This window comes from Streptomyces sp. NPDC099050 (assembly GCF_044759865.1).
Lineage (GTDB): Bacteria > Actinomycetota > Actinomycetes > Streptomycetales > Streptomycetaceae > Streptomyces.
In genome coordinates this window covers 1-54223 of sequence record NZ_JBIWAE010000003.1, presented here as the reverse complement: position 1 = coordinate 54223, position 54223 = coordinate 1, and the positions used below count along the sequence as shown (strand labels likewise).

General features: G+C 70.1%; 66 protein-coding genes (1 of these 66 cut by a window edge). 56 read left to right on the top strand and 10 right to left on the bottom strand.

Annotated features, from left to right (window positions below; all coding sequences use genetic code 11):
- Window positions 1-462: the 5' portion of a glucose-1-phosphate thymidylyltransferase RfbA gene (gene rfbA, locus ACIQV3_RS06175; RefSeq protein ID WP_403710255.1), read on the bottom strand. 414 nt of this gene lie to the left of the window's left edge; the window shows 462 of its 876 coding nt (coding positions 1-462); it begins with the start codon at window positions 460-462; its stop codon lies beyond the left edge, outside the window.
- A 217-nt stretch (window positions 463-679) separates the two neighbouring features.
- Here rfbA and rfbD point away from each other — a divergent pair, with 217 nt between their 5' ends.
- The 4 genes from rfbD (at window position 680) to ACIQV3_RS06155 (ending at window position 3838) form a co-directional block, all read left to right on the top strand.
- Window positions 680-1600, top strand: a complete 921-nt coding sequence (gene rfbD / locus ACIQV3_RS06170) for a dTDP-4-dehydrorhamnose reductase (protein ID WP_403710253.1) — start codon at window positions 680-682, stop codon at window positions 1598-1600.
- 211 nt (window positions 1601-1811) lie between these two features.
- Entirely contained in the window at window positions 1812-2501 is a 690-nt protein-coding gene (locus ACIQV3_RS06165) for a glycosyltransferase family 2 protein (RefSeq protein WP_403710251.1), read from the top strand.
- Window positions 2498-2920, top strand: coding sequence for a DUF2304 domain-containing protein (locus ACIQV3_RS06160; protein WP_403710249.1), 423 nt, complete (start codon window positions 2498-2500; stop codon window positions 2918-2920). Before ACIQV3_RS06165 ends, ACIQV3_RS06160 begins: the two co-directional genes overlap by 4 nt.
- 6 nt (window positions 2921-2926) lie before the next feature.
- Window positions 2927-3838 (top strand): glycosyltransferase family 2 protein, encoded by a 912-nt coding sequence (locus ACIQV3_RS06155; protein ID WP_403710247.1) that lies wholly within the window; start codon window positions 2927-2929, stop codon window positions 3836-3838.
- A 70-nt stretch (window positions 3839-3908) separates the two neighbouring features.
- Here the strand turns inward: ACIQV3_RS06155 and ACIQV3_RS06150 are convergent, their stop codons facing one another.
- Window positions 3909-5570: a hypothetical protein gene (locus ACIQV3_RS06150; protein WP_403710245.1), complete on the bottom strand. Its 1662-nt coding sequence runs from the start codon at window positions 5568-5570 to the stop codon at window positions 3909-3911.
- A gap of 141 nt (window positions 5571-5711) precedes the next feature.
- On the opposite strand from ACIQV3_RS06150, the gene ACIQV3_RS06145 reads away from it, so the two are divergent.
- The 37 genes from ACIQV3_RS06145 (at window position 5712) to glmM (ending at window position 30933) form a co-directional block, all read left to right on the top strand.
- Window positions 5712-7535 carry a hypothetical protein gene (locus tag ACIQV3_RS06145; RefSeq protein ID WP_403710243.1) on the top strand — a complete coding sequence of 608 codons (1824 nt, stop codon included), beginning with the start codon at window positions 5712-5714 and terminating at the stop codon, window positions 7533-7535.
- Between the two features lie 473 nt (window positions 7536-8008).
- Window positions 8009-8317: a 30S ribosomal protein S10 gene (gene rpsJ / locus ACIQV3_RS06140; protein WP_003948644.1), complete on the top strand. Its 309-nt coding sequence runs from the start codon at window positions 8009-8011 to the stop codon at window positions 8315-8317.
- Window positions 8318-8331: 14 nt separating this feature from the next.
- Complete coding sequence (gene rplC, locus ACIQV3_RS06135) at window positions 8332-8976, top strand: 50S ribosomal protein L3 (RefSeq protein WP_266880616.1); 645 nt, start codon at window positions 8332-8334, stop codon at window positions 8974-8976.
- Between the two features lie 4 nt (window positions 8977-8980).
- Window positions 8981-9631 (top strand): 50S ribosomal protein L4, encoded by a 651-nt coding sequence (gene rplD, locus ACIQV3_RS06130; RefSeq protein WP_030008466.1) that lies wholly within the window; start codon window positions 8981-8983, stop codon window positions 9629-9631.
- Entirely contained in the window at window positions 9631-9954 is a 324-nt protein-coding gene (gene rplW, locus ACIQV3_RS06125; RefSeq protein ID WP_266934873.1) for a 50S ribosomal protein L23, read from the top strand. The genes rplD and rplW overlap by 1 nt, the downstream gene beginning before the upstream one ends.
- Window positions 9955-9993: 39 nt before the next feature.
- Window positions 9994-10830, top strand: a complete 837-nt coding sequence (rplB, locus tag ACIQV3_RS06120) for a 50S ribosomal protein L2 (RefSeq protein WP_254387362.1) — start codon at window positions 9994-9996, stop codon at window positions 10828-10830.
- A 12-nt stretch (window positions 10831-10842) separates the two neighbouring features.
- A complete protein-coding gene (gene rpsS / locus ACIQV3_RS06115; RefSeq protein WP_023539342.1) occupies window positions 10843-11124 on the top strand; it encodes a 30S ribosomal protein S19 in 282 nt (93 codons plus the stop codon).
- 43 nt (window positions 11125-11167) lie between these two features.
- Window positions 11168-11515 carry a 50S ribosomal protein L22 gene (rplV, locus tag ACIQV3_RS06110; protein WP_007265904.1) on the top strand — a complete coding sequence of 116 codons (348 nt, stop codon included), beginning with the start codon at window positions 11168-11170 and terminating at the stop codon, window positions 11513-11515.
- Window positions 11515-12357 (top strand): 30S ribosomal protein S3, encoded by an 843-nt coding sequence (rpsC, locus tag ACIQV3_RS06105; RefSeq protein ID WP_112447746.1) that lies wholly within the window; start codon window positions 11515-11517, stop codon window positions 12355-12357. The genes rplV and rpsC overlap by 1 nt, the downstream gene beginning before the upstream one ends.
- Before the next feature lie 5 nt (window positions 12358-12362).
- On the top strand, window positions 12363-12782 hold the full coding sequence (rplP, locus tag ACIQV3_RS06100) for a 50S ribosomal protein L16 (RefSeq protein WP_030026326.1): 420 nt from the start codon (window positions 12363-12365) through the stop codon (window positions 12780-12782).
- Window positions 12782-13006, top strand: a complete 225-nt coding sequence (gene rpmC / locus ACIQV3_RS06095) for a 50S ribosomal protein L29 (RefSeq protein WP_008739703.1) — start codon at window positions 12782-12784, stop codon at window positions 13004-13006. The genes rplP and rpmC overlap by 1 nt, the downstream gene beginning before the upstream one ends.
- Window positions 13006-13287, top strand: coding sequence for a 30S ribosomal protein S17 (gene rpsQ, locus ACIQV3_RS06090; RefSeq protein WP_243333368.1), 282 nt, complete (start codon window positions 13006-13008; stop codon window positions 13285-13287). Before rpmC ends, rpsQ begins: the two co-directional genes overlap by 1 nt.
- A 124-nt stretch (window positions 13288-13411) precedes the next feature.
- On the top strand, window positions 13412-13780 hold the full coding sequence (gene rplN, locus ACIQV3_RS06085) for a 50S ribosomal protein L14 (protein WP_003956455.1): 369 nt from the start codon (window positions 13412-13414) through the stop codon (window positions 13778-13780).
- 2 nt (window positions 13781-13782) lie between these two features.
- The gene (gene rplX / locus ACIQV3_RS06080) at window positions 13783-14106 is read left to right on the top strand and encodes a 50S ribosomal protein L24 (RefSeq protein WP_215023444.1); all 324 of its coding nucleotides are present in this window, start codon (window positions 13783-13785) and stop codon (window positions 14104-14106) included.
- Window positions 14106-14657, top strand: coding sequence for a 50S ribosomal protein L5 (gene rplE, locus ACIQV3_RS06075; protein WP_030388859.1), 552 nt, complete (start codon window positions 14106-14108; stop codon window positions 14655-14657). The genes rplX and rplE overlap by 1 nt, the downstream gene beginning before the upstream one ends.
- Window positions 14658-14662: 5 nt before the next feature.
- The gene (locus tag ACIQV3_RS06070; protein ID WP_003956452.1) at window positions 14663-14848 is read left to right on the top strand and encodes a type Z 30S ribosomal protein S14; all 186 of its coding nucleotides are present in this window, start codon (window positions 14663-14665) and stop codon (window positions 14846-14848) included.
- A 223-nt stretch (window positions 14849-15071) separates the two neighbouring features.
- A complete protein-coding gene (gene rpsH / locus ACIQV3_RS06065; RefSeq protein ID WP_008739698.1) occupies window positions 15072-15470 on the top strand; it encodes a 30S ribosomal protein S8 in 399 nt (132 codons plus the stop codon).
- A 20-nt stretch (window positions 15471-15490) separates the two neighbouring features.
- Entirely contained in the window at window positions 15491-16030 is a 540-nt protein-coding gene (gene rplF / locus ACIQV3_RS06060) for a 50S ribosomal protein L6 (protein WP_243333369.1), read from the top strand.
- A 2-nt stretch (window positions 16031-16032) separates the two neighbouring features.
- The gene (gene rplR, locus ACIQV3_RS06055; protein WP_008739696.1) at window positions 16033-16416 is read left to right on the top strand and encodes a 50S ribosomal protein L18; all 384 of its coding nucleotides are present in this window, start codon (window positions 16033-16035) and stop codon (window positions 16414-16416) included.
- A gap of 46 nt (window positions 16417-16462) precedes the next feature.
- Entirely contained in the window at window positions 16463-17065 is a 603-nt protein-coding gene (rpsE, locus tag ACIQV3_RS06050; protein ID WP_008739695.1) for a 30S ribosomal protein S5, read from the top strand.
- On the top strand, window positions 17065-17247 hold the full coding sequence (rpmD, locus tag ACIQV3_RS06045) for a 50S ribosomal protein L30 (RefSeq protein ID WP_112447741.1): 183 nt from the start codon (window positions 17065-17067) through the stop codon (window positions 17245-17247). The genes rpsE and rpmD overlap by 1 nt, the downstream gene beginning before the upstream one ends.
- Before the next feature lies 1 nt (window position 17248).
- Complete coding sequence (rplO, locus tag ACIQV3_RS06040) at window positions 17249-17704, top strand: 50S ribosomal protein L15 (protein WP_243333371.1); 456 nt, start codon at window positions 17249-17251, stop codon at window positions 17702-17704.
- A gap of 185 nt (window positions 17705-17889) precedes the next feature.
- Window positions 17890-19206 (top strand): preprotein translocase subunit SecY, encoded by a 1317-nt coding sequence (secY, locus tag ACIQV3_RS06035; RefSeq protein ID WP_403710235.1) that lies wholly within the window; start codon window positions 17890-17892, stop codon window positions 19204-19206.
- Window positions 19206-19853, top strand: coding sequence for an adenylate kinase (locus ACIQV3_RS06030; RefSeq protein ID WP_389690119.1), 648 nt, complete (start codon window positions 19206-19208; stop codon window positions 19851-19853). The genes secY and ACIQV3_RS06030 overlap by 1 nt, the downstream gene beginning before the upstream one ends.
- Before the next feature lie 101 nt (window positions 19854-19954).
- On the top strand, window positions 19955-20806 hold the full coding sequence (gene map / locus ACIQV3_RS06025; protein WP_403710232.1) for a type I methionyl aminopeptidase: 852 nt from the start codon (window positions 19955-19957) through the stop codon (window positions 20804-20806).
- A 184-nt stretch (window positions 20807-20990) separates the two neighbouring features.
- A complete protein-coding gene (gene infA, locus ACIQV3_RS06020; RefSeq protein ID WP_014047798.1) occupies window positions 20991-21212 on the top strand; it encodes a translation initiation factor IF-1 in 222 nt (73 codons plus the stop codon).
- Window positions 21213-21286: 74 nt separating this feature from the next.
- Window positions 21287-21400: a 50S ribosomal protein L36 gene (gene rpmJ / locus ACIQV3_RS06015; RefSeq protein ID WP_003956441.1), complete on the top strand. Its 114-nt coding sequence runs from the start codon at window positions 21287-21289 to the stop codon at window positions 21398-21400.
- Window positions 21401-21600: 200 nt separating this feature from the next.
- Window positions 21601-21981 (top strand): 30S ribosomal protein S13, encoded by a 381-nt coding sequence (gene rpsM / locus ACIQV3_RS06010; protein WP_053682609.1) that lies wholly within the window; start codon window positions 21601-21603, stop codon window positions 21979-21981.
- Window positions 21982-22035: 54 nt separating this feature from the next.
- Window positions 22036-22440 (top strand): 30S ribosomal protein S11, encoded by a 405-nt coding sequence (gene rpsK, locus ACIQV3_RS06005; protein WP_006376016.1) that lies wholly within the window; start codon window positions 22036-22038, stop codon window positions 22438-22440.
- Window positions 22441-22608: 168 nt separating this feature from the next.
- Complete coding sequence (locus ACIQV3_RS06000) at window positions 22609-23631, top strand: DNA-directed RNA polymerase subunit alpha (RefSeq protein ID WP_008739666.1); 1023 nt, start codon at window positions 22609-22611, stop codon at window positions 23629-23631.
- A 92-nt stretch (window positions 23632-23723) separates the two neighbouring features.
- Window positions 23724-24188, top strand: coding sequence for a 50S ribosomal protein L17 (rplQ, locus tag ACIQV3_RS05995; protein WP_215023458.1), 465 nt, complete (start codon window positions 23724-23726; stop codon window positions 24186-24188).
- 147 nt (window positions 24189-24335) lie between these two features.
- Window positions 24336-25187: a tRNA pseudouridine(38-40) synthase TruA gene (gene truA / locus ACIQV3_RS05990; RefSeq protein ID WP_403710229.1), complete on the top strand. Its 852-nt coding sequence runs from the start codon at window positions 24336-24338 to the stop codon at window positions 25185-25187.
- Between the two features lie 63 nt (window positions 25188-25250).
- On the top strand, window positions 25251-26870 hold the full coding sequence (locus ACIQV3_RS05985; RefSeq protein WP_403710227.1) for an ABC-F family ATP-binding cassette domain-containing protein: 1620 nt from the start codon (window positions 25251-25253) through the stop codon (window positions 26868-26870).
- Between the two features lie 66 nt (window positions 26871-26936).
- Window positions 26937-28196, top strand: a complete 1260-nt coding sequence (locus ACIQV3_RS05980; RefSeq protein ID WP_403710225.1) for a glycosyltransferase family 87 protein — start codon at window positions 26937-26939, stop codon at window positions 28194-28196.
- Window positions 28197-28430: 234 nt separating this feature from the next.
- Entirely contained in the window at window positions 28431-28874 is a 444-nt protein-coding gene (rplM, locus tag ACIQV3_RS05975; RefSeq protein ID WP_112447734.1) for a 50S ribosomal protein L13, read from the top strand.
- 46 nt (window positions 28875-28920) lie between these two features.
- Window positions 28921-29442, top strand: coding sequence for a 30S ribosomal protein S9 (gene rpsI, locus ACIQV3_RS05970; RefSeq protein WP_327254492.1), 522 nt, complete (start codon window positions 28921-28923; stop codon window positions 29440-29442).
- Window positions 29443-29574: 132 nt separating this feature from the next.
- The gene (gene glmM / locus ACIQV3_RS05965; protein WP_403710222.1) at window positions 29575-30933 is read left to right on the top strand and encodes a phosphoglucosamine mutase; all 1359 of its coding nucleotides are present in this window, start codon (window positions 29575-29577) and stop codon (window positions 30931-30933) included.
- 77 nt (window positions 30934-31010) lie between these two features.
- Here glmM and ACIQV3_RS05960 read toward each other — a convergent pair whose 3' ends face one another.
- Window positions 31011-31961 (bottom strand): DUF389 domain-containing protein, encoded by a 951-nt coding sequence (locus ACIQV3_RS05960; protein ID WP_403710220.1) that lies wholly within the window; start codon window positions 31959-31961, stop codon window positions 31011-31013.
- A 55-nt stretch (window positions 31962-32016) separates the two neighbouring features.
- On the bottom strand, window positions 32017-33108 hold the full coding sequence (coaA, locus tag ACIQV3_RS05955) for a type I pantothenate kinase (protein ID WP_403710218.1): 1092 nt from the start codon (window positions 33106-33108) through the stop codon (window positions 32017-32019).
- A gap of 256 nt (window positions 33109-33364) precedes the next feature.
- Between coaA and ACIQV3_RS05950 the strand changes: the two genes are divergently transcribed.
- From ACIQV3_RS05950 to ACIQV3_RS05915, 8 genes are all read left to right on the top strand, one after another.
- Window positions 33365-34153, top strand: a complete 789-nt coding sequence (locus tag ACIQV3_RS05950) for a hypothetical protein (protein ID WP_403710216.1) — start codon at window positions 33365-33367, stop codon at window positions 34151-34153.
- A 108-nt stretch (window positions 34154-34261) separates the two neighbouring features.
- A complete protein-coding gene (gene glmS, locus ACIQV3_RS05945; protein WP_403710214.1) occupies window positions 34262-36112 on the top strand; it encodes a glutamine--fructose-6-phosphate transaminase (isomerizing) in 1851 nt (616 codons plus the stop codon).
- A gap of 78 nt (window positions 36113-36190) precedes the next feature.
- Entirely contained in the window at window positions 36191-36559 is a 369-nt protein-coding gene (locus tag ACIQV3_RS05940) for a holo-ACP synthase (protein WP_403710212.1), read from the top strand.
- Between the two features lie 26 nt (window positions 36560-36585).
- Window positions 36586-38004: an NAD(P)H-hydrate dehydratase gene (locus tag ACIQV3_RS05935; protein WP_403710210.1), complete on the top strand. Its 1419-nt coding sequence runs from the start codon at window positions 36586-36588 to the stop codon at window positions 38002-38004.
- 395 nt (window positions 38005-38399) lie between these two features.
- On the top strand, window positions 38400-39536 hold the full coding sequence (gene alr / locus ACIQV3_RS05930) for an alanine racemase (protein WP_403710208.1): 1137 nt from the start codon (window positions 38400-38402) through the stop codon (window positions 39534-39536).
- A gap of 18 nt (window positions 39537-39554) precedes the next feature.
- A complete protein-coding gene (locus ACIQV3_RS05925; protein ID WP_403710206.1) occupies window positions 39555-40700 on the top strand; it encodes an alpha/beta fold hydrolase in 1146 nt (381 codons plus the stop codon).
- Complete coding sequence (gene tsaE, locus ACIQV3_RS05920; RefSeq protein WP_403710204.1) at window positions 40684-41208, top strand: tRNA (adenosine(37)-N6)-threonylcarbamoyltransferase complex ATPase subunit type 1 TsaE; 525 nt, start codon at window positions 40684-40686, stop codon at window positions 41206-41208. Before ACIQV3_RS05925 ends, tsaE begins: the two co-directional genes overlap by 17 nt.
- 133 nt (window positions 41209-41341) lie before the next feature.
- Window positions 41342-41572: a hypothetical protein gene (locus ACIQV3_RS05915; RefSeq protein ID WP_403710202.1), complete on the top strand. Its 231-nt coding sequence runs from the start codon at window positions 41342-41344 to the stop codon at window positions 41570-41572.
- Between the two features lie 64 nt (window positions 41573-41636).
- Here the strand turns inward: ACIQV3_RS05915 and ACIQV3_RS05910 are convergent, their stop codons facing one another.
- Entirely contained in the window at window positions 41637-42194 is a 558-nt protein-coding gene (locus ACIQV3_RS05910) for a hypothetical protein (protein WP_403710200.1), read from the bottom strand.
- 166 nt (window positions 42195-42360) lie between these two features.
- On the opposite strand from ACIQV3_RS05910, the gene tsaB reads away from it, so the two are divergent.
- Genes tsaB through ACIQV3_RS05885 form a run of 5 tightly spaced genes read left to right on the top strand, consistent with a single transcriptional unit; the run spans window position 42361 to window position 45802 of the window.
- Window positions 42361-43038 (top strand): tRNA (adenosine(37)-N6)-threonylcarbamoyltransferase complex dimerization subunit type 1 TsaB, encoded by a 678-nt coding sequence (gene tsaB, locus ACIQV3_RS05905; RefSeq protein WP_403710198.1) that lies wholly within the window; start codon window positions 42361-42363, stop codon window positions 43036-43038.
- A 29-nt stretch (window positions 43039-43067) separates the two neighbouring features.
- Entirely contained in the window at window positions 43068-43634 is a 567-nt protein-coding gene (gene rimI / locus ACIQV3_RS05900; protein WP_403710853.1) for a ribosomal protein S18-alanine N-acetyltransferase, read from the top strand.
- On the top strand, window positions 43627-44808 hold the full coding sequence (tsaD, locus tag ACIQV3_RS05895; RefSeq protein WP_403710196.1) for a tRNA (adenosine(37)-N6)-threonylcarbamoyltransferase complex transferase subunit TsaD: 1182 nt from the start codon (window positions 43627-43629) through the stop codon (window positions 44806-44808). Before rimI ends, tsaD begins: the two co-directional genes overlap by 8 nt.
- A gap of 14 nt (window positions 44809-44822) precedes the next feature.
- Entirely contained in the window at window positions 44823-45086 is a 264-nt protein-coding gene (locus ACIQV3_RS05890) for a hypothetical protein (protein ID WP_403710851.1), read from the top strand.
- A gap of 53 nt (window positions 45087-45139) precedes the next feature.
- Window positions 45140-45802 (top strand): hypothetical protein, encoded by a 663-nt coding sequence (locus ACIQV3_RS05885; protein WP_403710194.1) that lies wholly within the window; start codon window positions 45140-45142, stop codon window positions 45800-45802.
- Here ACIQV3_RS05885 and ACIQV3_RS05880 read toward each other — a convergent pair.
- On the bottom strand, window positions 45782-46960 hold the full coding sequence (locus tag ACIQV3_RS05880) for a methyltransferase domain-containing protein (RefSeq protein WP_403710192.1): 1179 nt from the start codon (window positions 46958-46960) through the stop codon (window positions 45782-45784). The two genes, ACIQV3_RS05885 and ACIQV3_RS05880, sit on opposite strands and share 21 nt — an antisense overlap.
- Before the next feature lie 187 nt (window positions 46961-47147).
- Between ACIQV3_RS05880 and ACIQV3_RS05875 the strand changes: the two genes are divergently transcribed.
- Both ACIQV3_RS05875 and ACIQV3_RS05870 read left to right on the top strand, forming a co-directional pair.
- Window positions 47148-48026 carry a polysaccharide deacetylase family protein gene (locus ACIQV3_RS05875; RefSeq protein WP_403710190.1) on the top strand — a complete coding sequence of 293 codons (879 nt, stop codon included), beginning with the start codon at window positions 47148-47150 and terminating at the stop codon, window positions 48024-48026.
- A complete protein-coding gene (locus ACIQV3_RS05870) occupies window positions 48023-48907 on the top strand; it encodes a polysaccharide deacetylase family protein (protein ID WP_403710188.1) in 885 nt (294 codons plus the stop codon). Before ACIQV3_RS05875 ends, ACIQV3_RS05870 begins: the two co-directional genes overlap by 4 nt.
- Here the strand turns inward: ACIQV3_RS05870 and ACIQV3_RS05865 are convergent.
- The 4 genes from ACIQV3_RS05865 to ACIQV3_RS05850 are packed head-to-tail and all read right to left on the bottom strand — an operon-like array spanning window position 48904 to window position 53745.
- Window positions 48904-50334: an FtsW/RodA/SpoVE family cell cycle protein gene (locus tag ACIQV3_RS05865; RefSeq protein ID WP_403710186.1), complete on the bottom strand. Its 1431-nt coding sequence runs from the start codon at window positions 50332-50334 to the stop codon at window positions 48904-48906. The two genes, ACIQV3_RS05870 and ACIQV3_RS05865, sit on opposite strands and share 4 nt — an antisense overlap.
- A complete protein-coding gene (locus tag ACIQV3_RS05860; RefSeq protein ID WP_403710184.1) occupies window positions 50322-51596 on the bottom strand; it encodes an LCP family protein in 1275 nt (424 codons plus the stop codon). The genes ACIQV3_RS05865 and ACIQV3_RS05860 overlap by 13 nt, the downstream gene beginning before the upstream one ends.
- A 57-nt stretch (window positions 51597-51653) precedes the next feature.
- Window positions 51654-53063 carry a sensor histidine kinase gene (locus tag ACIQV3_RS05855; RefSeq protein WP_403710182.1) on the bottom strand — a complete coding sequence of 470 codons (1410 nt, stop codon included), beginning with the start codon at window positions 53061-53063 and terminating at the stop codon, window positions 51654-51656.
- Entirely contained in the window at window positions 53056-53745 is a 690-nt protein-coding gene (locus ACIQV3_RS05850) for a response regulator transcription factor (RefSeq protein WP_403710180.1), read from the bottom strand. The genes ACIQV3_RS05855 and ACIQV3_RS05850 overlap by 8 nt, the downstream gene beginning before the upstream one ends.
- Window positions 53746-54223: the final 478 nt, after the last annotated feature.

Genomic DNA, 54223 nt, shown 5'->3' with positions numbered 1-54223 from the left:
GATGGCCTGGCCGTCCGCGTCGAACTCGACCACGCCGTAGGCCGACGGGTCCGCCACCGGGTACGCGAAGACCCGGCCGCCCTTGGAGTCGGTGTGCTGCGCCAGGCGCGTGCCGAGGCCGCTGCCGTGGAAGATGTTGTCGCCGAGGATCAGTGCGACGGAGTCGTCGCCGATGAAGTCGGCGCCGAGCACGAAGGCCTGGGCGATGCCCTCGGGGCGTTCCTGGACGGCGTACTCCAGCCGGATGCCGAACTGCGAGCCGTCGCCGAGCAGACGCTCGAACTGGTCGCGGTCTTCCGGGGTGGTGATGACGAGGATTTCGCTGATCCCGGCCATGACCAGCGTAGAGAGCGGGTAGTAGATCATCGGCTTGTCGAAGACGGGCAGCAGCTGCTTCGACACGGCCCGCGTCAGCGGCCAGAGTCGGGATCCGGTGCCGCCGGCCAAGAGAATTCCACGCATGGCGACAACCCTATGCGAGAGGGCGGGGCAGTTTTCGATTCGGACCGTGCCGAACGCACCACACGGCTACTGTTCGGATCATGCGCATCCTGGTGAGGGGCGGATCCTGGCCCAGACGGAACGACGAGTTATCGGACAAGGGCATTTCGCGGTACGGCAATGGGGAAGCCGGCCATGGATGTGCCCCGCGGGCCGAGCAGAAGGCGGCGCCGCAGAAGTGACCGGTGACGGGGGGAAAGGCCGCTGGCTCGTTACGGGCGCGGCCGGAATGCTGGGCCGGGAAGTGCTGGCCGAACTGCAGCGCCATGAGATCAAGACCGTCGGCCTCAGCCGTGCGGAGCTCGACATCACCGATCCGGGGGCCGTCCGGTCCGCCGTCGAGGGCGCCGCCATCGTCGTCAACTGCGCCGGCTGGACCGATGTGGACGGAGCCGAGACGGCCGAGGAGGCCGCCGCCGCCGTCAACGGCACCGGCGTACGGATCCTCGCGGCGGCCTGCGCCGCGACCGGCGCGCGGCTGCTCCAGATCTCCACCGACTACGTGCTTCCCGGGGACGCCTCGGAGCCCTACGCGGAGGACGCGGCCACCGGGCCCGTGAACGCGTACGGCCGTTCCAAGCTGATCGGCGAGCGGGCCGTGGCCGAACTCCTGCCGCAGGACGGCTATGTGGTCCGCACCGCCTGGCTGTACGGAGAGCACGGCCCGAACTTCGTCGCCACGATGCTCAAGCTGGCCGCGCAGCGGGACACCTTGGACGTGGTCGACGACCAGCAGGGCCAGCCCACCTGGTCCGTCGCCCTCGCCGGGCGGCTCGTCGAACTCGGACGCGCCGCGCTGGACGGCCGGGCCCCCGCGGGCATTTACCACGCCACCGCGAGCGGCGCGACCACCTGGTTCGGGCTGGCGCGCGAGGTCTACCGGCTGTGCGGCCTGGACCCCGAGCGGATCCGCCCGACCACGTCCGAGTCCTTCGTCCGGCCCGCGGTCCGCCCCGCCTTCAGCGTTCTCGGACACGCCCGGTGGGCCGAGGTGGGCCTGGTACCGATGAGCGACTGGCGGGAGCAGCTGGCCGATGCCCTGGCCACCCCCGGTTTCACCGTTCTGGCCCGGGCGGCCCGGGACCGCCGGGCGCTCTGAGGACGTCACTGGACAACGAGCCGTGTGTGTGATCGTTGCCTGCGGGCCAGCTTCGGGGTGCCCGAACTCGCTATGCTAGAAGGCCTGGGGCCCCGACACACGGCCGACGTGAACGGCCCGGACTTGAGTGAGCTCGGAGACGGCGATGCCGAATTGCGACCTCACACCGATCACTGAGCACTCGTACGTGCCTCGTTCCGTTGGAGCTACCGTGTCCGAATACGACGATGTCTGGCTGGTCATACCCGCCTATAACGAGGGCCAAGTGATCGCCGGCGTAGTCGAGGCGGCCCGGAAGACCTTTCCGAACATCGTCGTCGTCGACGACGGCAGCACGGACGATTCGGCGGAGCACATCGCGACCACCGGCGCCCACCTGGTGCGGCACCCGGTCAACCTCGGTCAGGGCGCGGCCCTGCAGACCGGCCTGACGTACGCGCTCGCCCAGCCCGGAGCCCAGTACTTCGCGACCTTCGACGCGGACGGTCAGCACCAGACCAAGGACGTCGAGACGATGGTCGCGGTCCTGCGGGCCGGTGACGCCGACGTGGTGCTCGGCTCCCGGTTCATCGAACAGAACGGCCAGGTGCCGTGGATCAAGCAGGTCGTCCTGCGCACGGCCGCCGCCGTCAGCCCCACCGCGCGCAAGCTCAAGCTCACCGACGCGCACAACGGTCTGCGCGTGCTGGGCCGTGAGGCCGCCGAGCGGCTGAACATCACGATGAACGGCATGGCCCACGCCTCCGAGCTCGTCGGTTTCCTCGCCGGCTCCGACCTGCGGGTCACCGAGGTCCCGGTCGACATCCTCTACACCGACTACTCGCGCGCCAAGGGTCAGTCCCTGATCAACGGCGTCAACATCGTTTTTGACATTTCACTGCGGGAGCGTGGGCGTCGATGAAGTACTTCTGGATTCAGCTGCTGCTGATCGCCGGTTCGGTGTCCATGGCACTGATGTTCATACGGACCTGGAGCCAGGCCCAGAACCGTGCCTGGAAGCGCATCGCCTTCTCGGCCTTCGTCGTCGTCAACGTGTACGCGGTGCTCCGCCCGACGGACGTCACCTGGGTCGCCCAGCACCTCGGCGTCGGCCGCGGCACCGACCTGGTGCTCTACATGATGGTGCTCGCGATGGGCTTCCTCACGCTCAACACCTTCCTGCGCTTCCGGTCGCTGGAGAAGAAGATCACCGACCTCGCCCGGACCGTGGCCATCAACGAGGGCCTGCGGCACAACGACGTCCGGCTCGGCGCGAGCGACGACGCCCCCGCGGCCACCGGCGCCGAGTCCTCCACCGGCACGGACTCCGTGAAGGCCTGACGCCCCGTGGGGTCCTTCGACTTCATGCTCCCGTACTACGGGGACGTGGGGCAGATGCAGGACGCGGTCCGCAGCGTCCTGGCCCAGACCGACCGGGACTTCCGGCTCGTCGTGATCGACGACGGCGGGGAACCGGAGGTGCCCGGCTGGTTCGAAGGGCTGGGCGACCCGCGGGTGCGCTACCTGCGCAACGAGCGCAACCTCGGCATCACGAAGAACTTCCAGAAGTGCGTCGAGCTCTCCGAGGCCGACCACGTCGTCATCATGGGCTGTGACGACCTGCTGCGCCCGCACTACCTGGAGACCGTGCGCGCGATCCTCGGCGCCCACCCCGGGATCGGCATGGTCCAGCCCGGCGTCGAGGTGATCGACGGCTCGGGCCGGGTCGCGCGGGGCCTGACCGACGCGGCCAAGCGGTGGATGTTCGCCCCGCGGGTCAAGGGCCGGGCCCTGATGGCCGGTGAGGAGCTGGCCGCCAGCGTCCTGCGCGGGAACTGGCTCTACTTCCCGTCGATCACCTGGCGCGGACCGGCGCTGCGCCGGGTGAACTTCCGGGACGGCTACTCGGTGCTCCTGGACCTGGCCCTCGTCGTGGACCTGCTCGAAGCCGGCGAGCGGATGGTGATCGACGGGACCACCACGGTCTTCCAGTACCGCCGCCACGCGGACAGCGAGTCCTCCGTCCAGGCCGTCTCCGGTACCCGCTTCACCGAGTCCGAGCGCTACTTCTCGGCCGTCGCCGAGCGGATGGAGGCCCGCGGCTGGCCCAGGGCCGCCCGCGCGGCCCGGCTGCGCTACGGCTCCCGACTGCACGCCCTGCGCATGCTGCCCGGAGCGCTGGGCCGCGGGCACCGGGCGGGCGTCCGCACGCTGGCCCGGCACGCCTTCGCCGCCGGGCGGGCCTCCGGGCGGGGCTGAGGAACGAAGAACGGCCCGCCACCGGTCCGAGGACCGGTGGCGGGCCGTTCGCGTACCTACGGCGCGTGCGTCAGTTCTTCTTCGTGCGCTGCAGCGGGGTGTACGTCGAGCACTTGCCGCGAGGCGCGTACTTCGAGCACTTCCCGTTGGGATTGCCCGTCACGTGCGAGGTCCAGGCCAGGGTGCCGAGGGTGTTTTCGGAGGGCTTCCTCGGCATGTACGCGTCGGCCGTGGCCGAGCCCGCCGAGCCGAAGAGCAGCCCGAGCGCGACCAGGATGCCGATCACCGTGGCCCGGGGCTTGCGCCGGGCCGCCTGCAGGGCTTCCCGGCCGGGGAGCCGTCCCTCGTTGGCCCGGGTCCAGGCCGCGATGCGCTGCGCGCCGAGGTACACGGCCAGGCCCGACAGCGCGAGCAGGCAGTAGACGATCTGCAGGCTGGTGCGCGGGTACAGCTGCACCGCGCCCTCGGCCGACATGTGCGAGGCGTACCAGTAGCGCAGCAGGAAGGCGCTGCCGGTGCAGGCCAGCAGGGTCAGCACCAGCGGCCTGCGCAGGCCGAGCGCGATGACCGCGCCCAGGCCGACCACCAGCAGGATGGTGAAGAGGCCGACGCCGCCGAGTTCGCCCGGCAGCGGCCACCCGAGGGAGCGCAGCGGGCCCGGGAAGGCCGAGCCCTGCATGGCGAAGTAGGCCGGGTCGCTGGCGGAGTCGAAGTAGAAGTAGGTGTCCTTGGTCGATCCGCTCGCACGGAGCAGGCGGATCATGTACGGCCCCGCCAGCGCGAGGAAGACGACGGTGGTGGCCGCCAGCGGCAGTACCGCGTCCAGCAGTCCGCGGACCCCGCCCGAGCGGGCGCGGCCGGTCAGGATCACGGCGAAGAGCACGACCACGCCGACCGCGGACCACACGAACCAGCCGGCGTACAGCAGGAACAGCGCGGCGAGCAGTGCTCCGAGCCCCGCACCGATCGTGAGCGAGAGCTTGCGCCCGTACTTCGCGGACTCCATCACCACCTGCGCGAGCTTGGCCAGCACGGGGATGACGATGATCAGGACGACGGGGGAGTACGGCTTGTACGGCTCCATCAGCGGCAGGGAAGCCGTGACGCCGATGCCGAGGGCCCACAGCGGCGGCAGCAGCATGCGCCAGGCCAGGTAGGCGGCCGGTCCGGAGATCGCCAGGAAGCCGATCATCACCCACTTGACCGCGACCGAGGCGTTGCCGTCGAAGAACAGCTGGGCGACCCACGCCAGCAGGTGCGGGAAGCCGGGCGGGTACTCGGGCAGCAGCGGCACCCCGTCCATGACGTGGTACGCCCACTGCTGCAGGTTGCCGACGTCACCGCCGTACGCGTTGAACGTCCAGGAGGTTCCGCGCAGGGCCACCACGCTGCCGCTCGCGGTCACACCGGTGGCCAGGCCGGCCACGGCCGCCGCGCTGATCCGCACCGCCGCGGTCGGCATCCACCGGGTCAGGACCAGGTAGAGCACCACGGTCGCGGCCAGCAGCACCAAGAGCCGCAGCTGGATGCCGGCCAGGCCGCTGACCTGCCCGATCCGCTGCATGGGGTTCACGTCGAGGCGCATGCTCAGCAGGACCAGGAGGATCGCCGCGGAAACGGACACGACCGCCTCGGCGGCCGTGAGGGCGAAAGCGCGGGATATCCGACCACTGGAGCCGCTCGGGGCCCGGTGCTCGGCTACCGGGGCGGGCGCGGGAGCGGTGACAGTCATGTCCGCTGACTTTACCGTCACGAGGCCCCCCGCCATGACCTCGGGCCGCCCGCTTCAGGTACCCCGTTCGGCCCCGTTGGTACCGTTGCCGCTGCCGCCACCGCACTCGCGTGCGCGGACGCGGTCTCAAGTGAACGGGAAGTGCCAGAAGTGCAGTCGGGAACGGAAACGGTCGGCGAAGCCGGAATGGACGAGGCGTCCGATGCCGGGCGGTCCGGCCCGTCGGCGGGGGCCGGGAGGCTCCTCGCACTGCGGACGTCCCTCCTCGGCCGGCGGTGGTTCTGGCCGGCGGCGCTCCTTGCCGGATACGTGACGCAGGTGCTGTTCCGCCTCTGGCTGGTGTGGGGCGGCACGCACCCTTCGGTACAGGCCGACGAGTCCTCGTACCTCGTCCTGGCCCGGGTGCTCGCGGGGCGGCCGACCACAGAGATGCCGGTCGGATCGGTCATCCCCGGCGGCTATCCGCTGCTCATCTCCCCGGCCCTGCGGATCGCGGACGACCCGGTCACCGCGTACCAGCTGGTCCTGGGCATCAACACGCTGCTGAACGCGCTCGTCTTCCTGCTGGCCTACGCCGCCTTGCGCAGGCTCGACCTGTCCAGGGGGCTCTCGTTCGTGACGGCCACGGCGGCCGCGCTGATGCCGCCCGTGATCTTCTACGCCGAGTTCGCCATGTCGGACACGGTGTTCCCCGTGGTCCTGCTCGGCTGGCTGATCACGCTGCACGGCTGGCTGACCGAGGGGGACGCCCGCCGCCGCGCGCGGCACGGGGCGGGGGCCGGTCTGCTGGCCGGCTACGCCATGGCGGTGCACGACCGGGGCGGGGTCGTGGTGGCCCTGACGGCGGCGGTCTTCCTCGGCGCACTCGTCTTCCGCTGGGCGCCGCGGCGGGCCGCGCTCGCGGCCTGGGGCGGGCTCGCGGTCTCCGTGGTGGGCGCGCGGCTGCTGGCCATGTGGCTGGAGGCACAGTTCAAGGACCAGCCGCCGAGCTCGGTGGGCACGAAGGTCCTGGACAACCTGGTCGACCCCGAACTGCTGCGCCGCACGGTGACGCGCATGATCGGCCAGTTCTGGTACTTCTCGGTCTCGTCCTGGGGCTTCGGCGCGCTCGCCATCGCCCTGTGCGCGTTCGTGGTGTTCAGCTCCCGCTTCACCCGGGCCTCGCGGGTGGTGTCCTTCGTGATGGTCGCCCTGCTGTGCGGGATCGCGCTCGCCTCCGCCGCGGGACTGCCGGGGGACCGCCGGGTCGACAACTGGATCTACGCCCGCTACCTGGCCCCGCTGCTGCCGGCGTTCTTCGTGGTCGGCGTCGCGACGCTGCGGCGGGCGCGGACCGGTGCGCTGCTGCGGCTGGTGACGGGCGCCGTGCTGCTGACCGTGGTTACGGGCGGGATCGTCGTCCAGGTGGTCGGCAGTCGCCTCCACAAGGTGGCCATCATCCCGTGGGCGATGCCGGACGCGCTGTTCCTGGCCTCGGACTGGACGAGGCTGCACATGGGGCGGACGACGGCCGGCGCCCTGCTGGTGTTCGCCGTCTGCGTGGTCCTGCGGCTCGCCGCCGGGCGCCGGGCGGTGTGGGCCGTGGCGGCGGCGCTGGCCGTGTTCGCCACGTACGCGACGGTGGCGGTCACCTCTCACGTGGCCGTGCCGCGCGCCCAGCAGCACGAGGCCGACGCGCTGGGCTTCACGAAGGCGGCGGGGCTGGAGCCGGGCGAGAACCTGGTGATGGACCCGAGCACCAGCTGGGAGCTGCGGATGGCCCAGGGGTACGAGGTGTACGACGGGCGGGTCTGGACCAGGGACCTCAAGCACGGCGCGCTGCCGCCGGCCGCCGCGGACGCGGCCGTACTCAGGCTGACCTGGAAGGACGCGAGGCCGGAGGACACCTGGACGCGGGCGCCCGCGGGCTGGTACGTGGCCGAGGCGAGCAGGAAGCACGGCTGGGTGCTCTGGCGCCACCGCTGACGCCGGCGGCCCGAAGAGGGGCCCCGCGAGAACCCTGCTGCGTGGTGCAGCTTGACCACGCAGCGTGGCGGGGTATTGTCTTCGGCCCGATTGGCCAGGCACGTGTCTCGTATGGCAGACTACTCAAGTTGCTCGGCCGTGTGCCGATGCTGCGCGCCTCCCGCCGGGAGGACCGGAAGCGAGTCCCACAGTACTCGTCGCCCTACCTGCCCCCTCGGGGCAGCAATGGGGCGGACGTACGGGAATCTTCTGGGAAGCGTCAGCACGGTGCCTGCCAGGTACTCGGTGGGTGTTTGCCCCCGATCTGCGGTCTTGGGACCGCGCCCCCTTGGACGAGGGAATTTCCGTATGGGAATTTTCTGTAGAGGGAGCGCGACACGCCCGACCGCGTGGGTCGGAGGAGAGCGGCGGAGTGATCCGCAGCCGACCGAGGACCAGAGCGTTTCCACAACAGACAGGACTACGGAGTAGCCATGGCGGGACAGAAGATCCGCATCCGGCTCAAGGCCTACGACCACGAGGTCATCGATTCGTCGGCGAAGAAGATCGTCGAGACGGTGACGCGCACTGGTGCGTCGGTCGCGGGCCCGGTGCCGCTGCCCACTGAGAAGAACGTGTACTGCGTCATCAAGTCGCCGCACAAGTACAAGGACTCGCGCGAGCACTTCGAGATGCGCACTCACAAGCGCCTGATCGACATCCTCGACCCGACGCCCAAGACCGTTGACTCGCTGATGCGCCTGGACCTTCCGGCCGGCGTTGACATCGAGATCAAGCTCTGAGAGGCACGGAGAAGATGGCAAAGCAGATCAAGGGCGTCCTGGGCGAGAAGCTCGGCATGACCCAGGTCTGGGACGAGAACAACCGTGTCGTCCCGGTGACCGTGGTCAAGGCCGGGCCCTGCGTTGTTACCCAGGTCCGTACGAACGACGTCGACGGCTACGAGTCGGTCCAGATCGCCTTCGGCGAGATCGACCCTCGCAAGGTGAACAAGCCCCTCAAGGGTCACTTCGCCAAGGCTGACGTCACCCCCCGCCGCCACCTGGTGGAGCTCCGTACCTCCGACGCCAGCGAGTACACGCTCGGCCAGGAGATCACGGCTGCCGTGTTCGAGTCCGGCGTCAAGGTTGACGTCACGGGCAACAGCAAGGGCAAGGGCTTCGCCGGTGTCATGAAGCGTCACAACTTCAAGGGCCTCGGCGCCGGCCACGGCGTCCAGCGCAAGCACCGCTCCCCCGGTTCGATCGGTGGCTGTGCCACCCCTGGGCGTGTCTTCAAGGGCATGCGCATGGCCGGTCGCATGGGCAACGAGCGCGTCACCACCCAGAACCTGACCATCCACGCGGTTGACGCGGAGAAGGGTCTGCTCCTCATCAAGGGTGCGGTCCCCGGTCCGAACGGCGGCCTCGTCCTGGTCCGTACCGCGGTTAAGGGGGCTTGAGTTAATGAGCACCATTGACATCCTTTCGCCGGCAGGCGACAAGGCCGGTACCGTCGAGCTCCCCGCGGAGATCTTCGACGCGAAGACCAGCGTTCCGCTGATCCACCAGGTCGTCGTCGCTCAGCTGGCCGCTGCCCGTCAGGGCACGCACAAGACCAAGCGTCGTGGCGAAGTCCGTGGTGGTGGCCGCAAGCCGTACCGCCAGAAGGGCACCGGCCGCGCTCGCCAGGGTTCCACCCGCGCTCCGCAGTTCGTCGGCGGTGGCGTCGTCCACGGCCCGCAGCCGCGTGACTACTCGCAGCGGACCCCGAAGAAGATGAAGGCCGCCGCCCTCCGCGGTGCCCTCTCGGACCGTGCGCGTCACTCCCGCATCCACGTCGTCACCGGCGTGGTCGAGGGTGCCGCCTCCACGAAGGCCGCCAAGACGCTGTTCGGCAAGATCTCGGAGCGCAAGAACCTGCTCCTGGTCGTCGAGCGCGCCGACGAGGCTGCGTGGCTGTCCGCCCGCAACCTGCCCCAGGTGCACATCCTGGAGCCGGGCCAGCTGAACACGTACGACGTGATCGTCTCTGACGACGTGGTCTTCACTCAGGCCGCTTTCGAGTCCTTCGTGTCTGGCCCCAAGGCCGATGAGACCGAAGGGAGCGACGCCTGATGTCTGAGGCGACCGTTACCAGCAAGACCTTCAATGACCCGCGCGACCTGCTGATCAAGCCGGTTGTCTCGGAGAAGAGCTACGCGCTGCTGGACGAGAACAAGTACACGTTCATCGTCGCGCCCGGCTCCAACAAGACCCAGATCAAGCAGGCCGTCGAGGCGGTCTTCGGGGTCAAGGTCACCGGGGTCAACACGATCAACCGTCAGGGTAAGCGCAAGCGCACCAAGACCGGTTTCGGCAAGCGCGCTGACACCAAGCGCGCCATCGTGACCCTCGCTGAGGGCGACCGAATCGACATCTTCGGCGGCCAGGCCTCCTAACGGAGGTCTAGTCGTCCGGAATCGGACGAGGACTGAGAAATGGGTATCCGCAAGTACAAGCCGACGACCCCGGGCCGTCGTGGCTCCAGCGTCGCCGACTTTGTCGAGATCACGCGGTCCACGCCGGAGAAGTCGCTGGTCCGCCCCCTGCACAGCAAGGGCGGCCGTAACAACACCGGTCGGATCACGGTTCGACACCAGGGTGGCGGCCACAAGCGCGCCTACCGTGTGATCGACTTCCGTCGTCACGACAAGGACGGCGTGCCGGCCAAGGTCGCGCACATCGAGTACGACCCCAACCGCACTGCGCGCATCGCGCTCCTGCACTACGCCGACGGTGAGAAGCGCTACATCATTGCGCCGAAGAACCTGAAGCAGGGCGACCGGATTGAGAACGGCCCCACGGCCGACATCAAGCCCGGTAACAACCTGGCACTCCGCAACATCCCGGTCGGTACCACGATCCACGCGATCGAGCTCCGTCCCGGTGGCGGCGCCAAGTTCGCCCGCTCCGCTGGTGCCTCCGTGCAGCTGCTGGCGAAGGAGGGCGTCATGGCCCACCTTCGTATGCCGTCCGGTGAGATCCGTCTCGTCGACGCGCGCTGCCGCGCCACCGTCGGTGAGGTCGGTAACGCCGAGCAGTCGAACATCAACTGGGGCAAGGCCGGCCGCATGCGCTGGAAGGGCGTTCGCCCCTCCGTCCGCGGTGTCGCGATGAACCCGGTCGACCACCCGCACGGTGGTGGTGAGGGTAAGACCTCCGGTGGTCGTCACCCGGTCTCCCCGTGGGGTCAGAAGGAGGGTCGTACTCGCTCGCCGAAGAAGGCTTCGAGCAAGTACATCGTCCGCCGCCGCAAGACGAACAAGAAGCGCTAGGAGCGGGTTTAGATGCCGCGCAGTCTCAAGAAGGGACCCTTCGTCGACGGACACCTCATCAAGAAGGTGGACGTACAGAACGAAGCCGGTACCAAGAACGTCATCAAGACCTGGTCCCGTCGCTCGATGATCATCCCGGCCATGCTGGGTCACACCATCGCGGTGCACAACGGCAAGATCCACGTCCCGGTGTTCGTCACCGAGTCGATGGTCGGCCACAAGCTCGGCGAGTTCTCGCCGACTCGCACCTTCCGCGGCCACGTCAAGGACGACCGGAAGTCGAAGCGCCGCTAAAGGCGGGGTGGTTACGACTATGACTTACACCGAAGGGACAACCATGGAAGCCAGGGCCCAGGCGCGGTACATCCGCGTCACGCCCATGAAGGCCCGCCGAGTGGTGGACCTTATCCGTGGCATGGATGCCACGGAGGCTCAGGCGGTCCTGCGTTTCGCCCCGCAGGCCGCGAGCGTGCCGGTTGGCAAGGTGCTCGACAGCGCCATCGCCAACGCCGCACACAACTACAACCACCCGGACGCCTCCACGCTGGTCATCAGCGAGGCGTACGTGGACGAGGGCCCGACCCTGAAGCGGTTCCGTCCGCGTGCCCAGGGCCGTGCCTACCGGATCCGCAAGCGGACCAGCCACATCACCGTGGTCGTCAGCAGCAAGGAAGGTTCCCGGTAATGGGCCAGAAGGTAAACCCGCACGGGTTCCGGCTCGGCATCACCACCGACTTCAAGTCGCGTTGGTACGCCGACAAGCTGTACAAGGACTACGTCAAGGAAGACGTCGCCATCCGCAGGATGATGACGTCCGGCATGGAGCGCGCCGGCATCTCGAAGGTTGAGATCGAGCGCACCCGTGACCGCGTGCGTGTGGACATCCACACCGCTCGTCCGGGCATCGTCATCGGCCGCCGTGGCGCCGAGGCCGACCGCATCCGCGGTGACCTCGAGAAGCTCACGGGCAAGCAGGTGCAGCTGAACATCCTCGAGGTCAAGAACCCCGAGGTCGACGCTCAGCTCGTCGCGCAGGCCGTTGCCGAGCAGCTCTCCTCCCGCGTCTCCTTCCGTCGCGCCATGCGTAAGAGCATGCAGGGCACGATGAAGGCCGGCGCCAAGGGCATCAAGATCCAGTGTGGCGGTCGCCTCGGCGGCGCCGAGATGTCCCGCTCCGAGTTCTACCGCGAAGGCCGTGTGCCGCTGCACACCCTCCGCGCGAACGTGGACTACGGCTTCTTCGAGGCCAAGACCACCTTCGGTCGTATCGGTGTGAAGGTCTGGATCTACAAGGGCGACGTCAAGAACATCGCCGAGGTTCGCGCCGAGAACGCTGCGGCCCGTGCGGGTAACCGCCCGGCCCGTGGTGCCGCCGGCGCTGGCGACCGTCCCGCCGGCCGTGGTGGCCGTGGTGGCGAGCGCGGCGGCCGTGGTGGCCGCAAGCCGCAGCAGGCTGCTGGTGCCGAGGCTCCCAAGGCCGACGCTCCCGCCGCCGCTCCGGCTGAGAGCACCGGAACGGAGGCCTGACCGACATGCTGATCCCTCGTAGGGTCAAGCACCGCAAGCAGCACCACCCGAAGCGCCGCGGTATGGCCAAGGGCGGTACTGAGGTCTCGTTCGGCGAGTACGGCATCCAGGCGCTTACCCCCGCCTACGTGACGAACCGCCAGATCGAGGCGGCTCGTATCGCGATGACCCGCCACATCAAGCGTGGCGGCAAGGTCTGGATCAACATCTACCCGGACCGTCCCCTGACGAAGAAGCCTGCCGAGACCCGCATGGGTTCCGGTAAGGGTTCTCCCGAGTGGTGGATCGCGAACGTGCACCCGGGCCGGGTCATGTTCGAGCTGTCCTACCCGAACGAGAAGATTGCTCGTGAGGCGCTCACCCGCGCTGCTCACAAGCTTCCGATGAAGTGCCGGATTGTTCGGCGCGAGGCAGGTGAGTCGTGATGGCGACGGGAACCAAGGCGTCCGAGCTGCGTGAGCTCGGTAACGAGGAGCTCGTTGGCAAGCTGCGCGAGGCCAAGGAAGAGCTGTTCAAGCTGCGCTTCCAGGCGGCCACGGGTCAGCTGGAGAACAACGGCCGGCTCAAGTCCGTCCGTAAGGACATCGCTCGCATCTACACCCTGATGCACGAGCGTGAGCTCGGTATCGAGACGGTGGAGAGCGCCTGATGAGCGAGAAGAACGTGACTGAGACGACTGACCGCGGCTTCCGCAAGACCCGTGAGGGTCTTGTCGTCAGCGACAAGATGGACAAGACCGTCGTCGTCGCTGTCGAGGACCGCGTGAAGCACGCTCTGTACGGCAAGGTCATCCGCCGTACGAACAAGCTCAAGGCGCACGACGAGCAGAACGCTGCCGGCGTCGGCGACCGCGTCCTCATCATGGAGACGCGTCCGCTGTCGGCGAGCAAGCGCTGGCGCATCGTCGAGATCCTCGAGAAGGCCAAGTAATTATCTGAGGCCCTGGGCATCAAGCCCAGGGGCCCCTCAGGTTCGTTCCGCCAGGCTCGGTGGGGGCGGTAGCTCTTCGGAGTGATGCCCCCGCCGGGAACCGGCAGACAAACAGGAGATAGACGTGATCCAGCAGGAGTCGCGACTGCGTGTCGCCGACAACACTGGTGCCAAGGAGATCCTTTGCATCCGTGTTCTCGGTGGTTCCGGTCGCCGCTACGCGGGCATCGGTGACGTCATCGTTGCCACCGTCAAGGACGCGATCCCCGGTGGCAACGTGAAGAAGGGTGACGTCGTCAAGGCGGTCATCGTTCGCACCGTGAAGGAACGCCGCCGCCAGGACGGCTCGTACATCCGCTTCGACGAGAACGCCGCCGTCATTCTGAAGAACGACGGCGACCCTCGCGGCACCCGTATCTTCGGCCCGGTGGGCCGTGAGCTGCGCGAGAAGAAGTTCATGAAGATCATCTCGCTCGCGCCGGAGGTGCTGTAAGCATGAAGATCAAGAAGGGCGACCTGGTTCAGGTCATCACCGGTAAGGACAAGGGCAAGCAGGGCAAGGTCATTCTGGCCATCCCTACTGAGAACCGCGTCCTGGTCGAGGGTGTCAACCGGGTCAAGAAGCACACCAAGGCCGGCCAGACCGCTGGTGGCTCGCAGACCGGTGGCATCGTGATCACCGAGGCGCCGATCCACGTCAGCAACGTTCAGCTGGTTGTGGAGAAGGACGGCCAGAAGGTCGTTACCCGCGTCGGTTTCCGCTTCGACGACGAGGGCAACAAGATCCGCGTTGCCAAGCGGACGGGTGAGGACATCTGATGGCTACCACTCCGCGTCTCAAGACGAAGTACCGCGAGGACATCGCGGGCAAGCTGCGTGAAGAGTTCTCCTACGAGAACGTCATGCAGATTCCCGGCCTCGTGAAGATCGTGGTCAACATGGGTGTGGGCGACGCCGCCCGCGACTCCAAGCTGATCGACGGCGCCATCAAGGACCTGACGACGATCACCGGTCAGAAGCCGGCCGTCACGAAGGCCCGCAAGTCCATCGCGCAGTTCAAGCTGCGCGAGGGTCAGCCGATCGGCTGCCACGTCACCCTCCGTGGTGACCGCATGTGGGAGTTCCTGGACCGTACGCTGTCGCTCGCGCTGCCGCGTATCCGTGACTTCCGTGGTCTGTCGCCGAAGCAGTTCGACGGCCGTGGCAACTACACCTTCGGTCTCACGGAGCAGGTCATGTTCCACGAGATCGACCAGGACAAGATCGACCGTACCCGGGGTATGGACATCACCGTGGTCACCACGGCGACCAACGACGACGAGGGCCGCGCCCTCCTTCGTCACCTCGGCTTCCCCTTCAAGGAGGCGTAAGCGAGATGGCGAAGAAGGCTCTCATCGCGAAGGCTGCCCGTAAGCCCAAGTTCGGTGTGCGTGCGTACACCCGCTGCCAGCGCTGCGGTCGCCCCCACTCCGTGTACCGCAAGTTCGGCCTGTGCCGCGTCTGCCTTCGTGAGATGGCTCACCGTGGCGAGCTGCCGGGCGTGACCAAGAGCTCCTGGTAATTCCCTCTCGTCCGCAAGGACTTGAGGAGTACCAGGCACTCTCGGTAAGCATCTGGACGGCGGATGCCCGGCCGCGCATGCCTTAGGCTTGTGTGGTTGGGCGTCCGCCGCCCATAACGACTTACTACGCCGTAGGTCCCCGCACCGCACCCGTCCCGCCACTGAGCGGGGAGAGGGATGGCGCATACAGGAAACCCCGGCGAGAGAGGCCGAAGGCCACTTCATGACCATGACTGACCCGATCGCAGACATGCTCACGCGTCTGCGTAACGCTAACTCGGCGTACCACGACTCCGTCGTGATGCCGCACAGCAAGATCAAGTCGCACATCGCAGAAATCCTCAAGCAGGAGGGTTTCATCACCGGCTGGAAGGTCGAGGACGCCGAGGTCGGCAAGAACCTCGTCCTCGAGCTGAAGTTCGGCCCGAACCGTGAGCGCTCCATTGCGGGCATCAAGCGGATCTCGAAGCCCGGTCTGCGTGTGTACGCAAAGTCCACCAACCTGCCGAAGGTGCTCGGCGGCCTGGGCGTGGCGATCATCTCCACGTCCCACGGTCTGCTCACCGGCCAGCAGGCAGGCAAGAAGGGCGTAGGTGGGGAAGTCCTCGCCTACGTCTGGTAGTCGGGAACGGAGGAAAAGCAATGTCGCGAATCGGCAAGCTCCCCATCCAGGTTCCCGCCGGTGTGGACGTCACCATCGACGGCCAGGCTGTGGCTGTGAAGGGCCCCAAGGGTTCCCTCGCGCTCACCGTCAAGGCGCCGATCGAGATCGTCAAGGGTGAGGACGGCGTTCTGAACGTCACCCGCCCCAACGACGAGCGTCAGAACAAGGCCCTGCACGGCCTGTCCCGCACGCTGGTGGCGAACATGATCACCGGCGTGACCACGGGTTACGTCAAGGCTCTTGAGATCAGCGGTGTCGGTTACCGCGTCGCCGCGAAGGGCTCCAACCTGGAGTTCCAGCTTGGCTACAGCCACCCGATCCTGATCGAGGCGCCCGAGGGCATCTCCTTCAAGGTCGAGTCGCCCACCAAGTTCTCGGTCGAGGGCATCGACAAGCAGAAGGTCGGCGAGGTCGCCGCCAACATCCGCAAGCTGCGGAAGCCCGACCCGTACAAGGCCAAGGGTGTCAAGTACGCCGGCGAAGTCATCCGCCGCAAGGTCGGAAAGGCTGGTAAGTAGCCATGGCATACGGTGTAAAGATCGCCAAGGGCGACGCGTACAAGCGTGCCGCCAAGGCCCGCCGTCACATCCGCATCCGCAAGAACGTCTCGGGTACGGCGGAGCGTCCGCGCCTCGTCGTGACGCGTTCCAACCGCAACATCGTTGCTCAGGTCATCGACGACCTCCAGGGTCACACCCTGGCGTCCGCGTCGACCCTGGACACCTCGATCCGCGGTGGCGAAGGCGACAAGAGCGCCCAGGCCCAGGCCGTCGGCGCACTCGTCGCCGAGCGTGCCAAGGCCGCGGGTGTCGAGACCGTCGTGTTCGACCGCGGTGGCAACCGATACGCCGGGCGCATTGCCGCTCTGGCTGACGCCGCCCGCGAAGCCGGGCTGAAGTTCTAAGCCCCGTTTTCCGGGACTCACGGACGTAACAGAGAGAGGTAATCCAATGGCTGGACCCCAGCGCCGCGGAAGCGGTGCCGGTGGCGGCGAGCGGCGAGACCGGAAGGGTCGCGACGGTGGCCCTGCCGCCGAGAAGACCGCTTACGTTGAGCGCGTTGTCGCGATCAACCGCGTCGCCAAGGTTGTCAAGGGTGGTCGCCGCTTCAGCTTCACCGCGCTGGTCGTGGTGGGCGACGGTGACGGCACTGTAGGTGTCGGTTACGGCAAGGCCAAGGAAGTTCCCGCGGCCATCGCCAAGGGTGTCGAGGAAGCCAAGAAGTCCTTCTTCAAGGTTCCGCGCATCCAGGGCACCATTCCTCACCCGATCACGGGCGAGCGCGCCGCGGGCGTCGTGCTGCTGAAGCCGGCCGCCCCTGGTACCGGTGTTATCGCCGGTGGCCCGGTGCGCGCCGTTCTGGAGTGCGCCGGCGTTCACGACATCCTGTCGAAGTCGCTCGGCTCTTCCAACGCGATCAACATCGTGCACGCGACCGTGGCGGCCCTCAAGGGCCTGCAGCGTCCCGAGGAGATCGCGGCTCGCCGTGGTCTGCCCCTCGAGGACGTCGCTCCCGCGGCTCTGCTGCGTGCACGTGCCGGGGCGGGTGCGTAATGGCTCGCCTCAAGGTCACGCAGATCAAGTCGTACATCGGCAGCAAGCAGAACCACCGCGACACGCTGCGTTCGCTCGGGCTCAAGCGCCTGAACGACGTCGTCGTCAAGGAGGACCGCCCCGAGTTCCGCGGAATGGTTCACACCGTCCGCCACCTCGTGACGGTTGAGGAGGTTGACTAACATGGCTGAGAGCAGCCCGCTGAAGGCCCACAACCTCCGTCCCGCCCCCGGCGCCAAGACCGCGAAGACCCGTGTCGGTCGTGGTGAGGCGTCGAAGGGTAAGACGGCAGGTCGTGGTACGAAGGGCCAGAAGGCCCGCTACCAGATCCCGCAGCGCTTCGAGGGTGGGCAGATGCCCCTCCACATGCGTCTGCCGAAGCTCAAGGGCTTCAAGAACCCGTTCCGCACCGAGTTCCAGGTCGTGAACCTGGACAAGCTCGGCGCTCTCTACCCCGAGGGTGGAGAAGTCACGGTGGCCGACCTGGTCGCCAAGGGCGCGGTTCGCAAGAACAGCCTCGTCAAGGTCCTGGGCCAGGGCGAGATCTCCGTGGCGCTGCAGGTTTCGGTTGACGCCGTTTCCGGCTCCGCCAAGGAGAAGATTGCCGCCGCTGGTGGCTCTGTGACCGAGCTCGTCTAAGACGAACTCAGTGACAAATAGCTAGAAACCCGACCGGGGATGCCTCACATATGGGGCATCCCCGGTTGGTCGTTCCATGGGAGGTGCAGACGCCGGTAAGGTGGCTGCACCTTTGCTTGTAAACATTCGTCGATCCCTCAGACCGTCACCTCTGACGCAGTAGCGCGGGGGTCGCAGGAGGCACCGTGCTCACCGCGTTCGCCCGGGCGTTCAAGACGCCCGACCTGCGCAAGAAGCTGCTTTTCACGCTCGCCATGATCGTGCTGTACCGACTCGGATCCCATATCCCGGTACCCGGCGTGAGCTACAAGAACGTTCAGATCTGTGTGGACCAGATGGGGGCGGGCAACAACAGCCTCTTCGGTCTGGTCAACATGTTCAGTGGCGGCGCGCTGCTGCAGATCACGATCTTTGCGCTCGGCATCATGCCGTACATCACGGCGAGCATCATCCTGCAGCTGCTGACCGTGGTCATCCCGAAGCTGGAGACCCTCAAAAAAGAGGGTCAGTCCGGCACGGCGAAGATCACTCAGTACACGCGCTATCTGACGGTCGCGCTCGCGATCCTGCAGGGCACCGGCCTCGTCGCCACCGCCCGCAGCGGCGCCCTCTTCCAGGGCTGCCAGGTCAAGGACCAGATCGTCCCCGACCGTTCGATCTTCACGACCGTCGTCATGGTGATCACCATGACCGCCGGTACCTGCCTCGTCATGTGGCTCGGTGAGCTCATCACCGACCGGGGCATCGGCAACGGTATGTCGATCCTGATGTTCATCTCGATCGCCGCGGGCTTCGTCGGCTCCCTGTGGGCCATCAAGGAGCAGGGCAAGATCGCGGACGGCTGGGTCGAGTTCGGCGTGGTCATGCTGGTCGGCCTGGCGATGGTGGGTCTGGTGGTCTTCGTCGAACAGGCGCAGCGACGGATCCCGGTCCAGTACGCGAAGCGCATGATCGGCCGCCGTGCCTACGGCGGTACCTCGACGTACATCCCGCTCAAGGTGAACCAGGCGGGCATCATCCCCGTCATCTTCGCCTCGTCGCTGCTCTACATCCCGGCACTGGTCGTGCAGTTCAGCGGTTCCACCGCCGGCTGGGCCACCTGGATCCAGAAGTACTTCGTCAAGGGCGACCACCCGTACTACATCGCGGTCTACTTCCTCCTGATCGTCTTCTTCGCGTTCTTCTACGTGGCGATCTCGTTCAACCCCGAGGAAGTTGCAGACAACATGAAGAAGTATGGTGGGTTCATTCCGGGCATCCGCGCCGGTCGGCCTACCGCCGAGTACCTGAGCTACGTACTCAACCGGATCACCTGGCCGGGGTCGCTGTACCTGGGTCTGATCGCTCTTGTGCCGACGATGGCGTTGGCCGGCTTCGGAGCGAACCAGAACTTCCCGTTCGGCGGGACGAGCATCCTGATCATCGTGGGTGTGGGTCTGGAAACCGTGAAGCAGATCGAGAGCCAGCTCCAGCAGCGTAATTACGAAGGGTTCCTCCGCTGATGCGAATCGTCCTCGTCGGCCCGCCGGGTGCGGGCAAGGGAACGCAGGCGACTGTGCTTGCCGAGACCTTGTCGATCCCGCACATCTCCACGGGCGACCTGTTCCGGGCCAACATCAGCCAGGGCACCGAGCTCGGCCGGCGTGCGAAGGCGTTCATGGACGCGGGTGACCTCGTCCCGGACGAGATCACCATCGGCATGGCCAAGGACCGCATGGAGCAGGAGGACGCCGCCGGCGGTTTCCTGCTCGACGGTTTCCCGCGCAACGTGTCCCAGGCCGAGGCCCTCGACGTGATGCTGAAGGCCGGCGCAATGAACCTCGACGCCGTCCTCGACCTGGAGGTCGAGGAGGACGAGGTCGTCAAGCGTCTCGCCGGCCGGCGCACCTGCCGCAAGGACAGCTCGCACATCTACCACGTGGACTACCGCCCGTCGAAGGTCGAGGGTGTCTGCGACGTCGACGGCGGCGAGCTGTACGTGCGCGAGGACCAGACCGAGGAAGCCGTGCGCAACCGGCTGGAGGTCTACCACACCCAGACCGAGCCGATCATCGACTACTACAAGGCCCAGGGCCTCGTGTCGACGATCCCGGCCCTGGGTGAGGTCAAGGACGTCACGCAGCGCGCGCTGGACGCCCTCAAGAAGTAGCGAGCAGTAGTTTCACCTGTAGTGCAGCCCCGGCCGCGGTGTCCCCAGGACGCCGCGGCCGTACTGTTGAAAGACCCGAATCCGAAGGTGGCAGGTACGTCATGGTCCAGATCAAGACCCCCGAGCAGATCGCGAAGATGCGTGAGGCGGGGCTCGTCGTCGCTGCGATCCACGCGGCGACCCGTGAGGCGGCCGTGCCGGGCGCCACGACGCGGGATCTGGACATGGTGGCCCGCAAGGTCATCGCGGACGCCGGTGCGAAGTCGAACTTCCTCGGGTACGGCGGGTTCCCCGCGACCATCTGCACCTCGGTGAACGAGGTCGTGGTCCACGGGATCCCCGACGACAAGACGGTCCTCAAGGACGGCGACATCATCTCGATCGACGCCGGCGCGATCGTCGACGGCTGGCACGGCGACGCCGCGTACACCGCATTCGTGGGCTCTGGGCACGCCCCTGAGCTCGTGGAGCTCTCCCGGGTGACCGAGGAGTCCATGTGGGCGGGTATCGCCGCCATGAAGCTCGGCAACCGCCTCGTGGACATCTCGAAGGCGATCGAGACGTACATCAGGCGACAGCCGCGTCCCACCACGGGTGAGCACAGCCTCGGCAAGTTCGGGATCATCGAGGACTACGGCGGCCACGGCATCGGTTCCGAGATGCACATGGACCCGCACCTGCTGAACTACGTCTCGCGCAAGCGGGGCAAGGGCATCAAGCTCGTCCCGGGCCTGTGCCTGGCCATCGAGCCGATGGTCTCCCTGGGCACCGCCCAGACGGAGGTCCTGGCGGACGACTGGACGGTCATCACCACGGACGGCACCTGGTCCTCGCACTGGGAGCACTCCATCGCCCTGACCGAGGAGGGGCCGATCGTGCTGACTTCCCCGGACTGCGGCAAGGCGAAGCTGGCGGAGTACGGCGTGACGACGGCGCCGGACCCGCTGGGCTGAGCGGGGTCGGCCCAGCTGGGCCAACCGGTATGACCAGGATTGATGATCTATCCTGTCGGGCACACTTTCCGGATTCGTTTTTCAGTGGGCCCTGACGTAGACTGACTCGTCGGCTCCTTTGCACCCGCATGTCCGCATGCGAACGCGGGGAGCTGATCAAGGTAGCCGATTCGAAAGGCGAAGCGTGGCCAAGAAGCAAGGTGCCATCGAAATCGAGGGCACCGTGATCGAGTCCCTCCCGAACGCGATGTTCCGGGTGGAACTCCAGAACGGTCACAAGGTCCTCGCGCACATCAGCGGCAAGATGCGCATGCACTACATCCGCATCCTCCCTGATGACCGGGTTGTCGTGGAGCTCTCTCCGTACGACCTCACGCGTGGCCGGATCGTCTACCGATACAAGTAGATCTTGTCTTCACTCCCGTCCGGACGTCCTGTCCCGGCGCGGGTGGTGGCACTGACCCGGAGAACCTCACCAACATGAAGGTCAAGCCGAGCGTCAAGAAGATCTGCGACAAGTGCAAGGTGATCCGCCGTCACGGTCGGGTCATGGTCATCTGCGACAACCTGCGCCACAAGCAGCGCCAGGGCTGACGCACGCCGACCGACCTGCACTACGCAGTTCTTCGCGCGACGTAAGAAAACGTACATACGCAGAACCCGCCCAGTCCTGACCAGGACCGGCGGCACCTCCGGCGGGGGCCGGGGACCCGGGCGTACCACCACCCATCAGGTGTGGTCGGCGGTCGGGGTTCGGTTCTGCGGAAGACCCCCGAACACACAGGAGCCATTGAATGGCACGCGTTTCCGGTGTTGACATCCCGCGCGAAAAGCGTGTGGAGATCGCACTTACCTACGTCTTCGGTGTCGGTCGCACCCGGTCCAAGGAAATCCTTGCGGCCACCGGTGTGAACCCCGACACCCGCGTTCGTGACCTGGCCGAAGAGGACCTGGTCAAGATCCGCGAGTACGTGGACGCCAACCTCCGCACCGAGGGTGACCTCCGCCGCGAGATCCAGGCCGACATCCGTCGCAAGGTCGAGATCCAGTGCTACCAGGGTGTTCGCCACCGTCGTGGCCTCCCCGTGCACGGGCAGCGCACCAGCACGAACGCCCGTACCCGCAAGGGTCCGCGTCGCGCGATCGCCGGTAAGAAGAAGCCGGGCAAGAAGTAGTCCTGTTCAGCGGTCTTGCGCTGTAGGACCGACCACCTCCCGTAGGAGATTTAGATGCCCCCCAAGGGTCGTCAGGGCGCTGCCAAGAAGGTGCGCCGCAAGGAAAAGAAGAACGTCGCTCATGGGCACGCCCACATCAAGAGCACGTTCAACAACACCATCGTCTCGATCACGGACCCCGCGGGCAACGTGATCTCCTGGGCCTCCGCCGGCCACGTCGGCTTCAAGGGCTCGCGCAAGTCCACCCCCTTCGCCGCGCAGATGGCCGCTGAGTCGGCCGCCCGTCGCGCGCAGGAGCACGGCATGCGCAAGGTCGACGTCTTCGTCAAGGGTCCCGGCTCCGGCCGTGAGACCGCGATCCGCTCCCTCCAGGCCACTGGCCTCGAGGTCGGCTCGATCCAGGACGTCACCCCCACCCCGCACAACGGCTGCCGTCCGCCCAAGCGTCGCCGCGTCTGATTCGGCGACGCCGGGCTTCGCGCCTGTGCGTCTTTGAGTGTCCGGGCGGTACGAACCCCTCGCGGGGGACGTACCGCCCGTACCCTTGTAGTCCGCGGACCCGTGCACACATCGGGGCCGCATCCGTCGGGCGTCAAATAGTGGGCGTCCACGAATGAAGGAATCCACATGCTTATCGCTCAGCGCCCCTCGCTGACCGAAGAGGTCGTAGACGAGTACCGTTCGCGGTTCGTGATCGAGCCGCTCGAGCCGGGCTTCGGCTACACCCTCGGCAACTCGCTCCGCCGCACGCTCCTGTCCTCGATCCCGGGTGCCGCTGTCACCAGCATCCGCGTGGACGGCGTCCTGCACGAGTTCACCACCGTGCCGGGTGTCAAGGAAGACGTCACCGACATCATCCTCAACATCAAGCAGCTGGTCGTCTCCTCGGAGCACGACGAGCCGGTCGTGATGTACCTGCGCAAGCAGGGTCCCGGCCTGGTCACCGCTGCCGACATCGCGCCCCCGGCCGGTGTCGAGGTGCACAACCCGGACCTGGTCCTCGCCACGCTCAACGGCAAGGGCAAGCTGGAGATGGAGCTGACCGTCGAGCGCGGTCGCGGCTACGTCTCCGCCGTCCAGAACAAGCAGCTGGGCCAGGAGATCGGTCGCATCCCGATCGACTCCATCTACAGCCCGGTCCTCAAGGTCACCTACAAGGTCGAGGCGACCCGAGTCGAGCAGCGCACCGACTTCGACAAGCTGATCGTCGACGTCGAGACCAAGCAGGCCATGCGCCCGCGCGACGCCATGGCGTCCGCCGGCAAGACCCTGGTCGAGCTGTTCGGTCTGGCCCGCGAGCTCAACATCGACGCCGAGGGCATCGACATGGGCCCCTCGCCGACGGACGCGGCCCTGGCCGCTGATCTCGCCCTGCCGATCGAGGAGCTCGAGCTCACCGTTCGGTCGTACAACTGCCTCAAGCGCGAGGGCATCCACTCCGTGGGTGAGCTCGTCGCCCGCTCCGAGGCCGACCTGCTCGACATCCGCAACTTCGGTGCGAAGTCGATCGACGAGGTCAAGGCGAAGCTGGCCGGCATGGGCCTGGCCCTCAAGGACAGCCCGCCCGGATTCGACCCGACCGCCGCGGCCGACGCCTTCGGCGCCGACGACGACGCGGACGCCGGTTTCGTCGAGACCGAGCAGTACTAAGCACCACCCGTAGAACTTTCCCGCGGCATCCGCCGCGGGGGAACTGACACCGGTACCTGACACGGCCGGTGCAGATATGAAGGAGTATGACCATGCCGCGTCCCGCAAAGGGTGCCCGTCTGGGCGGCAGCGCCGCGCACGAGAAGCACCTCCTCGCGAACCTCGCGAAGGCGCTCTTCGAGCACGGCCGCATCACCACCACCGAGGCCAAGGCCCGCCGCCTGCGTCCCTACGCCGAGCGTCTGGTGACCAAGGCCAAGAAGGGCGACATCCACAACCGTCGCCTGGTGCTGCAGACGATCACGGACAAGAGCATCGTGCACACGCTCTTCACCGAGATCGCCCCGCGCTACGAGAACCGCCCCGGTGGTTACACGCGCATCACCAAGATCGGCAACCGTCGTGGCGACAACGCCCCGATGGCCGTGATCGAGCTGGTCGAGGCCCTTACGGTCGCCCAGCAGGCCACTGGTGAGGCCGAGGCCGCCACCAAGCGCGCCGTGAAGGAGGCGGAGGCCGCTGAGGCTCCCGCCGCCGAGGAGACCAAGGAGGCGTGATCCGGCTTCCCCGCCGAGGCGGGGGTGCACCGGAGGCCTGATCTCTTCCGGGATCACGCTGAATGGCTCTGAACGGGTCCGCCCCCTCACCGGGGCGGGCCCGTTCTGCATTCGTGCCGAAGACGCGGCCGAGAGAGGATCTGTCACGTGAGTGACGAGGTGGAGCCCGGGCACGTCCGGGTCAGGCTGGACCTGAGCTACGACGGCAAGGACTTCTCCGGCTGGGCGAAGCAGCGCGTGCTGCGGACCGTCCAGGGGGAGCTGGAGTCGGCCCTGCAGACCGTGATGCGGCTGCCCGACCCGGTGGAGCTGACCGTGGCCGGCCGGACCGACGCGGGCGTGCACGCGCGCGGGCAGGTCGCGCAGTTCGACGTACGGGACGAGGTGTGGGCCGAGCACCAGGACAAGCTGCTGCGCCGCCTCGCGGGGCGGCTGCCGCACGACGTACGGGTGTGGAAGGCCGCCGAGGCCCCCGCGGGCTTCAACGCGCGGTTCTCGGCGATCTGGCGCCGCTACGCCTACCGCGTCGGCGACCACCAGGCCGGCGTGGACCCGCTGCGCCGCGGGCACGTGCTCTGGTACCAGTGGCCGCTCGACGTGGACGCCATGAACGAGGCCGCAGCCAGACTGGTCGGGGAGCACGACTTCGCCGCGTACTGCAAGAAGCGCGAGGGGGCCACGACCATCCGCACCCTCCAGCAGCTCAGCTGGGAGCGGGACGCGGAGGGGATCATCACCGCGACCGTCCGCGCCGACGCCTTCTGCCACAACATGGTCCGGTCCCTGGTCGGGGCCCTGCTGCACGTCGGCGACGGCCACCGGAGCACCGACTGGCCCGGGCAGGTGCTGGCCGCGGCCGTACGGGATTCCTCGGTGCACGTGGTCAAGCCGCACGGGCTGACGCTGGAGGAGGTCGGCTACCCGGCCGACGAGCTGCTCGCCGCCCGCAGCAAGGAAGCGCGGAACCTGCGGACGCTGCCCGCGGCCGGCTGCTGCTAGGCCGGTCCGGTCCGGGCCTAATCCGTTTGGGCGGATCGGGGCCGGACCTGGACAATGCCCCGCATGGGACATCTCGAAGCCAGCCACCTGGAGTACTACCTTCCCGACGGGCGGGTACTGCTCCCCGACGTCTCCTTCCGGGTGGGGGAGGGGTCGGTCGTCGCCCTGGTCGGGGCGAACGGGGCCGGCAAGACCACGCTGCTGAAGATGATCTCCGGCGAGCTCCAGCCGCACGGCGGCGGCGTGACCGTCAGCGGCGGGCTGGGCGTGATGTCGCAGTTCGTGGGCTCCGTCCGCGACGAGACGACCGTACGGGACCTGCTGGTCTCGGTGGCCCAGCCGCGGATCCGGGAGGCGGCGAAGGCGGTGGACCGCGCCGAGCAGCTCATCCTGACCGTGGACGACGAGCCCGCCCAGATGGCCTACGCCCAGGCGCTGAGCGACTGGGCCGACGTGCAGGGGTACGAGGCGGAGACGCTGTGGGACGTCTGCACGATGGCCGCGCTGGCGATCCCGTACGACTCGGCGCAGTTCCGCGAGGTGCGCACGCTCTCCGGCGGTGAGCAGAAGCGGCTGGTCCTGGAGGCGCTGCTGCGCGGGCCGGACGAGGTGCTGCTGCTCGACGAGCCGGACAACTACCTGGACGTCCCGGGCAAGCGGTGGCTGGAGGAGCAGCTCAAGGCCACCCGCAAGACGGTGCTCTTCGTCAGCCACGACCGGGAGCTGCTGACCCAGTCCGCCGAGAAGATCATCAGCCTGGAGGCGAGCCCGAACGGCTCGGACGTGTGGGTGCACGGCGCGGGTTTCGCCACCTTCCACGACGCCCGCAAGGAGCGCTTCGCGCGCTTCGAGGAGCTCAAGCGGCGCTGGGACGAGGAGCACGCCCGGCTGAAGGCCCTGGTGCTGCGCCTGCGCGGCCAGGCCGCGATCAGCCCGGACATGGCCTCGCGGTACCACGCGATGCAGACCCGCTTCAAGAAGTTCGAGGAGGCCGGGCCGCCGCCCGAGCCGCCGCGCGAGCAGGACATCAAGATGCGGCTCAAGGGCGGCCGTACGGGCGTGCGCGCGCTCACGGTGGAGAACCTGGAGCTCACCGGGCTGATGAAGCCCTTCTCCCTGGAGGTCTTCTACGGGGAGCGGGTCGCGGTCCTGGGCTCGAACGGCTCCGGGAAGTCGCACTTCCTGCGCCTGATGGCGGGGGAGGACGTCAAGCACACGGGTACGTGGAAGCTCGGCGCCCGCGTGGTCCCCGGCCACTTCGCGCAGACCCACGCCCACCCCGAGCTGTTCGGCCGTACGCTCGTCGACATCCTGTGGACGGAGGCGGCGAAGCCGCTCGGCCAGGCGATGGGCGCCCTGCGCCGCTACGAGCTGGAGCGCCAGGGCGAGCAGCCCTTCGAGCGGCTCTCGGGCGGCCAGCAGGCGCGTTTCCAGATCCTGCTGCTGGAGCTGGCCGGTACGACGGCGCTGCTCCTGGACGAGCCGACGGACAACCTCGACCTGGAATCGGCCGAGGCGCTGCAGGACGGGCTGGAGGCGTACGACGGCACTGTGCTGTGCGTCACGCACGACCGGTGGTTCGCGCGCACATTTGACCGTTACCTGGTCTTCGGTTCAGACGGTGTTGTGCGGGAGACTACGGAGCCCGTCTGGGACGAACGTAGGGTCGAGCGGAAGCGCTAGGGGGAGACCGCCCCCGGCTTGGGTCGAGGGGACTTCGTAGTGGGGCTGCGGCCGAGTGTCTGGGTCATGAAGTGGGACAGCCCGTCCTCCTGGGACCGGGGGGTGGCCTGGCTGCTGAAGCCGGCCCCCCGGTCCTGGCGGTTCGTGGGCCTGGTGATCCTGCTGTCGGTGTCGGTCGCGGCGAGCCTGCGGGTGAACTGGGGATCGGACAACGCCTTCGTGGTCAAGGCGGCCGACGCCCTGCTCGCGGGGGTCTCCCCGTACGAGGACAAGCGGTTCCTCTACCTGCCCAGCGCCGTGATCATGGCGATTCCCGAGGCCCTGCTGCCGCCGCCGCTGCTGCGCGTCGTGCTCCCGCTGGGGATCACCGGGCTCGTCGGCCTCGGCTGGTGGGCCTCGCTGCGATTGTTCTCGGTACCGGTGCGCTCCCGGCTCGCGGTCGGCGGTTTCGCACTGTTCGCGCTGGCGTACAAGCCGTACATCAACCTCGTGCTGATCGGGAACTGGACGGCCATCTCGGCCGCCGCCCTGCCGGTGGCGCTGCTGCTGGCGCACCGCAAGCACTGGGCCGCGGCCGGGCTGGTGGTGGGCCTCGCCATCGCCTGCAAGCCGATGCTGGTGCCGGTCGGGCTGCTCTTCCTGCTGGCCCGGCAGTGGCGGGGGCTGGCGCTCGCGGTGGGCGTCCCGGTGGGGCTCTCCCTGGCGGGGGCGCTGATGATGCCGCACCCGATGCTGTTCTTCACCAAGACCCTGCCGTTCCTGCTCCAGGGCCAGGATTCCTACGCGCTGCCGTGGGACGCCTCGCCGATCGCCGCGCTGCCGCGGCTGGGGGTGCCCGAGCCGCTGGCGGTGCTGCTGGCCTTCGCGGGGGCCGGCTGCGGGCTGTGGGCGACCTGGCGGCGATGGCGGCGGCCGGTCGAGGCGGACGGGGACGGCGGTGAGCTGAGGCTGGTGGAGACCGCCTGCATGGTGATGCTCGCCGCGTTCCTGGTGTCGCGGCCCTCCTTCGACCACTACCTGATCGTGGTGCTCCCGCTGCTGCTGGCGTCGGGGGTGCGGGAGGGCTCGATGCCGCGCTCGCCCTGGTTCTGGGTGGCTCTGGTGCCCCAGACGGCGGGCATCCCGTGGCCCTCGGAGTTCGAGGCCAAGAGGCGGGCATTCCGGGACATGGTGACCCTGTGCGCACTCGCCGGACTGCTGGCGCGTCGAGCACTGCGGCCGCGCCGGGGTACTCTGGAACCTGTACGAACTACGGGGTCCCCACCCAGGACCGAACCGGAGTGCGCCGCGAGCCCCGTTCAGACGGGATCGCGGACCGCGTTTTGACCCTTCCAGGTCTTCAGGGGTACCCTGCTGGTTCGTTATGCGTATTGGCTTGTTCATTCTCACGTGACTTCGCCTTACGCCGGTCCACCGGGCCGATGACCAGCGGTACACACGGGTTGCGTCTCCGATGTGAACCAGGGCTGTCGTGATCGTCCGTGGTGACCCATGTCAGGACCCGTCCCTCGGGCTCACCCCCCGGGGATGACCCACCACTGAAGAAGCGAAGGCATACGCGTGCGTACGTTCAGCCCCAAGCCCGGCGACATCTCGCGCCAGTGGCACGTCATCGACGCCCAGGACGTTGTCCTCGGCCGTCTGGCGACCCAGGCCGCTACCCTCCTGCGGGGTAAGCACAAGCCGACCTACGCCCCCCACATGGACATGGGCGACTTTGTCATCATCATCAACGCCGACAAGGTCCACCTGTCCGGCAACAAGGCGACCCAGAAGATGGCGTACCGCCACTCCGGGTTCCCGGGCGGCCTGCGTTCGGTCCGCTACGACGACCTCCTGGCGAACAACCCGGAGAAGGCCGTCGAGAAGGCCATCAAGGGCATGATCCCCAAGAACACCCTGGGCCGTCAGATGCTCTCGAAGCTGAAGGTCTACTCGGGCGATGTGCACCCCCACGCTGCTCAGCAGCCGGTGCCGTTCGAGATCACCCAGGTCGCGCAGTAGTTCCGGCCACCACACCCCCTAAGACAAGAAACTTCTGAGGAGCATCGTGGCCGAGACCACCGCCGAGACGACCCCCGTCGAAGAGTTCGAGGGCAACGTCGAGGAGTACACCACCGAGACCGCGGACGTAGTCGAGGGTGACTACACGTCCGAGTCCCTTGCCGGTCGCTTCGGTGACCCCCAGCCGGCCGCCGGCCTGGGCCGTCGCAAGAACGCCATCGCCCGCGTCCGGATCGTTCCGGGCACCGGCAAGTGGAAGATCAACGGTCGCACCCTTGAGGACTACTTCCCCAACAAGGTGCACCAGCAGGAAGTCAACGAGCCGTTCAAGCTGCTCGAGCTCGACAACCGCTACGACGTCATCGCCCGCATCTCGGGTGGCGGCGTGTCCGGTCAGGCCGGCGCCCTGCGCCTCGGCGTGGCCCGTGCGCTGAACGAGGCGGACCAGGACAACAACCGCCCGGCGCTGAAGAAGGCCGGCTTCCTCTCCCGCGACGACCGTGCGGTCGAGCGCAAGAAGGCCGGTCTCAAGAAGGCCCGTAAGGCTCCGCAGTACAGCAAGCGTTAATCACGCCCGCTGTTCAGCACGAATCCGCCCCGGCAGCACTCTGTGTGCTGCCGGGGCGGTTCGTTTACCGCCAAAAGCGGCAAATAATTGGCACAACTGCTCACAGCGAAGTGTGAACTCGGGAGGACAACAGTGGGACGACTCTTCGGGACGGACGGTGTACGGGGCGTCGCCAACGCGGATCTGACGGCCGAGCTCGCGCTCGGTCTCTCCGTGGCGGCCGCGCACGTACTGGCCGAGGCGGGCACCTTCGAGGGTCATCGGGCCACGGCCGTGGTCGGCCGGGACCCCCGGGCCTCGGGCGAGTTCCTGGAGGCCGCAGTCGTCGCGGGCCTCGCGAGCGCGGGCGTGGACGTCCTGCGCGTCGGTGTGCTGCCCACCCCGGCGGTGGCGTATCTCACCGGTGCGCTGGGCGCCGACCTCGGTGTCATGCTCTCGGCCAGCCACAACGCCATGCCCGACAACGGCATCAAGTTCTTCGCGCGCGGCGGCCACAAGCTCGCCGACGAGCTGGAGGACCGGATCGAGTCGGTCTACGAGGACCACCGCACGGGTGCCCCCTGGGACCGCCCGACGGGCGCCGGTGTCGGCCGCGTCTCCGACTACACCGAGGGCTTCGACAAGTACGTCGCCCACCTCATGGGTGTCCTGCCCAACCGCCTCGACGGCCTCAAGGTGGTCCTGGACGAGGCGCACGGCGCGGCCGCCTTCGTCTCGCCCGAGGCCTTCACCCGGGCCGGCGCGGAGATCGTCACGATCGGCGCCGAGCCCGACGGCCTGAACATCAACGACGGCTGCGGCTCCACCCACCTCGGTCTGCTCAAGCAGGCCGTCCTCGAGCACGGGGCCGACCTCGGCGTCGCGCACGACGGTGACGCCGACCGCTGCCTCGCCGTGGACGCGAACGGCGAGGAGGTCGACGGGGACCAGATCCTCGCGGTGATCGCGCTGGCGATGCGCGAGGCCGGGCAGCTGCGCGAGGACACCGTCGTCGCCACCGTGATGTCGAACCTGGGCTTCAAGCTGGCCATGGAGTCCGAGGGCATCAACGTCGTGCAGACGGGCGTCGGCGACCGGTACGTGCTGGAGTCGATGAAGGAGCACGGGTACGCGCTGGGCGGCGAGCAGTCCGGCCACGTGATCATCCTCGACCACGCCACCACCGGTGACGGCACCCTGACCGGCCTGATGCTGGCGGCCCGCATCGCGGCCACCGGTACGCCGCTGGCCGAGCTGACCGGGATCATGACGCGGCTGCCGCAGGTCCTGGTCAACGTCCCCGACGTGGACAAGTCGAGGGTCACCACCTCGGGCGAGCTGGCCGCGGCCGTCGCCGAAGCGGAGCGGGAGCTCGGCACGACCGGGCGCGTCCTGCTGCGTTCGTCGGGCACCGAGCCCCTCGTACGGGTGATGGTGGAGGCCGCCGACATCGAGCAGGCCCGCTCGGTCGCCGGCCGCCTCGCGGACGTCGTGAAGTCGGCGCTCGGCTAGAGCCGGCCCCGAGCGTCATGACAGCGGCCCCGCGCTACGAAGCTTCGTAGCGCGGGGCCGCTGTCGTCGGCCGGAGCTCAGGCCTTGGCCTGCGTGCGCCGCCAGTGGCCGCGCTGGGTGCGCCACAGGAGCTTCTGGGCGAGCAGGGTCAGGACGCCGGCCAGCATGATGCCGAAGAGGTTCAGCAGCAGCTGCTCCATCGAGCCCCACATCTGGGCGAACCGGCCGTAGCCGAGCGCCACCGCCGCGTTGGCGGCCGCCGGGACGGTGGTGACCGAGATCGCGACGCCGACCAGCGCGCCGGACTTCGCCGAGGTCAGGGAGAGCACCCCGGCCACTCCGGCGAGCACCGCCACGACGAATGAGAACGGGTCCGGGTTCCAGATGAAGTTGGTGTTGGGGCGGGGATTGTCCAGCATGCCGGCGTGGAACAGGCCGAGCGCGTCCATGACCAGGGTGAAGAGGGTGGTCGCGACCATCGCGGCGGCGAAGCCCACCAGCAGGGCGATGAGGGAGCGGGCGGCCAGTTTCGGGGCGCGCCGCACCAGCGCGGTGCAGACGCCGGCGAGCGGGCCGAACTCGGGGCCGACCGCCATCGCGCCCACGATGAGGATGGCGTTGTCGAGGACCACACCGCAGGCCGCGATCATCGTGGCGACGATCATGAAGGCGCAGTAGGTGATGCTGAGGGTGGACTCCTCGTGGGTCGCCTCGCTCAACTGCTCCCACAGGACGGCGTCGGCGCCCTCGCCCGGGGCCTCCTCCTCGGCCCGGTCGGCGCGCTCCGAGAGGGACAGGTCGATGTTCTCGACCGCGATCGACCCGTCCTTGTCGATGCCGAGCCCCCGGAGCTCGTTCAGGAGCTCGTCGCCCGCCTCCCGCGCGACGTCGCACAGCACGATGTCGCCCCGCGGGATGCGGGCGGCGCCGGGCAGCACGGCCAGATGGGTGGTGCCGACCGTGCCCTCGATGATCCTGACCACGGCATCGGTCCGGTCCGACGGAATGATCATCCGTAGATGCAGCATGGCCGCACCCTAGCGTCCGTCGCAGTCCTGCGCCGAGCCTGGATTCCCGTGGCGCTCAGAGCTTGCGCAGACTCAGCTTCTGCACCTTGTGGTCCGGTCCCTTGCGGACGACGAGGGTGGCGCGGCCGCGGGTCGGGGCCACGTTCTCCAGCAGGTTGGGCCTGTTGATGGTCCGCCACATCGTCTGCGCGTACTCCAGCGCCTCCTCCTCGGAGACCTGGGTGTACTTGCGGAAGTAGGAGAAGGGGTTCTGGAACGCCGTCTCGCGCAGCTTGCGGAACCGGTTGAGGTACCAGCGCTCGATGTCCTCGGGGCGGGCGTCCACGTACACGCTGAAGTCGAAGTAGTCGGCGAGACCGACCCGGGTGCGGCCGTCCTTGCCGGGCATGGCGGGCTGCAGGACGTTGAGCCCCTCGACGATCAGGATGTCGGGACGGCGTACGACGAGCCGCTCGTCGGGGACGATGTCGTAGATCAGGTGGGAGTACACGGGCGCCGTGACCTCGTCCTTGCCCGCCTTGATGTCGGCGACGAAGCGGGTCAGCGCGCGGCGGTCGTAGGACTCGGGGAAGCCCTTGCGGGCGGTCAGGCCGCGCCGTTCGAGCTCCTTCATCGGGTAGAGGAACCCGTCGGTGGTGACCAGCTCCACGCGCGGGTGCTCCGGCCAGCGGGCCAGGAGCGCCTGCAGGAGACGGGCCACGGTGGACTTGCCCACCGCGACCGAGCCGGCGACCCCTATGACGAAGGGGGTGCCCGTCTGGGCGCCGTGGCCGTTGCCCGCGTCGCCCAGGAAGGTGTTGAGGGTGCCGCGCAGGTTGCTGGTGGCGCCGACGTACAGGTTCAGCAGGCGGGAGAGCGGCAGGTAGACGTCGCGGACCTCGTCGAGGTCGATGACGTCGCCCAGTCCCCGCAGCCGCTCGACCTCGTCGGCCGTCAGCGGGAGCGGGGTGCGCTCGCGCAGGGCGCTCCACTCGGCACGGGTGAGGTCTACATAAGGGGAGGCCTCGTGGCCCCGGCGGCGCGTGGGGTGCGCGGCGTGCTCGGGGTGCTCGGGCTGCTGGGCCTGCTGGGCCTGTGTAGGGGGCTCCGATCCCTCGGGGCGCTCCGTTGCGCGGTCCGGCGTGCTTCGTGGCGGCGAAGAGATCACACGGCCATTGTCACGGGTCGCGGGCTCCCGTGGGTGGTGTGGTCGGTCACGTGGAGCCGGGTCTTATGGCCCGGGGTGGGTGGGGTTGTACGGGAGGCGGTATCGATTGGAAGGCCTTGCGGTCTCTTCGGCATCACGATGCGCGGTGCGCGCGGATATCGGCGGGGCCCGGGTCCCGGGGCGCCGTACGGTGTCGATCACGGCGGCTCGCGCCGCCGATTTCCGTAGATCTTTTCCTGTGGGGGGAAACACCAGCATGCGCAACGCCTTCGTCCGCCGTACCGTCCTGTCCGCCTCGGCCGTGTCCCTGGCGCTGCTCGTGTCCGCGTGCGGGGGGTCCTCGGACTCCGACGCGAAGTCCGGCGCGAAGGCCGGCGCGAAGGCGTCCGGCGCGGCCTCCGCGTCGTCCGCCCCGGCGGCGAAGGGGAAGACGGACGCGGAGCTGACCCCCCTGCTGGTCACCGAGGCGGACGCGCCCGGGTTCGTGGTGGCGCCCGACGCGGAGGCCAAGCTCGCGGCCGGCGACGCGGACCAGATCTCCACCGACAAGCCCGAGTGCAAGGTCCTGGTCCAGAGCCAGGCCCTGCAGAAGATCGGCACGCCGACCGGCTCCGCCCGTACGGGCGTGACCGCCAAGCCCAAGGAAGACCCGAACGCCACGGCGGAGCAGAAGATCCAGAACGCGCTCGGCGTCACGGCGACGATGGTCGGCCTGAGCTCGTACGACGGCAAGGGCGCAGAGGACCTGATCGCCTCCGTCAAGGCGGCGGGCAAGGCGTGCGGGGGCGGCTTCACCGCCACCGCCCAGGGGGACACCACCAAGTACGAGAGCGTGACGGCCGGCACGGGCGCGCCCGTCACCTCCGGCGACGACAGCGCCAGCCTCGTCCTCACGGTGGACCTCGAGGACGGCGACAAGCTCGTCTCCTACCTGACGGTCCTGCGCACGGGCTCCACCGTGGCCACCTTCACCTCCGTCAGCCTGACGGGAAAGGCGGAGTCCCCGGTGACGCTGGTCGCCGCGCAGTCCGCGAAGCTCGGCTGACCCTCCGTCCGCACGCGCGTCACCCCGCCCCGGCGTATGCGCCGGGGCGGTTTTTTCGTCCGGTTCAGGTACCGGGCGCGGAGCCAACTACGGCGTACCCTGCGGCTTATGTGCGGAATCGTGGGTTACGTGGGAGCGCAGTCGGCGCTCGATGTGGTCATTGCCGGACTCAAGCGGCTGGAGTACCGCGGCTACGACTCGGCGGGTGTCGCCGTGCTCGCCGACGGGGAACTCGCCGCCGTCAAGAAGGCCGGCAAGCTGGTCAATCTGGAGAAGGAGCTGGTCGGGCACCCGCTGCCGGCCGGTTCCACGGGGCTCGGACACACCCGGTGGGCCACCCATGGGGGGCCCACCGACGTCAACGCCCACCCGCACCTCGACAATTCGGGGCGCGTGGCCGTCGTGCACAACGGGATCATCGAGAACTTCGCCGCGCTGCGGGCCGAGCTCGCGGGGCGCGGGCACCGGCTGGAGTCCGAGACGGACACCGAGGTCGTGGCGCACCTGCTGGCCGAGCGGTTCGAGGGCGCCGGCGGCGACCTGGCGGAGGCCATGCGGCAGGTGTGCCGGCAGCTCGACGGGGCCTTCACCCTGGTCGCCGTGCACGCGGACCAGCCGGACGTGGTGATCGGGGCGCGCCGCAACTCGCCGCTCGTGGTGGGCGTCGGGGAGGGCGAGAACTTCCTCGCCTCCGACGTGGCCGCCTTCATCGCCCACACCCGCTCCGCGATCGAGCTGGGACAGGACCAGGTCGTGGAGCTGCGCCGCGACGGGGTCACGGTGACCAACTTCGACGGCACGGCCGCGGACGTGCGGGCGTACCACGTGGACTGGGACGCCTCCGCGGCCGAGAAGGGGGGCTACGACTACTTCATGCTCAAGGAGATCGCCGAGCAGCCGAAGGCCGTCGCCGACACCCTCCTGGGCCGGATCGACGCGAACGGCCTGCTGACCCTCGACGAGGTGCGCATCCCCGACTCGGTGCTGCGCGAGGTCGACAAGGTCGTGATCGTGGCGTGCGGCACGGCGTACCACGCGGGCATGATCGCGAAGCTGGCCATCGAGCACTGGACGCGCATCCCCTGCGAGACGGAGCTGGCCAGCGAGTTCCGCTACCGCGACCCGATCCTGGACCAGCGGACGCTGGTGATCGCGATCTCGCAGTCCGGCGAGACGATGGACACCCTGATGGCGCTGCGCCACGCCCGCGAGCAGGGTGCCAAGGTGCTGGCGATCTGCAACACGAACGGCTCGACGATCCCGCGCGAGTCGGACGCCGTGCTGTACACGCACGCCGGGCCCGAGGTGGCCGTCGCCTCGACGAAGGCGTTCCTGACGCAGCTCGTGGCCTGCTACCTGGTCGCCCTCTACCTCGGGCAGGTCCGGGGCACGAAGTGGGGCGACGAGATCCGGTCCGTGATCCGGGAGCTGTCGGACATCGCCGGGGCGGTGGACACCGTACTGGAGACCATGGAGCCGGTACGGGAGCTGGCGCGCTCGCTCGCGGACAAGAACACCGTGCTGTTCCTCGGCCGGCACGTCGGCTACCCGGTGGCGCTGGAGGGCGCGCTCAAGCTCAAGGAGCTGGCGTACATGCACGCCGAGGGCTTCGCGGCGGGCGAGCTCAAGCACGGGCCGATCGCGCTCATCGAGAAGGACCTGCCGGTCGTGGTCGTCGTGCCGTCGCCGCGCGGGCGCTCGGTGCTGCACGACAAGATCGTGTCGAACATCCAGGAGATCCGGGCGCGCGGGGCGCGGACCATCGTGATCGCCGAGGAGGGGGACGAGGCGGTGGTCCCGTACGCCGACCACCTCATCCGCATCCCGGCCACCCCGACGCTGCTCCAGCCGCTCGTGGCCACCGTGCCGCTGCAGGTGTTCGCGTGCGAGCTGGCGACGGCGCGCGGCAACGAGGTGGACCAGCCGCGTAACCTCGCCAAGTCGGTGACCGTGGAGTGAGCGCAGCGAACGGGACAGGTCACCGACAATTGAGCACAGTGGTGACGGTGGAGTAGTGGCCTGGCTGGAGCTGTAGTTGTGATTATCGGCGTCGGGATCGATGTGGCGGAGATCGAGCGGTTCGGCGCGGCGATGGAGCGGACGCCGGGCCTCGCCGGGCGGTTGTTCCTCGACGCGGAGCTGACCCTGCCGGGCGGCGAGCGGCGCGGGACCGCCTCGCTCGCCGCCCGGTTCGCCGCCAAGGAGGCGCTCGCCAAGGCGCTCGGCGCGCCCGCCGGGCTGCTGTGGACCGACGCCGAGGTGTACGTGGAGGCCAGCGGGCAGCCGCGGCTGCGGGTGTCGGGGACGGTCGAGGCGCGGGCGAAGGCGCTGGGCGTGCGGTCCTGGCACATCTCCCTCAGCCACGACGCGGGCATCGCCTCCGCCGTGGTGATCGCCGAGGGATAGCGGCCCCTTTCGGGCACGCTGGTGGCATGCGTACTGCTTACAGCGTGGAGACCGTACGGGCCGCCGAGCGCGAGCTGATGGCCCGGCTGCCCGAAGGCACCCTGATGCGGCGGGCGGCGGGCGGACTGGCCGCCGTCTGCGTGCGGTTGCTGCCCCGCGTGTACGGGGCCCGCGTGGTGCTGCTGGTCGGCCCGGGGGACAACGGCGGCGACACCCTCTACGCGGGCGCGAAGCTGGCCCGGCGCGGGGCCGGGGTGACGGCCGTCGCGATGGACCCGGACCGGGTGCACGCGGGCGGACTGGCCGCGCTGCGGGCCGCCGGCGGGCGCCTCGACGGGGCCGTGCCCGAGCGGGCCGACCTGGTGCTCGACGGGCTGGTCGGCATCGGCGGCCGGGGCGCGCTGCGGCCGGCCGCGGCCGCGCTGGCCGCACGGATCCCGGCGGGCGCGGTGGTGGTCGCGGTGGACCTGCCGAGCGGGGTGGACGCGGACACCGGGGAAGTGGCCGGGGCGGCCGTCACGGCGGACGTGACGGTGACCTTCGGGGCGTACAAGCCGGGGCTGCTGACCGACCCGGGGGCCTCGCGGGCGGGAGCCTTGCACCTGGTGGACATCGGGCTGGACTTCGGAGCCCCGGAGCCTGGCTCCGGAGCCCCGGAGATGGAGGCCCTGCAGCACGCCGACGTGGCGGGACTGCTGCCGGAGCCGACGGCGTCGAGCGACAAGTACCGGCGCGGCGTGCTCGGGATCGTCGCCGGGTCCGCGCGCTACCCCGGCGCGGCGGTGCTCGCGGTGGCGGGGGCGCTGCGGGGCGGCGCGGGCGCGGTGCGCTACGTAGGGCCGCCGCCGGTGGCGGACGCCGTACTGGCCCGGTACCCGGAGACGCTGATCGGGACCGGCCGGGTGCAGGCGTGGGTGGTCGGGCCGGGGCTGGGCGACGAGGGCGGCCCGGAGGTGCGGGAGGCGCTGTCGCAGCCGGTACCGGTCCTGGTGGACGCGGACGGGCTGCGCGGGCTGGACCCCGGCGAGCTGCGGGCCCGGGCGGCCCCCACCCTGCTGACCCCGCACGCGGGGGAGGCGGCGGCGCTGCTGGGGCTCCCGCGGGAGACGGTCGAGGCGGGCCGCCTGGAGGCCGTACGGGCGCTCGCTGAGCGGTACGGGGCGGTGGCGCTGCTGAAGGGGTCGACGACCCTGATCGCCCCGGCCGGGGTCGGCCCCGTACGGGTGAACCCGACCGGGACCCCGTGGCTGGCCACCGCCGGGAGCGGGGACGTGCTGTCCGGGCTGGCCGGGTCCCTGCTGGCGGCCGGGCTGACCGCCGCGGACGCCGGGTCGGTGGCGGCGTACCTCCACGGCCTGGCGGCCCGCCTCACCGGCGGGCCCCTCCTGGCCCACCAGGTGGCGGAAGCCCTGCCGCGGGCCTGGCGCGATGTCGCTCGCCGCTAGTGGGACCCGGGTCCGGGGTGCCGGGCCGTTGCCGGGGTGCGGCGCCGTTGCCGGGGGCCGGGCCCCGGACTCCCGCGCCTCTAACGCCGGCGGGGCTGGTTTTGGCGTGCGGCGCCGTTCCCGGGAGCCGGGCCCCGGACTCCCGCGCCTCTAACGCCGGTGGGGCTGTTTTGGCGAGCGGCGCCGTTGCCGGGGGCCCCCGCGCCTCTAACGCCGGCGGGGCTGGATTCCGGTCGCGGGCGGCCCGCGCGTGCGGGTCGGCGGGCCCGGAGGCCGCCTCGGACGCCGCCGGGGCCGGAGGACCTCGCACGTGCGGCCGGGCTCGTGGGCACCGCCGCCGGGTGCTGGCCCCGCCTGTTCGGCCCGGTGGGCGGGGCTCTGAGAGACTGTGGGGGATGAACGAGACAGCCGCGCGCGTGTACGCCGAGATCGATCTTGACGCCGTCCGGGCGAACGTACGGGCCCTGCGCGAGCGGGCGCCCCGCTCCGCCCTGATGGCCGTCGTCAAGGCGGACGCCTACGGGCACGGGGCCGTGGCCTGCGCCAAGGCCGCCCAGGAGGCCGGTGCGAGCTGGCTGGGTACCGCCACGCCCCAGGAGGCCCTCGCGCTGCGCGCCGCCGGGCTCGAAGGGCCCGTCCTGTGCTGGCTGTGGACGCCCGGCGGACCCTGGCGGGAGGCCGTCGAGGCCGGTATCGACGTGGCCGTCAGCGCGATGTGGGCCCTCGACGAGGTACGGGCGGCCGCCCGCGCCGCCGGAATGACGGCCAGGATCCAGCTCAAGGCCGACACGGGCCTGGGCCGCAACGGCTGCCAGCCCGCCGACTGGGAGGCCCTGGTGACCGCGGCCGTCGCCGCCCAGTCCGAGGGGACCGTACGCGTCACCGGTGTCTGGTCGCACTTCGCCTGCGCCGACGAGCCCGGCCACCCTTCCATCCAGCTCCAGCTGGCCGCCTTCCGCGACATGCTCGCGTACGCGGAGAAGGAGGGCGTCGAGCCCGAGGTCCGGCACATCGCCAACTCCCCGGCCACGCTCACCCTCCCGGAGTCCCACTTCGACCTCGTCCGCTGCGGCCTGGCCGTCTACGGGGTCTCGCCCTCGCCCGAGCTCGGCACCCCCGCCCAGCTCGGCCTGCGGCCCGCGATGGCGCTCAAGGCCACCGTCGCGCTGGTCAAGACCGTTCCGGCCGGGCACGGGGTCAGCTACGGACACCACTTCGTCACCGAGCGGGAGACCAGCCTCGCGCTGATCCCGGCGGGCTACGCCGACGGGCTCCCGCGGCAGGCCTCCGGGCTCGGCCCGGTGCTCGTCGGCGGCCGCGTCCGTACCGTCGCCGGGCGCGTGGCCATGGACCAGTTCGTGGTCGACCTGGACGGGGACGAGGCCCGCGCGGGCGACGAGGCCGTCCTCTTCGGGGACGCGGAGCGCGGTGAACCCACCGCCGAGGACTGGGCTCAAGCGGCGCATACGATCGCCTATGAGATCGTCACCCGTATCGGGGGCCGGGTCCCCCGCGTGTACCTCAACCACTGACTGAGCGGGGGCGGCGGCGTGAGTGAGAACTGGCGCAAGGCGGGCTGGGCCGGCGCCGCCATCGGCGTGATAGCCGCCGGTGCGGCGGCCGGGGTCGCGGTCGAACGGATCACCGTCGGCCGGGGCATGCGGATGAAGGCGCGCCTCGCGCTCGACGCGACCGCGGACTTCGGATCCCTGCGCGGCGTCCCGGGCACCGCGCGGGCCGAGGACGGCACCGCGCTGTACTACGAGGTCGACGAGCTGCCCGAGGAGGGCAAGCGGCGCCGGCTGCGCCGCAAGGCCCCGCGCCGTCCGACCGTGGTGTTCTGCCACGGCTACTGCCTCTCCCAGGACTCCTGGCACTTCCAGCGCGCCGCCCTGCGCGGCCTGGTCCGGGCCGTCTACTGGGACCAGCGCAGCCACGGCCGCAGCGCGCGCGGCCTGTCCCAGGCCGAGGGCGAGCCGGTCACCTTCGAACAGCTCGGCCGCGACCTGAAGGCCGTCATCGACGCCGCCGCCCCCGAGGGCCCGCTGATCCTGGTCGGTCACTCGATGGGCGGGATGACCATCATGGGACTGGCCCATGAGTGGCCCGACCTCATCCGGGACCGGGTGGTCGGGGTGGCGCTGGTCGGCACCTCCAGCGGCCGGCTGGCCGAGGTCACGTACGGGCTGCCCGCCCTGGGCTTCTCGACGGTACGACGCCTGCTGCCCGGGGTGCTCAAGGCGCTCGGCTCCCAGGTGGAGCTGGTGGAGAAGGGCCGGCGGGCCACCGCCGACCTGTTCGCCGGCATGGTCAAGATGTACTCCTTCGCCTCGCGCGACGTCGATCCGGCCGTCTCCCGCTTCGCCGAGCGGCTCATCGAGGCCACGCCCATCGACGTGGTCGCCGAGTTCTACCCGGCGTTCCAGGCGCACGACAAGACGGCCGCCCTCCAGCGGTTCGCGGGCATCCCTGTCACGATCATCGCCGGGGCCGGCGACATGGTCACCCCGCCCGATCACAGCGAGTCCATCAAGGAAGCCGTGCCCTCCGCGGAACTGGTCGTCCTGGACGGCGCCGGGCACCTGATGATGCTGGAGCGCCCGGACACCGTGAACCGGCTGCTCACCGAACTCCTCGCGCGCACCGGGACGGTGCCCGCAGCGGCTAACGTTGCTGGGCATGGAAGAAGTACCTGACACGGAAACGCACGTCACCGTCGGCTCGCCCGACGCCATGCAGGACCTGGGGCGCCGGATCGCCGCCCTGCTGCGCCCCGGCGACCTCGTCCTGCTGACCGGGGAGCTCGGCGCCGGGAAGACCACCCTGACCCGCGGCCTCGGCGAGGGCCTGGGCGTGCGCGGGGCCGTGACCTCACCGACCTTCGTGATCGCCCGGGTCCACCCCTCGCTGACCGGCGGTCCGGCGCTGGTGCACGTGGACGCGTACCGGCTGGGCGGCGGGCTGGACGAGATGGAGGACCTGGACCTGGACGTCTCGCTGCCCGAGTCCGTCGTCGTCGTGGAGTGGGGCGACGGCAAGGTCGAGGAACTGTCCGACGACCGGCTGCACGTGCTGATCCAGCGGGCGGTCGGCCACGAGGAGGTCCTCGACGACGTGCGCGAGGTCGTCGTCCGCGGGATCGGTGGCCGCTGGTCGGCCGGGGCGGGTCTGGAGAGCCTCGCGGGCGTCCTGTCGCCGGAGTAGGCGCGGCGCGGCGAGAAACGTTCCGACAAGTCGTCGGGAAGATATTGCGCGGGTGGTGGGGCGCGTGGTCACATGGTACCGAGGGCTGGTTAGGCGTACCTAAGTACGGGCTGGCCCCGGCCAGGAGGCAGCCATGTCGGCAAGAGGAGCAGCGGGCGTCCCCCGCCCGTCCGCCGTGTCCATGGGGGCGCTGCTCGCCGCGGGCGCGGCCGCCAGCGCCGTATCGACGCCGCCCGCGCGCGGGCAGCACGCACCGGAGCACGGTCCCGGCCCCGGTCCCGTACGGGAAGGGGCGGAGGGCGTGGAGGGCACGGAGGGTGCGGAGGGCAGTGCACAGGCCGCTCCGGAGTCCGAAGCGGCCTGAAGCGGAGACCCGTCGCACTGTGGGCGGGGTCTCTTACGAGTGAACTTGGCGTGCCACCCCCGGGTCAGGGAACGACGACGACCTTCGAGCCGATCGTCGCGAAGGCCCACATCGCGTCCCCGTCCGCGCGCAGCATCCGGACACCGCCGGTCTTCTTCGCCGGATCGGGCGCCGGCAGGGTGTTGTCCACGCGGGCGCTGAAGCCGACCGTGACCCCCTGCGGACTGGCGAACCGGACGACGTGCTCGATCGGCACCCCGTCCGAGCCGGTCACCTTGCCCGTGCGGCCGCCCACCGTGTAACTGCCGGGCGCGGGGTGCACCGTGCTCGGCACGACCGCGAAGGACTTCGGCGCTCCGGTGGGTCCCACCAGCCATACGCGCTTGGCGCTCAGCGAGTACACGACGCGCACCCCGGTGCCGGATCCGGCCGGGAGGGCCACCGGCTTCGACGGGTCCGTCTTGGCCGGACCCGAGTCGCTCGGAGCGGGCACCGGGCTCTGCGCGACGGCCTTCGGCGGGAGCGCGGGAGCGGAGGCGGAGGCCTGGTAGCCGAGGAAACCGACGACGGCGAGCGCCCCGACGGTGAGCCCGGCCACGATTCCCGAGCTGCTGCGTGCCACCTTGCTCCACCTCTCCGCATGGTCAGTCGAAACGGGTCAGTCAAAAATGGTCAGTCGAAATGGTCAGTCGAACGATCACACCCTGACACCTGGTCCGAAGGTAGCAGCCGGGGTGCCCGCAGACCGGCCGCAAGGGCCGGGGGCCCCGGAGTCGTAGGCTGTTCGCGTGCTCTTGCTCGCTGTAGATACCGCCACGCCCGCCGTCACCGTCGCCCTGCACGACGGCGAGTCCGTCCTCGCCGAGTCGAACCAGGTCGACGCCCGCCGCCACGGGGAGCTCCTGCTGCCCTCCGTCGACAAGGTCCTCGCCGAGGCGGGGGTCAAGCTCGAAGCCGTCACCGGCATCGTCGTCGGCGTCGGCCCCGGCCCGTACACGGGACTGCGCGTCGGCCTCGTGACCGCCGCCACCTTCGCCTCCGTCCTCGGCGTGCCCGTCCACGGGCTGTGCACCCTGGACGGCCTGGCCCACGCGGCCGGCGAGGCCGGGATCGAGGGCCCCTTCGTCGTGGCCACCGACGCCCGGCGCAAGGAGGTCTACTGGGCGCGCTACGAGGACCCCCGCACCCGGGCCGGCGGGCCCGCGGTGGACCGGCCGGCCGATATCGCCGAGCGCGTCGCCGGACTGCCCGCCGTCGGGCAGGGAGCGCGGCTCTACCCCGAGGTCTTCACCGACGCGAGGGCCCCCGAGCACCAGAGCGCCGCGGCCCTGGCCGCCCTGGCCGCGCTGCGGCTGGCGGCGGGGGAGGCGTTCGAGAACGCCGACGGCATGGCGCCGACCCCGCTCTACCTGCGCCGGCCCGACGCCGAGGTGCCCAAGAACTACAAGGTGGTCACCCCGCAGTGACAGCCACCTCAGCGGTCGTCCTGCGCGAGATGCGCTGGTGGGACATCGAGCCCGTGCTGGAACTGGAGCACGAGCTGTTCCCCGAGGACGCCTGGTCCGCCGGGATGTTCTGGTCCGAGCTCGCCCACGCCCGCGGCCCCGGCGCCACGCGCCGGTACCTCGTGGCCGAGGAGGCGGGCCGGCTGGTCGGCTACGCCGGGCTGGCCTCCGCCGGTGACCTGGCCGACGTACAGACCATCGCCGCGGCCCGCGACCAGTGGGGCACCGGGCTCGGCGCCCGGCTGCTGACCGAGCTGCTGCGCGCCGCCACCGCGTTCGAGTGCGCCGAGGTGCTGCTGGAGGTGCGGGTGGACAACGTGCGCGCCCAGAAGCTCTACGCGCGCTTCGGCTTCGAGCCCATCGGCTTCCGGCGCGGCTACTACCAGCCCGGCAACGTGGACGCCCTCGTGATGCGCCGCGTCTCCGATCCGGCGACCCCCGTGGACCACGCAGACCCCGCGGACCATACGGACCCCGCGGACCCCACGGACCCCGATTCCGCACTCCCCGACTCCGCACACTCCGTACCCCTGCAAGGTGAGACGACCCATGGCTGACGAACCGCTCGTCCTCGGCATCGAGACCTCCTGCGACGAGACCGGCGTCGGCATCGTGCGCGGCACCACGCTGCTCGCGGACGCCATCGCGTCGAGCGTCGACGAGCACGCCCGCTTCGGCGGGGTCGTGCCCGAGGTGGCCTCCCGCGCGCACCTGGAGGCGATGGTCCCCACCATCGAGCGCGCCCTGAAGGAGGCCGGGGTCAGTGCCCGCGACCTCGACGGCATCGCCGTCACCGCCGGCCCCGGCCTCGCGGGGGCCCTGCTGGTGGGGGTCTCCGCCGCGAAGGCCTACGCGTACGCGCTGGGCAAGCCGCTCTACGGGGTGAACCACCTGGCCTCGCACATCTGCGTCGACCAGCTGGAGCACGGGCCGCTGCCCGAGCCGACGATGGCGCTGCTGGTCTCCGGCGGGCACTCCTCGCTGCTGCTGGCCCCCGACATCACCTCGGACGTACGGCCGCTCGGCGCGACCATCGACGACGCGGCGGGCGAGGCCTTCGACAAGATCGCCCGCGTCCTGCAGCTGGGCTTCCCCGGCGGCCCGGTCATCGACCGGCTCGCGCGCGAGGGGGACCCGAAGGCGATCGCCTTCCCGCGCGGGCTGACGGGGCCGCGCGACGCCCCGTACGACTTCTCCTTCTCCGGGCTCAAGACCTCGGTCGCCCGCTGGATCGAGGCGAAGCGCAAGGCGGGCGAGGACGTGCCGGTGCGCGACGTGGCGGCCTCCTTCCAGGAGGCCGTGGTGGACGTGCTGACGCGCAAGGCGATTCGCGCGTGCAAGGACGAGGGCGTCGACCACCTGATGATCGGCGGCGGTGTCGCGGCCAACTCCCGGCTGCGCTCGCTGGCCCAGGAGCGGTGCGACGACGCGGGGATCATCCTGCGCGTGCCGCGGCCGGGGCTGTGCACGGACAACGGCGCGATGGTGGCGGCGCTGGGCGCGGAGATGGTCAAGCGGAACAGGGCCCCCTCGGACTGGGACCTGTCGGCGGATTCCTCGCTGCCGGTGACCGACCCGCATGTTCCCGGCCATTCCCACGGCCATTCTCACGGGGACGGCGACGGGGGCGGCGACGGCCACGGGGGCGGCGACGGCCACGGGCACGGTACCGGCCACGCGCACGATCACGACCACGTGCACGAGCTGAGCAAGGACAACCTGTACTCGTGAGCATCATCGTGCTGATGTGGGAGGCCCGGGCCGTGCCCGGGCGGGCCAACGAGCTGCTGGAGTGGGCCCGTTCGCGGATCCTGGCCCAAGACCCGGTGCGGCGCGAGGTGTTCAGCGCCCCACAGGACCGGGTGCTCGTCATCACCTGGTGGGAGACCGCCGGGGGGATCGGCGCCGAACTGCCCGAACTGCCGGAGCCCGCAGCCGATTTGATCACGCGGGCGGTCCACCGCTGGCGCTTCGAATCGGTGGAGGTCGGCGGGACCGGCGAGGGCTGAGCCTCCGCTCGGCCGCCCTCCGGGCCCCTTGGCGTGCGGATATGGTCACGTGCATGCCCCGCCGTGACCTGCCGCCGCCTCCCCCTCCCGCGCACTTGCGCGCCTGGCTCGACGAGCACTCCCTGAGGGCGGTACGGGCCGACCGCGCCCGGTTCCTGGGGGAGCTCGGGCGGCGCAGCCTGGGCATCGGCCGGCTCCTGCTCCTCTGGGCGGTCTCGGCCGTCTTCGCCCTGGGGTGGTCCTTCGTCGGCATGGCCCTGATGGCCATCGAGACGCACGACCCGTTCGCGTACCTCTTCGGCCTGATCTTCGCCGTGCTCGGCGTGGGCGTGCTGATACCGGCCGGGTTCTGGTTCGCCTGGGGCGCCAAGCGGGACCGGCAGGTCCGCCGGCTGCTGTGCGCCTGGGCGGAGCTGGACCGGGACCCGCCCGTGGACGCCGCCCTACGCGCGCCCGGGCGCAGCCTGGTCTGGCTGCTGGCCTCCTTCGCCCTGGGCGGCCTCGGCCTCTGGGTGACCTTCGGCTCGGCGGCGACGGCCCGCCCCGGAGCCGACACCTACGGAGAGGTCGCCTACACCATGGGCCTCGGCATGATCCTGTGGATCACCGCCCTACTGGGCCTCGGCAAGGCGGGCGCGCACTACCGGTGGGCACTGCGGCTCCTCGGGAGAGCGGCCGGGGGACCCGGCGAGCCGTCAGGGGCGGGCGGTCGGTGAGCCGATCAGCATCGAGGGTGCTCCGGCGACCCGGGTCAGGAACACCGTCGCGGAGTTCGGTCCCTGCGGCTTCACCTTCTTGCGCAGCTCCTCGGGCTCGATCGCGGAGCCGCGCTTCTTCACCGTGAGGATGCCGACCCCGCGCTCGCGCAGCAGCGCCTTGAGCTTCTTCAGCCCGAACGGCAGGACGTCGGTGATCTCGTACGAGGTCGCGTACGGGGTCTCGCGCAGCTCGTCGGCGGTGATGTACGCGATGGTCGGGTCGATCAGCCGGCCGCCCAGCTGCTCGGCGACCTCGGCGACGAGGTGGGCGCGGATCACGGCGCCGTCGGGCTCGTAGAGGTAGCGGCCGACGGGGCCGGCCTCGGGGTCGGGCAGCGGATCGGCGGTGGCCAGCGCGCGCGGGCCGGGCAGCAGGGTGGCGCGGATCTCGCCCGGGGCCGTTCCGAACCAGAGCACGGCCTCCTTCACGTCCCCCTGGTCGGAGATCCACTCGGCCTGGGCCTCGGCGGGCACCGCCTCGTGCGGGATCCCGGGGGCGATCTTGATGGCGGCGACCTTCGCGGCGCGGGCGGTGGCGATCGCCCAGGACAGGGGAGGGGAGTAGGACTCCGGGTCGAAGATCCTGCCCCGCCCGCCCCGGCGGGCCGGGTCGATGAAGACGGCGTCGTAGCCGGCGGTGTCGACCTCCGTCACATCGGCCTCCCGGACCTCGATCAGGTCCGCCAGCCCCAGCGCCTCGGCGTTCGCCCGCGCCACGGCGACGGTCAGCGGATCGTGGTCCACCGCCAGGACGCGGATGCCGAGCCGGGCCAGGGCCAGCGCGTCGCCGCCGATCCCGCAGCAGAGGTCCGCGAGGCTCCGTACGCCCAGGGCGGCGAGCCGCTCGGCGCGGTACGAGGCCACGGAGGCGCGGGTGGCCATCTCCCCGCCGCCGGGGGTGAAGTACATCCGGCGGGCGTCCTCGGCCCCGAACTTCGCCACCGCGCGCTGCCGCAGCCGGGCCTGTCCGAGGGCGGCGGACACCAGCGCGGCGGGGTGTTCGCGGCGCAGCCGGGTGGCGACGGCGAGCTCCTGGGCGGGGTCGTAGTCCCGGAGCGAGTCGAGGAGGGCGTGGCCCTCGGGGGCGAGGAGCGCGGCGAAGTCTTCGGGGGTCACGGGTCCATTGTCGGCCACCGTGGGCCAGTCGGAGGAAGGTCGGATTCCCCTCGCGGTGTCGCCCGGGGCGCGCGCCTGGAGGGTGTAAAGATCCCGAACTATGCAGCTAGTCCGACAAACGGAACATAAGACGCAACACGGTCACCGGATCGCGGCAGTCGCGCGCGGCCGGTTGGGTACGGCCGCGATGGCCGCACTGCTCCTCGCCGCACTCGGCACGGGTTGCGGGACCGGCGGGTCCGACGCGCCGGACAAGGCGGCGAAGGCGAAGGCCGCCGCGGGCGCCGCCGGCGAGCAGGCCGGAGCGGCCGGCGCGCTCGGCACCTACGCCGAGAAGCTGAAGGCCCTCCAGCAGGCGCGGATCGTCGCCGCGAAGAAGTGGGGGCTGGCCAAGCCGCCGCTCGTCGCTCCGCAGGCACCCAAGGAGAAGCCGGAGATCTCCACCCGTGACGGCTTCGAGGTCGAGGGCCAGGACGAGCTGCCCCCGGTCTTCACCACCGTCCCCACGGAGGAGAAGGTCGTCTTCCTGACGATCGACGACGGGGCCGAGAAGGACCCCGAGTTCCTGAAGATGATGCAGGAGCTGAAGCTCCCGTACACCGCCTTCCTCAGCGACTACCTGGTCCGGGACAACTACCCGTACTTCAAGGAGATGCAGGCGGCGGGCGTCACGCTCAACAACCACACGCTCAACCACCGCTACATGCCGGCGCTCTCGTACGAGAAGCAGCGCCAGGAGATCTGCGGTCAGCAGGACACCATCCAGAAGACGTTCGGCAAGCGCCCGACGCTCTTCCGCCCGCCGTACGGGAACTACAACGAGGACACGCTGCGCGCGGCCAAGTCCTGTGGGATCAAGGCCGTTCCGCTGTGGAACGAGGAGGCCTTCCCGAACCGGATGGACTGGCGGGAGTGGGACAAGGACCTGCACCCCGGGGACATCATCCTGACCCACTTCCGGGGCAAGGAAGACTGGAAGGGCAGCATGACTGACATGATCCGTCACGTCATGAAGACCGTCACGGACAAGGGTTATGCCGTGGCTCGGCTGGAGGATTACTTGTGAGGTACGCGCGCCGGTTCGTAGCCGGAACGCTGACGGCCGGCGCGCTCGCGCTGTCCCTGACGGGGTGCGGGGACAGCGTGGACCCCATCGAGAGACTGGGGCGCAAGACCACGGAGGCCAGGGCGACCCCGTCGCCCTCGGGGGCGGCCTCCCCCTCCGCCGCGGGCCGGGGTTCGGTGGCCGCGGCGGACGAGGCGTACAAGAAATGGGGCCTCAGCGGCCCCCTCCAGTACGCGCCCAAGCCGGCCGTCACACCGCGGATCGCACCCGCCGAGGCGGGCCGGGTCCAGGTCGTCGACCGAATACCCGTCCCGGCGGACGACAAGGTCGTCTTCCTGACGTTCGACGACGGCGCGGAGAAGAGCCCCGAGTTCCTGAAGATGGCCGCCGATCTGAAGCTGCCGATCAGCATGTTCCTGACGGACAGCATCGCCTCCTCGGACTACGGCCACTTCGAGAAGCTCCGTGACAACGGCTCCGGCAGCACGATAAACAACCACACCCTGACGCACCCGAATCTCCGCACCCTGTCCTTCGAGGCACAGAAGAAGGAGATATGCGGGCAGCAGGAACGCCTGGAGAAGCGGTTCGGCAAGCGGCCGGCGTTCTTCCGCCCGCCGTACGGCAACCACAACGACGACACCCTCAGGGCCGCGCACGAGTGCGGGATATCCCAGCTCCTCCTGTGGCGCGTGTCGATGCAGATCAACAACTTCCAGTACGCCGAGGGCTCCGCCCTCAAACCGGGTGACATCATCCTGGCCCACTTCCGCGGCCCCGCCGAGCTGAAGGGCACGACGGAGACCGAGATGACGACCCGGATGCTCCGCCGGATACAGGAGCAGGGTTACCGCATCGGCCGCCTGGAGGATTACCTCTAGGGCGCGGCGGGGTGCGGTTCGGGCCCGGCGGCCTGCGGCGTGATCGTGGGCGTGATCGTCGTCTCCGCCGGGCCCCGCGCGTCCGCCTCGCGTTGTCGTTCGGTGCTGTCGGAGATCCGCAGCAGCAGGGCGATCATGATCCAGTTGGCCAGCAGGGACGAGCCGCCCGCGGCCAGGAAGGGCAGGGCCTTGCCCGTCAGCGGGATCAGTCCGGTGACGCCGCCCGCCACCACGAAGACCTGGAGCGCCAGGGCCGAAGCCAGGCCCACCGCCAGCAGCTTGCCGAAGGGGTCGCGGGCGCCGAGCGCCATCCGCAGCCCGCGCTGCACGAGGAGCGCGTAGAGGATCAGGACGGCCATGACCCCGGCCAGGCCGAGCTCCTCACCCACCGTCGTCAGGATGAAGTCGCTGCGGCCCGCGAACTTGATCAGTTCCGGATGGCCCAGGCCCAGGCCCGTGCCGGTGATGCCGCCCGTGCCGAAGCTGAACAGCGCCTGCGCCGACTGGTCCGAGACGATGCCCGGCGGCCGGTCCTTCCAGTAGTACGAGAGCGGGTTCAGCCAGGCGGCCACGCGGGCCTTGACGTGCGGTTCCGTCATGCCCACCACGAAGGCGCCCGCCGAGGCGAGGACCAGGCCGCAGATGATCCAACTGGTGCGCTCGGTGGCCACGTAGAGCATGACCACGAAGACGCCGAAGAAGATCAGCGAGGTGCCGAGGTCGCGCTCGAAGACCAGCACGAGCAGCGAGATGATCCACACCGTGATGAGCGGGCCGAGCTGGCGCATCGGCGGCAGCCGCATGCCCAGGAACTTGCGGCCCGACAGGGCCAGCGCGTCGCGGTGGATCACCAGGTAGCCCGCGAAGAACACCGCGATCATGATCTTCACGAACTCGCCGGGCTGGACCGAGAGCCCGCCGAACTTGATCCAGCGCTTCGCCCCGTAGGTGTCCGCGCCGAAGAAGGCGGGCGCGATCAGCGCCACCAGGGCCACGACCATCGTGATGTAGATGAACCGCTGGAGGAGGCGGTGGTCGCGCAGCAGTCCCAGCACCGCGATGCAGGCCGCGACGCCGATCACCGTCCACATCAGCTGGCCGGGCGCCACCGCCGGGGAGTTGTACCGGTCGAGGTACCCCTGGTCGAGCCGGTGCAGCAGCACCAGCCCCAGCCCGGTCAGCAGCAGGGCCAGCGGGAACACCAGCGGATCCGCGTACGCCGCGAACCGGCGCACGGCCAGGTGCCCCACCAGTGCGAGCAGCGTCATGCTGACCACGAAGCCGGTGAGGCCGGGCGGCAGCTCGTCGTTCATCGCGAGGCCGGCGGCGATGTGGCCGGAAATGGTCACCGCGAGGACGAGGACCAGGAGCAGTGCTTCCGTGCGGCGGCGCGCGCCCGCCGTGGTCAGGGGCTTCAGTCCACGCACGGGACGCCGCCGCCGTCGATGGCGGGGGTTCCGCTGCTGCTCCGGGGCGGTGAGGGGGCGGGCACGGAGCTCCCGGGGGAGCCCTGCGGCGCGGAGGGCGCGCCCGGCGCGTCGGAGGGCGCGCCCGGTGAGGAGGGAGCGGTGCCAGGCGCGCTCGGGCTCGCAGTGGCCCCGGGCCCGATCCGCTCGGCTATGAACCGCTTTATCTTCATATCGTCTACGACGTTTATCTCGGCGTCATGGTTCCGGCCGAAGCGTTCGATGGGAAGGGTCACAAACTCCACGTCGCCCCCGGACAGGTTCTTCGCCTGCTTCACGAAGGACAGCAGGTCCCATCCCCGGTCGGTGACCACGTCCTGCTTCGCCGAGCCGATCAGCTTCATCAGCTTCACCGGATCGGTGAAGGTCCCGGCCTGGTTCAGCTTGTAGGTGGCCCCGGCCAGGAAGGCCTGCTGCCGCTTCGTCCGGTCCAGGTCGCCCATGGTCAGCCCGTGCCGCTGCCGTACGAAGGCCAGCGACTGCTGCCCGTCGAGCGTCTGGCGCCCCGCCGGGAAATCGGCCCCCGAGAAACCGTCCTTCGCCGGCTTCTTCAGGCACACCGGTACGCCGCCCAGCGCGTCGGCCAGGTGATAGAAACCGGCCAGGTTCAGCTCGGCGAAGTGGTCGATCGGCAGCCCCAGGAAGGTGCGCACCGTCTCGATCTCCGCCCTGCGCCCCGCCTCGCGCCCCTCGAGCTCCAGCCGCCCCCGGTCCTTGACCCCCTGGGCGGAGAGCTGCTCCTCGGTCTTGGCCTTCGCCCGCCCGTACGCCTCCTTGATCTTGGCCTTGCCGGTGAAACCGGGCACCCCGTGCAGGTCGACGAAGTCGTCGCGCGGCACCGAGAAGGCCTTCGCCCGGCTCCCGTCGCCGGGGACGTGCAGCAGGATCAGGGTGTTGGTGTTGTAGCCGCCGACGTCCGAGCTCGCGCCCGCGTGCAGCTTGTCGAGCACGGCCGGGGGGAGGTCCTCGCCGTTCTGGTCCCGGCGGCTGTCCAGGCCCATCAGCAGGATGTTCACGTCGCCGTACTTCGACTTCTCGGCGCCCTTCAGGGCCTTGGAGCTGCCGATGCTGGAGGCGAGGTCGTCGTACAGGTACCAGGCGGTCGCCCCCGCGAGCACCACCAGGGCGCAGCCGGAAGCCGGCAGGGTGCGGGTGAGCCTGCGGCGGCGGGACGAGGCCGCCCGGGACTTCGGGGCACGGGTCTTCCTGCGGTGGGCGCTCATGCCTGTCGATGCTGGCGGAGCGGTGCTGAAGGAATCCTGAGAGTCCTGAAGGCGCCTTCAGGGGGCGGATCCGCCACCGCGGCCGGGTCCGGTGGACGCGGGCACGCGCAGCACCAGCCGCGCGCCGCCGGCGGGCGCCGGGAGCGCGCGGACGTCACCGCCGTGCGCCCGGGCGATCTCCCGGGCGATGGCCAGCCCCAGGCCGGTGCCGCCGCTGGCCCGGCCCCGGTCGGCGTCCAGCCGTACGAACCGCTCGAAGACCCGGTCCCGGTCCGCCTCCGGGATGCCCGGCCCGTCGTCCGTGACCTCGAGCAGCGCCCAGCCGTCCGCGGTCGAGGCCCGCACCACGACCCCGGTACGGGCGTGCCGCAGGGCGTTGTCCACCAGGTTCGCCAGCGCCCGCTCCAGCCGCGCTGGATCCCCGGCGGCCGGTACGGGAGCCCGCGCGTCCAGCCGTAGCGGAACCCGGGGCTCCGGGCGCCGCGCCGCGGCCTCGGCGGCCAGCAGCGCGAGGTCCACCGGCTCGGTGCGCGGCGCCGGCCCGCCGTCGAGGCGGGCCAGCAGGAGCAGATCGGCCGCGATGCCCTGGAGCCGCTCGGTATCGGCCAGCGCGGCCGCCACCGACTCCCGGTCGGGATCCCGCAAGGCCACCTCCAGCCGGGACCGGACGGCCGCGAGGGGGTTGCGCAGCTCGTGCGAGGCGTCGGCGGTGAACTGCCGCTGCCGGGCGTCGCTGCGCTCCAGCCGGTCCAGGGTGTCGTTGACGGTCCGGGCCAGCTGCGCGATCTCGTCGGCGCCGCCCGGGTCCGGGACCCGCCGGTCCAGCTCGCTCCCGGTGACCGCCGCCAGCCCGGTGCGGATCGCGGTGACCGGGCGCAGCGCGTGGCCCGTCACCCACCAGGCCAGCAGCGCCGCGAAGGCGATCAGCGGCGGCGCGCCGGCGAGCAGGCCGAGCGCGACGGCCCGGTTGGCGTCGTCGACGTCGCCGAGCACGGTCGCGGCGTAGACGGTGTGCGGGTCGCGCGCCCCCGGCGGGCCGGGCGCGTCCACGGCGACCACCACGCGCCGCTGCGCGCCGGGGCGTGCGGGCGGCAGCACGGCCGAGCGGACGTCCCGGCCGGGCGCGGGGCCCAGCTCCGTCAGCTCCGGGGTGTCCTTCAGGTCCCCGCTGGTGGCCACGACCGTCCCGGCCGCGTTCCGTACGAGGACCAGGTCGACCCCGCCCTCGGGCGCGGGCAGCCGGCCGCCGGCCGGGAGGCTCCCGGTGTCGTACCGGGCGGCCACCTTGCGGGCGGCCAGCTCGGTGCGGCCGGTGGTGTTCTCGATGAGGTTGGCGCGCAGCAGGGTGTAGAGCCACAGCCCGCCGGCGGCCAGCACGGCGGCCATCGCGAGGGCGGCGGCCGCGGCGGCGCGGGCGCGGAGGCCGCCGAGGCGGCGGTGCCACGGCTTCGACGGCGGCTCAGCCACCGTCCGGGGCCATCCGGTAGCCGGTGCCGTGGACGGTGAGGATCGAACGGCGCCCGAAGGGGGCGTCGATCTTCCGGCGGAGCGAGGAGACGTAGACCTCGACGATGTTCGGGTCGATGCCGTGCGGGGTGTCCCAGACCTCGTCGAGGATGTCCTGTTTGGCGACGGCCCGGCCGGGCTGCTCCATCAGGCAGCCCAGGACGCCGAGCTCACGGGCGGTCAGCTCGATCTCGTGCGTGCCCCGGCGGCAGCGGCGGCCCTGGGCGTCGAGGGTGAGGTCGCCCGCCTGCAGGACGCCGGTCCGGGCGGCGGCGCCGGCGGCGGTGCGGCGGGTGAGGGCGCGGAGGCGGGCGGCGAGGACGACGAAGGAGAACGGTTTCGTCAGGTAGTCGTCCGCACCCGAGTCCAGGCCCTCGGCCTCGTCGTACTCGCCGTCCTTGGCGGTCAGCATCAGCACGGGGGTGGTGACGCCGTGGGACCGCATCCGGGTGCAGATCTCGTAGCCCGAGAGGCCGGGGAGCATGAGGTCGAGGAGGACCACGTCGTACGGGCCTCCGGTGAGGGCCCGGTCCAGTCCGTGGTGGCCGTCGTGGGCGAGGTCGACCCAGTGGCCGTCGGCGGAGAGGCCGCGCCGCAGGGAATCGGCGAGGCTGACTTCGTCTTCGACGACCAGGATCCGCATGCCCCAAGCGTCACATACCGGGCACCCCACCTTCCCAACGCGGAGCCCCCTCCTCGACGCACCGCCCTCCTCCTCGACGCACCGCTGCGCGGGCTTCGCGCCGCTGCGCCGGACTCCGTCCGTCGGTGGCCGGTCGGGGCTGCCGCCACCGCCGCCCCGGCGCGGGCCCGGTGGGCGGGTGCGGCTGGGTCGGCCCTGCGGGGCGGAGTTCCCCTACCCGCCCTTCCACCGTTCCCCGGGCTCCGCCCGGACCCCGGTCCTCAAACGCCGGACCGGCTGGGAGGGGTACCGGGCTGCGCCCGGACCCCCCTGGGGCTCCGCCCCAGACCCAGGTCCTCAAACGCCGGACGGCTGAAAGGGCCCGGGCGGATGTTCCCCCGACCCGGGGTCGGTGGGGGCTGCGTGCCGGGGTCGGGGACGGGGGCGGGGTGGGGTGTTGGCCGGGACGTAAAGCGTGATTTGTGGCGCCCTACTCGGC

Bases quoted from the DNA above. Each gene is read 5' to 3' on its own strand.
- rpsE (WP_008739695.1), top strand. From the start codon at position 16,463: ATGGCTGGACCCCAGCGCCGCGGAAGCGGTGCCGGTGGCGGCGAGCGG.
- rplE (WP_030388859.1), top strand. From the start codon at position 14,106: ATGGCTACCACTCCGCGTCTCAAGACGAAGTACCGCGAGGACATCGCG.
- rplX (WP_215023444.1), top strand. From the start codon at position 13,783: ATGAAGATCAAGAAGGGCGACCTGGTTCAGGTCATCACCGGTAAGGAC.
- ACIQV3_RS05985 (WP_403710227.1), top strand. From the start codon at position 25,251: ATGGGACATCTCGAAGCCAGCCACCTGGAGTACTACCTTCCCGACGGG.
- tsaD (WP_403710196.1), top strand. From the start codon at position 43,627: ATGGCTGACGAACCGCTCGTCCTCGGCATCGAGACCTCCTGCGACGAG.
- rpmJ (WP_003956441.1), top strand. From the start codon at position 21,287: ATGAAGGTCAAGCCGAGCGTCAAGAAGATCTGCGACAAGTGCAAGGTG.
- ACIQV3_RS06150 (WP_403710245.1), bottom strand. From the start codon at position 5,570: ATGACTGTCACCGCTCCCGCGCCCGCCCCGGTAGCCGAGCACCGGGCC.
- ACIQV3_RS05950 (WP_403710216.1), top strand. From the start codon at position 33,365: ATGCGCAACGCCTTCGTCCGCCGTACCGTCCTGTCCGCCTCGGCCGTG.
- rplD (WP_030008466.1), top strand. From the start codon at position 8,981: ATGAGCACCATTGACATCCTTTCGCCGGCAGGCGACAAGGCCGGTACC.
- ACIQV3_RS05875 (WP_403710190.1), top strand. From the start codon at position 47,148: ATGGCCGCACTGCTCCTCGCCGCACTCGGCACGGGTTGCGGGACCGGC.
- ACIQV3_RS05860 (WP_403710184.1), bottom strand. From the start codon at position 51,596: ATGAGCGCCCACCGCAGGAAGACCCGTGCCCCGAAGTCCCGGGCGGCC.
- rplQ (WP_215023458.1), top strand. From the start codon at position 23,724: ATGCCGCGTCCCGCAAAGGGTGCCCGTCTGGGCGGCAGCGCCGCGCAC.
- ACIQV3_RS05980 (WP_403710225.1), top strand. From the start codon at position 26,937: ATGAAGTGGGACAGCCCGTCCTCCTGGGACCGGGGGGTGGCCTGGCTG.
- ACIQV3_RS05960 (WP_403710220.1), bottom strand. From the start codon at position 31,961: ATGCTGCATCTACGGATGATCATTCCGTCGGACCGGACCGATGCCGTG.
- rpsK (WP_006376016.1), top strand. From the start codon at position 22,036: ATGCCCCCCAAGGGTCGTCAGGGCGCTGCCAAGAAGGTGCGCCGCAAG.
- rpsC (WP_112447746.1), top strand. From the start codon at position 11,515: ATGGGCCAGAAGGTAAACCCGCACGGGTTCCGGCTCGGCATCACCACC.
- rpsQ (WP_243333368.1), top strand. From the start codon at position 13,006: ATGAGCGAGAAGAACGTGACTGAGACGACTGACCGCGGCTTCCGCAAG.
- ACIQV3_RS05915 (WP_403710202.1), top strand. From the start codon at position 41,342: ATGTCGGCAAGAGGAGCAGCGGGCGTCCCCCGCCCGTCCGCCGTGTCC.
- rpsM (WP_053682609.1), top strand. From the start codon at position 21,601: ATGGCACGCGTTTCCGGTGTTGACATCCCGCGCGAAAAGCGTGTGGAG.
- ACIQV3_RS06000 (WP_008739666.1), top strand. From the start codon at position 22,609: ATGCTTATCGCTCAGCGCCCCTCGCTGACCGAAGAGGTCGTAGACGAG.
- rplF (WP_243333369.1), top strand. From the start codon at position 15,491: ATGTCGCGAATCGGCAAGCTCCCCATCCAGGTTCCCGCCGGTGTGGAC.
- ACIQV3_RS06030 (WP_389690119.1), top strand. From the start codon at position 19,206: ATGCGAATCGTCCTCGTCGGCCCGCCGGGTGCGGGCAAGGGAACGCAG.
- rplR (WP_008739696.1), top strand. From the start codon at position 16,033: ATGGCATACGGTGTAAAGATCGCCAAGGGCGACGCGTACAAGCGTGCC.
- ACIQV3_RS05935 (WP_403710210.1), top strand. From the start codon at position 36,586: ATGCGTACTGCTTACAGCGTGGAGACCGTACGGGCCGCCGAGCGCGAG.
- rpmC (WP_008739703.1), top strand. From the start codon at position 12,782: ATGGCGACGGGAACCAAGGCGTCCGAGCTGCGTGAGCTCGGTAACGAG.
- ACIQV3_RS06160 (WP_403710249.1), top strand. From the start codon at position 2,498: ATGAAGTACTTCTGGATTCAGCTGCTGCTGATCGCCGGTTCGGTGTCC.
- rpsJ (WP_003948644.1), top strand. From the start codon at position 8,009: ATGGCGGGACAGAAGATCCGCATCCGGCTCAAGGCCTACGACCACGAG.
- tsaE (WP_403710204.1), top strand. From the start codon at position 40,684: ATGGAAGAAGTACCTGACACGGAAACGCACGTCACCGTCGGCTCGCCC.
- rplW (WP_266934873.1), top strand. From the start codon at position 9,631: ATGTCTGAGGCGACCGTTACCAGCAAGACCTTCAATGACCCGCGCGAC.
- ACIQV3_RS05890 (WP_403710851.1), top strand. From the start codon at position 44,823: ATGTGGGAGGCCCGGGCCGTGCCCGGGCGGGCCAACGAGCTGCTGGAG.
- rplP (WP_030026326.1), top strand. From the start codon at position 12,363: ATGCTGATCCCTCGTAGGGTCAAGCACCGCAAGCAGCACCACCCGAAG.
- rplB (WP_254387362.1), top strand. From the start codon at position 9,994: ATGGGTATCCGCAAGTACAAGCCGACGACCCCGGGCCGTCGTGGCTCC.
- rpsS (WP_023539342.1), top strand. From the start codon at position 10,843: ATGCCGCGCAGTCTCAAGAAGGGACCCTTCGTCGACGGACACCTCATC.
- ACIQV3_RS05885 (WP_403710194.1), top strand. From the start codon at position 45,140: ATGCCCCGCCGTGACCTGCCGCCGCCTCCCCCTCCCGCGCACTTGCGC.
- rplV (WP_007265904.1), top strand. From the start codon at position 11,168: ATGGAAGCCAGGGCCCAGGCGCGGTACATCCGCGTCACGCCCATGAAG.
- glmS (WP_403710214.1), top strand. From the start codon at position 34,262: ATGTGCGGAATCGTGGGTTACGTGGGAGCGCAGTCGGCGCTCGATGTG.
- alr (WP_403710208.1), top strand. From the start codon at position 38,400: ATGAACGAGACAGCCGCGCGCGTGTACGCCGAGATCGATCTTGACGCC.
- rpsH (WP_008739698.1), top strand. From the start codon at position 15,072: ATGACCATGACTGACCCGATCGCAGACATGCTCACGCGTCTGCGTAAC.
- ACIQV3_RS05850 (WP_403710180.1), bottom strand. From the start codon at position 53,745: ATGCGGATCCTGGTCGTCGAAGACGAAGTCAGCCTCGCCGATTCCCTG.
- rimI (WP_403710853.1), top strand. From the start codon at position 43,068: ATGCGCTGGTGGGACATCGAGCCCGTGCTGGAACTGGAGCACGAGCTG.
- rpmD (WP_112447741.1), top strand. From the start codon at position 17,065: ATGGCTCGCCTCAAGGTCACGCAGATCAAGTCGTACATCGGCAGCAAG.
- rplO (WP_243333371.1), top strand. From the start codon at position 17,249: ATGGCTGAGAGCAGCCCGCTGAAGGCCCACAACCTCCGTCCCGCCCCC.
- ACIQV3_RS06070 (WP_003956452.1), top strand. From the start codon at position 14,663: ATGGCGAAGAAGGCTCTCATCGCGAAGGCTGCCCGTAAGCCCAAGTTC.
- rplC (WP_266880616.1), top strand. From the start codon at position 8,332: ATGGCAAAGCAGATCAAGGGCGTCCTGGGCGAGAAGCTCGGCATGACC.
- map (WP_403710232.1), top strand. From the start codon at position 19,955: ATGGTCCAGATCAAGACCCCCGAGCAGATCGCGAAGATGCGTGAGGCG.